General features: G+C 36.2%; 53 protein-coding genes and 2 riboswitches (2 of these 55 running past the window's edge). Of the genes, 27 read left to right on the top strand and 26 right to left on the bottom strand.

Features of this window, described 5'->3' with window-relative positions; translation table 11 throughout:
• Together ABN763_RS15000 and ABN763_RS14995 are read left to right on the top strand one after the other, a co-directional pair.
• A protein-coding gene (locus tag ABN763_RS15000; protein ID WP_410486308.1) for a sodium-translocating pyrophosphatase crosses the window boundary here: on the top strand, nt 1–1670 show its 3' portion. The gene continues 724 nt to the left of window position 1, outside the view; only the last 1670 of its 2394 coding nucleotides appear in the window; its start codon lies off the left edge, out of view; it ends in the stop codon at nt 1668–1670.
• Nucleotides 1671–1793: 123 nt separating this feature from the next.
• Nucleotides 1794–2798 (top strand): App1 family protein, encoded by a 1005-nt coding sequence (locus tag ABN763_RS14995; RefSeq protein WP_410486307.1) that lies wholly within the window; start codon nt 1794–1796, stop codon nt 2796–2798.
• Between the two features lie 185 nt (nt 2799–2983).
• Here ABN763_RS14995 and ABN763_RS14990 read toward each other — a convergent pair whose 3' ends face one another.
• The 3 genes from ABN763_RS14990 to ABN763_RS14980 all read right to left on the bottom strand — a co-directional run bounded on the left by ABN763_RS14990 (nt 2984) and on the right by ABN763_RS14980 (nt 6000).
• The gene (locus ABN763_RS14990) at nt 2984–3598 is read right to left on the bottom strand and encodes a deoxynucleoside kinase (protein ID WP_410486306.1); all 615 of its coding nucleotides are present in this window, start codon (nt 3596–3598) and stop codon (nt 2984–2986) included.
• A 252-nt stretch (nt 3599–3850) separates the two neighbouring features.
• The gene (locus tag ABN763_RS14985; protein WP_410486305.1) at nt 3851–4531 is read right to left on the bottom strand and encodes a response regulator transcription factor; all 681 of its coding nucleotides are present in this window, start codon (nt 4529–4531) and stop codon (nt 3851–3853) included.
• 8 nt (nt 4532–4539) lie between these two features.
• The gene (locus ABN763_RS14980; RefSeq protein ID WP_410486304.1) at nt 4540–6000 is read right to left on the bottom strand and encodes a sensor histidine kinase; all 1461 of its coding nucleotides are present in this window, start codon (nt 5998–6000) and stop codon (nt 4540–4542) included.
• A gap of 126 nt (nt 6001–6126) precedes the next feature.
• Here ABN763_RS14980 and ABN763_RS14975 point away from each other — a divergent pair, with 126 nt between their 5' ends.
• From ABN763_RS14975 to ABN763_RS14890, 18 genes are all read left to right on the top strand, one after another.
• Nucleotides 6127–6504: a hypothetical protein gene (locus ABN763_RS14975; RefSeq protein ID WP_410486303.1), complete on the top strand. Its 378-nt coding sequence runs from the start codon at nt 6127–6129 to the stop codon at nt 6502–6504.
• A gap of 16 nt (nt 6505–6520) precedes the next feature.
• Nucleotides 6521–7360 carry a GLPGLI family protein gene (locus tag ABN763_RS14970; RefSeq protein WP_410486302.1) on the top strand — a complete coding sequence of 280 codons (840 nt, stop codon included), beginning with the start codon at nt 6521–6523 and terminating at the stop codon, nt 7358–7360.
• Between the two features lie 91 nt (nt 7361–7451).
• Nucleotides 7452–8321 carry a GLPGLI family protein gene (locus tag ABN763_RS14965; protein ID WP_410486301.1) on the top strand — a complete coding sequence of 290 codons (870 nt, stop codon included), beginning with the start codon at nt 7452–7454 and terminating at the stop codon, nt 8319–8321.
• A 47-nt stretch (nt 8322–8368) separates the two neighbouring features.
• Nucleotides 8369–11053, top strand: coding sequence for a carboxypeptidase-like regulatory domain-containing protein (locus ABN763_RS14960; protein WP_410486300.1), 2685 nt, complete (start codon nt 8369–8371; stop codon nt 11051–11053).
• A 179-nt stretch (nt 11054–11232) separates the two neighbouring features.
• Complete coding sequence (gene metK / locus ABN763_RS14955) at nt 11233–12489, top strand: methionine adenosyltransferase (RefSeq protein WP_410486299.1); 1257 nt, start codon at nt 11233–11235, stop codon at nt 12487–12489.
• A 182-nt stretch (nt 12490–12671) separates the two neighbouring features.
• Nucleotides 12672–12776: riboswitch (SAM riboswitch) on the top strand.
• A 115-nt stretch (nt 12777–12891) separates the two neighbouring features.
• Nucleotides 12892–14178: an O-acetylhomoserine aminocarboxypropyltransferase/cysteine synthase family protein gene (locus ABN763_RS14950; RefSeq protein WP_410486298.1), complete on the top strand. Its 1287-nt coding sequence runs from the start codon at nt 12892–12894 to the stop codon at nt 14176–14178.
• A 63-nt stretch (nt 14179–14241) separates the two neighbouring features.
• Nucleotides 14242–15225, top strand: coding sequence for an alpha/beta fold hydrolase (locus ABN763_RS14945; RefSeq protein WP_410486297.1), 984 nt, complete (start codon nt 14242–14244; stop codon nt 15223–15225).
• A gap of 23 nt (nt 15226–15248) precedes the next feature.
• Nucleotides 15249–15668 carry an OsmC family protein gene (locus ABN763_RS14940; protein WP_410486296.1) on the top strand — a complete coding sequence of 140 codons (420 nt, stop codon included), beginning with the start codon at nt 15249–15251 and terminating at the stop codon, nt 15666–15668.
• Nucleotides 15669–15776: 108 nt separating this feature from the next.
• On the top strand, nt 15777–16943 hold the full coding sequence (locus ABN763_RS14935) for a trans-sulfuration enzyme family protein (protein ID WP_410486295.1): 1167 nt from the start codon (nt 15777–15779) through the stop codon (nt 16941–16943).
• Between the two features lie 180 nt (nt 16944–17123).
• Nucleotides 17124–19220 (top strand): nitrite reductase, encoded by a 2097-nt coding sequence (locus tag ABN763_RS14930; RefSeq protein ID WP_410486294.1) that lies wholly within the window; start codon nt 17124–17126, stop codon nt 19218–19220.
• Nucleotides 19207–19989, top strand: coding sequence for a uroporphyrinogen-III C-methyltransferase (gene cobA, locus ABN763_RS14925; protein ID WP_410486293.1), 783 nt, complete (start codon nt 19207–19209; stop codon nt 19987–19989). The genes ABN763_RS14930 and cobA overlap by 14 nt, the downstream gene beginning before the upstream one ends.
• An 86-nt stretch (nt 19990–20075) precedes the next feature.
• Nucleotides 20076–21131, top strand: coding sequence for an NAD(P)/FAD-dependent oxidoreductase (locus ABN763_RS14920; protein ID WP_410486292.1), 1056 nt, complete (start codon nt 20076–20078; stop codon nt 21129–21131).
• A gap of 194 nt (nt 21132–21325) precedes the next feature.
• Nucleotides 21326–21429, top strand: a riboswitch (SAM riboswitch).
• A 253-nt stretch (nt 21430–21682) separates the two neighbouring features.
• A complete protein-coding gene (locus tag ABN763_RS14915) occupies nt 21683–22684 on the top strand; it encodes a homocysteine S-methyltransferase family protein (RefSeq protein WP_410486291.1) in 1002 nt (333 codons plus the stop codon).
• Nucleotides 22685–22966 (top strand): antibiotic biosynthesis monooxygenase family protein, encoded by a 282-nt coding sequence (locus tag ABN763_RS14910; protein ID WP_410486290.1) that lies wholly within the window; start codon nt 22685–22687, stop codon nt 22964–22966.
• Nucleotides 22966–25650, top strand: coding sequence for a methionine synthase (gene metH / locus ABN763_RS14905; protein WP_410486289.1), 2685 nt, complete (start codon nt 22966–22968; stop codon nt 25648–25650). Before ABN763_RS14910 ends, metH begins: the two co-directional genes overlap by 1 nt.
• An 81-nt stretch (nt 25651–25731) precedes the next feature.
• The gene (gene metF / locus ABN763_RS14900; RefSeq protein WP_410486288.1) at nt 25732–26685 is read left to right on the top strand and encodes a methylenetetrahydrofolate reductase [NAD(P)H]; all 954 of its coding nucleotides are present in this window, start codon (nt 25732–25734) and stop codon (nt 26683–26685) included.
• Between the two features lie 69 nt (nt 26686–26754).
• Complete coding sequence (locus ABN763_RS14895) at nt 26755–27846, top strand: acyloxyacyl hydrolase (RefSeq protein ID WP_410486287.1); 1092 nt, start codon at nt 26755–26757, stop codon at nt 27844–27846.
• A 6-nt stretch (nt 27847–27852) separates the two neighbouring features.
• Nucleotides 27853–28608 (top strand): head GIN domain-containing protein, encoded by a 756-nt coding sequence (locus ABN763_RS14890; protein WP_410486286.1) that lies wholly within the window; start codon nt 27853–27855, stop codon nt 28606–28608.
• Between the two features lies 1 nt (nt 28609).
• On the opposite strand, the gene ABN763_RS14885 is transcribed toward ABN763_RS14890, so the two are convergent.
• The 7 genes from ABN763_RS14885 to rsgA form a co-directional block, all read right to left on the bottom strand.
• Nucleotides 28610–29587 (bottom strand): polyprenyl synthetase family protein, encoded by a 978-nt coding sequence (locus ABN763_RS14885; protein WP_410486285.1) that lies wholly within the window; start codon nt 29585–29587, stop codon nt 28610–28612.
• A 55-nt stretch (nt 29588–29642) separates the two neighbouring features.
• Nucleotides 29643–30695, bottom strand: a complete 1053-nt coding sequence (rlmN, locus tag ABN763_RS14880; RefSeq protein ID WP_410486284.1) for a 23S rRNA (adenine(2503)-C(2))-methyltransferase RlmN — start codon at nt 30693–30695, stop codon at nt 29643–29645.
• A gap of 84 nt (nt 30696–30779) precedes the next feature.
• Entirely contained in the window at nt 30780–31829 is a 1050-nt protein-coding gene (gene queA / locus ABN763_RS14875) for a tRNA preQ1(34) S-adenosylmethionine ribosyltransferase-isomerase QueA (protein WP_410486283.1), read from the bottom strand.
• 108 nt (nt 31830–31937) lie between these two features.
• Nucleotides 31938–33182 carry a 3-phosphoshikimate 1-carboxyvinyltransferase gene (aroA, locus tag ABN763_RS14870; RefSeq protein ID WP_410486282.1) on the bottom strand — a complete coding sequence of 415 codons (1245 nt, stop codon included), beginning with the start codon at nt 33180–33182 and terminating at the stop codon, nt 31938–31940.
• Nucleotides 33183–33254: 72 nt separating this feature from the next.
• Complete coding sequence (locus ABN763_RS14865; RefSeq protein WP_410486281.1) at nt 33255–33581, bottom strand: nucleotide pyrophosphohydrolase; 327 nt, start codon at nt 33579–33581, stop codon at nt 33255–33257.
• A 2-nt stretch (nt 33582–33583) separates the two neighbouring features.
• Nucleotides 33584–34036, bottom strand: a complete 453-nt coding sequence (gene dtd, locus ABN763_RS14860; RefSeq protein WP_410486280.1) for a D-aminoacyl-tRNA deacylase — start codon at nt 34034–34036, stop codon at nt 33584–33586.
• Nucleotides 34036–34986 carry a ribosome small subunit-dependent GTPase A gene (rsgA, locus tag ABN763_RS14855; RefSeq protein ID WP_410486279.1) on the bottom strand — a complete coding sequence of 317 codons (951 nt, stop codon included), beginning with the start codon at nt 34984–34986 and terminating at the stop codon, nt 34036–34038. Before rsgA ends, dtd begins: the two co-directional genes overlap by 1 nt.
• 103 nt (nt 34987–35089) lie before the next feature.
• On the opposite strand from rsgA, the gene ABN763_RS14850 reads away from it, so the two are divergent.
• Together ABN763_RS14850 and ABN763_RS14845 are read left to right on the top strand one after the other, a co-directional pair.
• The gene (locus tag ABN763_RS14850) at nt 35090–35545 is read left to right on the top strand and encodes a hypothetical protein (protein WP_410486278.1); all 456 of its coding nucleotides are present in this window, start codon (nt 35090–35092) and stop codon (nt 35543–35545) included.
• A 156-nt stretch (nt 35546–35701) separates the two neighbouring features.
• Entirely contained in the window at nt 35702–36157 is a 456-nt protein-coding gene (locus ABN763_RS14845; RefSeq protein WP_410486277.1) for a hypothetical protein, read from the top strand.
• 80 nt (nt 36158–36237) lie between these two features.
• Here the strand turns inward: ABN763_RS14845 and ABN763_RS14840 are convergent, their stop codons facing one another.
• Genes ABN763_RS14840 through ABN763_RS14825 form a run of 4 tightly spaced genes read right to left on the bottom strand, consistent with a single transcriptional unit; the run spans nt 36238 to nt 40212 of the window.
• The gene (locus ABN763_RS14840; protein ID WP_410486276.1) at nt 36238–37320 is read right to left on the bottom strand and encodes a chorismate mutase; all 1083 of its coding nucleotides are present in this window, start codon (nt 37318–37320) and stop codon (nt 36238–36240) included.
• 13 nt (nt 37321–37333) lie between these two features.
• Nucleotides 37334–38191, bottom strand: a complete 858-nt coding sequence (locus tag ABN763_RS14835) for a prephenate dehydrogenase (protein ID WP_410486275.1) — start codon at nt 38189–38191, stop codon at nt 37334–37336.
• A 51-nt stretch (nt 38192–38242) separates the two neighbouring features.
• Nucleotides 38243–39388 (bottom strand): pyridoxal phosphate-dependent aminotransferase, encoded by a 1146-nt coding sequence (locus tag ABN763_RS14830; RefSeq protein WP_410486274.1) that lies wholly within the window; start codon nt 39386–39388, stop codon nt 38243–38245.
• A complete protein-coding gene (locus tag ABN763_RS14825; RefSeq protein ID WP_410486273.1) occupies nt 39385–40212 on the bottom strand; it encodes a prephenate dehydratase in 828 nt (275 codons plus the stop codon). Before ABN763_RS14825 ends, ABN763_RS14830 begins: the two co-directional genes overlap by 4 nt.
• Nucleotides 40213–40532: 320 nt before the next feature.
• Here ABN763_RS14825 and gldA point away from each other — a divergent pair, with 320 nt between their 5' ends.
• The 5 genes from gldA to ABN763_RS14800 all read left to right on the top strand — a co-directional run bounded on the left by gldA (nt 40533) and on the right by ABN763_RS14800 (nt 44476).
• Nucleotides 40533–41426 carry a gliding motility-associated ABC transporter ATP-binding subunit GldA gene (gene gldA / locus ABN763_RS14820; protein WP_410486272.1) on the top strand — a complete coding sequence of 298 codons (894 nt, stop codon included), beginning with the start codon at nt 40533–40535 and terminating at the stop codon, nt 41424–41426.
• A 134-nt stretch (nt 41427–41560) separates the two neighbouring features.
• On the top strand, nt 41561–42133 hold the full coding sequence (locus ABN763_RS14815) for an RNA polymerase sigma factor (RefSeq protein WP_410486271.1): 573 nt from the start codon (nt 41561–41563) through the stop codon (nt 42131–42133).
• A complete protein-coding gene (locus tag ABN763_RS14810; RefSeq protein WP_410486270.1) occupies nt 42120–42830 on the top strand; it encodes a hypothetical protein in 711 nt (236 codons plus the stop codon). Before ABN763_RS14815 ends, ABN763_RS14810 begins: the two co-directional genes overlap by 14 nt.
• Before the next feature lie 103 nt (nt 42831–42933).
• Nucleotides 42934–44055 carry a coiled-coil domain-containing protein gene (locus tag ABN763_RS14805; RefSeq protein ID WP_410486269.1) on the top strand — a complete coding sequence of 374 codons (1122 nt, stop codon included), beginning with the start codon at nt 42934–42936 and terminating at the stop codon, nt 44053–44055.
• A gap of 61 nt (nt 44056–44116) precedes the next feature.
• On the top strand, nt 44117–44476 hold the full coding sequence (locus ABN763_RS14800; RefSeq protein WP_410486268.1) for a hypothetical protein: 360 nt from the start codon (nt 44117–44119) through the stop codon (nt 44474–44476).
• A 12-nt stretch (nt 44477–44488) separates the two neighbouring features.
• On the opposite strand, the gene ABN763_RS14795 is transcribed toward ABN763_RS14800, so the two are convergent.
• From ABN763_RS14795 to ABN763_RS14740, 12 genes are all read right to left on the bottom strand, one after another.
• A complete protein-coding gene (locus tag ABN763_RS14795) occupies nt 44489–45151 on the bottom strand; it encodes a DUF6090 family protein (RefSeq protein WP_410486267.1) in 663 nt (220 codons plus the stop codon).
• 10 nt (nt 45152–45161) lie between these two features.
• The gene (locus ABN763_RS14790; RefSeq protein WP_410486266.1) at nt 45162–47468 is read right to left on the bottom strand and encodes a hypothetical protein; all 2307 of its coding nucleotides are present in this window, start codon (nt 47466–47468) and stop codon (nt 45162–45164) included.
• Nucleotides 47469–47740: 272 nt separating this feature from the next.
• Nucleotides 47741–50026 carry a hypothetical protein gene (locus tag ABN763_RS14785; protein ID WP_410486265.1) on the bottom strand — a complete coding sequence of 762 codons (2286 nt, stop codon included), beginning with the start codon at nt 50024–50026 and terminating at the stop codon, nt 47741–47743.
• A gap of 221 nt (nt 50027–50247) precedes the next feature.
• Nucleotides 50248–51123 carry a hypothetical protein gene (locus ABN763_RS14780; protein WP_410486264.1) on the bottom strand — a complete coding sequence of 292 codons (876 nt, stop codon included), beginning with the start codon at nt 51121–51123 and terminating at the stop codon, nt 50248–50250.
• Between the two features lie 8 nt (nt 51124–51131).
• Nucleotides 51132–52115, bottom strand: a complete 984-nt coding sequence (locus tag ABN763_RS14775) for a hypothetical protein (protein ID WP_410486263.1) — start codon at nt 52113–52115, stop codon at nt 51132–51134.
• 129 nt (nt 52116–52244) lie between these two features.
• Nucleotides 52245–52805, bottom strand: coding sequence for a DUF4870 domain-containing protein (locus ABN763_RS14770; RefSeq protein WP_410486262.1), 561 nt, complete (start codon nt 52803–52805; stop codon nt 52245–52247).
• A 210-nt stretch (nt 52806–53015) separates the two neighbouring features.
• Complete coding sequence (gene groL / locus ABN763_RS14765) at nt 53016–54647, bottom strand: chaperonin GroEL (protein WP_410486261.1); 1632 nt, start codon at nt 54645–54647, stop codon at nt 53016–53018.
• Nucleotides 54648–54751: 104 nt separating this feature from the next.
• On the bottom strand, nt 54752–55027 hold the full coding sequence (groES, locus tag ABN763_RS14760) for a co-chaperone GroES (RefSeq protein ID WP_410486260.1): 276 nt from the start codon (nt 55025–55027) through the stop codon (nt 54752–54754).
• Nucleotides 55028–55184: 157 nt separating this feature from the next.
• Nucleotides 55185–55532: a preprotein translocase subunit SecG gene (secG, locus tag ABN763_RS14755; RefSeq protein ID WP_410486259.1), complete on the bottom strand. Its 348-nt coding sequence runs from the start codon at nt 55530–55532 to the stop codon at nt 55185–55187.
• Nucleotides 55533–55543: 11 nt separating this feature from the next.
• Nucleotides 55544–56503, bottom strand: a complete 960-nt coding sequence (locus tag ABN763_RS14750) for a hypothetical protein (protein ID WP_410486258.1) — start codon at nt 56501–56503, stop codon at nt 55544–55546.
• Nucleotides 56504–57010 carry an LptE family protein gene (locus tag ABN763_RS14745; RefSeq protein ID WP_410486257.1) on the bottom strand — a complete coding sequence of 169 codons (507 nt, stop codon included), beginning with the start codon at nt 57008–57010 and terminating at the stop codon, nt 56504–56506.
• A 152-nt stretch (nt 57011–57162) separates the two neighbouring features.
• Nucleotides 57163–57671 carry the end of a sigma-54 interaction domain-containing protein gene (locus ABN763_RS14740; protein WP_410486256.1) on the bottom strand. Its footprint extends 769 nt past the window's final position, so only the last 509 of its 1278 coding nucleotides appear in the window; the start codon falls outside the window, past its right edge; it ends in the stop codon at nt 57163–57165.

The raw sequence follows: 57671 nt of genomic DNA, 5'->3' as shown, positions 1-57671 counted from the left end.
CTGACCTATTTGGTTCTTACGTAGCTACGGTATTGGCGGCTATGGTATTAGGTAATTATATTATTAAGGATATGTCTGCTACTGCACAGTTTACCGACGATTTCAATAATATGGGGCCTATTTTGTTGCCACTAGTGATTGCGGGAGTTGGTGTTTTAGCATCAATTATCGGAACATTCTTAGTAAGAATTTCTAGCAATGATGCAAAAGAATCACAAGTTCAGAAAGCATTGGATACTGGAAACTGGGCGTCTATTATCTTGACGCTTATTGCTAGTTTCTTTTTAATTCGTTGGATGCTTCCTGAAACGATGCAGATGAACTTTTTTGGTGAAGGATTACGAGATGTATCATCAATGAATGTTTTTTATGCTGCCTGTATAGGTCTTGCCGTTGGGGCGTTGATTTCAGTGGTAACTGCTTACTATACAAGTCTTGGTAAAAAACCAGTATTAGACATCGTGCAAAATAGTTCAACCGGGGCGGCAACCAACATTATAGCAGGGCTTGCAGTAGGTATGAAATCAACATTCTTATCTGTTATCTTATTCGCTGCTGCTATCTTCGGTTCGTATGCTTTAGCCGGTTTTTACGGGGTTGCATTGGCGGCTTCGGCTATGATGGCTACTACTGCAATGCAGTTGGCGATTGATGCTTTTGGTCCGATTGCTGATAATGCTGGAGGTGTTGCTGAAATGAGTGAATTAGAGCCTCATGTTCGTGAGCGTACGGATATTTTAGACTCTGTAGGAAACACAACTGCCGCAGTTGGCAAAGGTTTTGCTATTGCCTCTGCAGCACTTACCGCACTAGCACTTTTTGCAGCTTACGTAACATTCACCGGTATTGATGGAATTAATATTTTTAAAGCTGACGTGTTGGCAATGTTATTTGTAGGTGGTATGATTCCTGTAATATTCTCAGCCCTAGCCATGCAATCGGTAGGTAAAGCTGCAATGGAAATGGTGCAAGAAGTACGCCGCCAGTTCAGAGAGATTCCTGGTATTATGGAAGGGACCGGAACACCTGAGTATGCTAAATGTGTTGATATTTCTACAAAAGCGGCTTTAAAAGAAATGTTATTACCTGGTTTAATCACCATAATTACTCCAATAATTATTGGACTTTTATTTGGTGCCGAACCTTTAGGAGGTTATATGGCCGGAGTATGTGTTAGTGGTGTAATGTGGGCAATTTTCCAAAACAATGCTGGTGGTGCATGGGATAATGCAAAAAAGAGCTTTGAGGCTGGAGTAGAGATCGATGGTGAAATGACTTACAAAGGTAGTGACGCCCATAAGGCGGCAGTAACTGGTGATACCGTTGGTGATCCTTTCAAAGATACTTCGGGACCTTCAATGAACATTTTAATTAAGTTAACCTGCTTAGTTGGTTTAGTAATCGCACCTATCTTAGGCGGTCATGGTACCGAAACAATGAGTGCTTCTCTTGAAACTAAGAAAGAAGTTAAAATTGAAATGACTGCTGAAAACCAAGATCTGGCGCAAGCGACGGTTACGGTTCGTACCACTGATGAAAATGGCAAAGTAACCAAATCAGTCAAAGAATTTAAAGGTACACAGGCTGAGGTGAAAGCGGCGTTGGAAGATGTTGAAGCGGATGTAAATGTGAAAATAGAAGAAGTAGATATTATTAAAAAGAAGCAATAATAGTTACGCGTACTGATAAAAAAACCCGCTGTTTTAAAAATAGCGGGTTTTTTATTTGATACTGTTTTATATTAATTAACGAAAACATGTTTTTATATTTAACGTGCAGAACGCATGTATTATATGCCCTTTTTTAAAAAAGATCCGCTACAAATTATAGCATTTCAAAGCTATGGAACCAAAACTCATTTTTATTTGAGAGGACGTGCCTTGGAAGATGAGGATATTGATCTTGGTAAAGAAGGATTTTTAAGACTACTTATCAATAGTTGGAAACGGATTGAGTCAGACGAGATCAAAAACGTGGTGGTTAATGTGAAGTTGCCCGATGGTATTATTTTGCAAGCAACTACAGATAATCATGGCTACTTTATTGCTAAGTCATCTCACAACGATCTGTTGGCCTTAACTAATGAAGAGGGGTGGATTCAAACAGAGGTGTCTTATAATGACCTACATAATGGACGTAAAATTCAACTAGATAACCGGTTTCCGGCCGAGGTTTTAATTCCATCTACCACTGCCCGGTTTGGGGTTGCAAGTGATATTGATGATACCATTTTGCACACTGGTGTAGTGTCTAAATTGAAATGGAAGCTTATTGTAAATACTTTTTTTAAATCGGCGCAAAAAAGAAAATCCTTAGATGGCGCTGCAGAGTTTTATCATTTATTACACCGTGGTAAAACGGGCAAGGAGGCAAATCCTATTTTTTACGTGAGTCATAGCCCGTGGAACTTATATAGATATCTCGAAGCTTTTTTAAAACAGAATAATTTTCCTAAGGGGCCTATATTGCTAAGAAGTTTTGAGCATTTTGTTAGCAGAAGAAAACGAAAGGAGGGTCCAAGAAAAAAGCATGAGATTAGCGCTTTATTAGCTGCGTATCCTGATTTGCCTTTCATTTTAATCGGCGATGGTGGAGAATATGACCTTGATATTTATCTAGATATAGCCGAACAACACCCTGGTCAAGTAAGGTCTATTTATATAAGAAGCGTAAAACACAAAAAAAAGATGGCTAGAATAAAGAGTTTGGTTGCAAATTATACCAATATTCCTGTTTTAATTGTGGATAACAGTAAACAAGCAATCGATCATGCGCGAGGCCTTGGTTTTATTAAATAGACCTATGCGCTAGGCCCGCCCGTACCGAGCCTCACGTTCGGGCGGGGATTGAAGTGACATCCTTTTTAATGTCAGCCCGAGTGCAGTCGAACAAGAATTTAAAAAGATACAGCGGAAAGCCCGACCAACCGATATTTTATTGAAGGTTGGTAGCGCCCATAATGAAATATATAAAAATAAAGGGTTTAAAAGAGACCGTGAATTTCCGCATCAATTTTGTTGATTACCGACCCAAGATCTTCAGGATTATCGACAAAGTTTAAGTTGTCTACATCAATGATGAGTAACTTACCGTTATCGTATTTGTGAATCCATGCTTCGTAACGCTCATTAAGTCGACTTAAATAGTCAATACTAATCGAGTTTTCATATTCGCGACCACGCTTATGAATCTGCGATACTAAGTTCGGGATACTACTACGTAAGTAAATTAATAAATCCGGACCTTTTACTAAGGATTCCATTAACTGAAAGAGCGACGAATAATTTTCGAAATCTCGATTGGTCATAAGTCCCATTGCATGCAAGTTGGGTGCGAAAATGTGAGCATCTTCATAAATGGTACGATCTTGAATGATCTTTTTGCCACTTTCATGAATCTGTAAAACCTGTCTAAAACGACTGTTTAAGAAATATACCTGAAGGTTAAAAGACCAGCGCTCCATTTGATTGTAAAAATCGTCGAGGTAGGGGTTGTCAACAACATCTTCTAATTGGGCTTCCCATTTATAGTGTTTAGCTAGCAACTTGGTCAAGGTAGTTTTTCCGGCACCAATGTTTCCTGCGACGGCAATATGCATACAAATAAAAGTTTAGTAGTAGTTTATTAAGTTACGGCTAATATACAAGGTTTGGTTTCTATGCCAAAATGGATTTTCACCCATTTTCGGTGAACGGCAGCTATTGAAGACTAAAATAGTATTCAACGCAAACGTATTTGTTTTTTATTGGTCTTTTAGATGGGACTTGATTCTAATAATCAACCAGAATAGCGTAAATTCAGTTGCTTCTTATTTGATGTAAAGATAAAGCATGTTGAGGATTTCAACTGTTTAACAAATAAGTTTATATCCGTAACCTCTAACATTTACAATTTGAACGTTGGAATCTTGTTTTAACTTTTTACGAAGTTTGGTAATAAAAACATCCATGCTTCTTGCGTTAAAAAAGTCATCATCACCCCAGATTTTTTTCAGGATGAATGATCGGTCTAATATCTCATTTTTCTTTTCAGTTAAGTGATAAAGCAACTCGGCCTCCCTATGTGTCAGTGAGATATTACTTTCGTCAAAAGATAGTTCTTGTTTTGTGTAGTTAAACTGATAGTCGCCAATCGCAATTGCGCTATTGTTTTTTGTTTTGTTAACTCGATTGAGTAAGGCATGAATACGAACGATAAGCTCTTCCATGCTAAAAGGTTTTTTTAGGTAGTCATTGCCCCCATGTTTAAAACCATCAACAACATCACTAGTTTGAGATTTCGCTGTAAGAAATATAATAGGTATTGCTTGATCCTCATCACGAATTTGCTTAGCCAACGTAAAGCCATCTTTTTTAGGCATCATTACATCTAGCACTAACACCTCAGGTTTTTCATTTTTATATAGCGTATATGCTTGGTCGCCATCTTGACAAAAAAGCACTTCAAAATCACGAGTTTCCAAACTTTCTTTCACAATTTGACCTAAAGCTGGCTCATCTTCGGCTAGTAATATTTTTATTTTTTTATTCATTAATGTGTTTACAGTGTGACCTTGAAAATAGTGTTTTTCGTATCAGAAAGTAGCTGGATTGTCCCTTCATGTTTTTCGATAATCTTTTTAGTATAGAATAAACCAATACCAAAACCTTTTACATCATGACGATTTCCTGTTGGAACCCTATAAAATTTGTCAAATATTTTTTCTCGTTGCGATTTGTCAATTCCATTGCCATTATCGCCAACAGAAATTTCCACTTTGTCTAACATCGAATTGATATTGAGTTCAACGGTATCGCCACCATATTTTAATGCATTATCAACTAGGTTAGCAATGGCGTTTTCAAAATGAAATGCATCAACAGTAATTTCTAGTTCTGAAATATTAGTGGTGAAATTAACGGTTTTATCAGTTGATAGTAGTTGGTATTTTTCTACTAACTTTCTCATCATTGCCACGACATCGACATCTTCTTTATTTAATATCAATTTATCACTATCTAGGGTGGCAGTTTCCAGTAATTTCTCAACCATCTGATGAAGCTTCTTTAACTGCTGATCGCCAATATTCAGGTATTTGTTCGTTTTTTCTTTGTCGTTGGTCTCGTTGAAGTTTTTTATTCCTTCAATAGCTGTAGAAACAGTTGCAATAGGTGTTTTAAACTCGTGGGTAATATTACTTATTAAGTCATTTTTTATTTCTGCTAACTCCTTTTGTTTACTAATGGTTTTAAGTAGAAATAATAAGCAGAAGATTATTGCTATCGATAAAACCAACGATAGAATAATACCAGTTAAACTTCTTTTTAAGATAGCTGCTGTAGGATTAGAAAATAGGAGTTCTAATTTTTCATCGCTTGGTAAGTAAGTAGATTTTGAAAAGGTTGAAAGCCAGTATAGATTCTTTTTGTCGGTTTGAAATACACTAACTATACTATCTTGTTTTGAGTGAATAAAGCCGAAATCAACTGGTAATTTTTTTCTATTTAATTCAATAGTGAAAAAATCATCCAACTTATTAAAATCAATAGAATCGCTACTAAAAGATACCACGAGTTTTGTTTTCAGTCCTTCTAAGCGATTAATGCTGTCAACTTTTGGTTTTCCTTTAAAAACTTGAATAGAAGATATTTTAAAAGAATCTTTATCAATAGAGTCGATGGCACTTTTGAAACTTATTTGGCCATTTGTTTTATTTACACCGAAGCTGTCTTTATCTACTTTAAAAAGGGAGTCGAATTTTATTTGCTTAAATATATTTCCGATTCGGGTTTTATCATTGTGCTTTGTGGTATCAGTATCTATAAAAGCAATCGTGTTGTTTTTAGTAATGTCAGCATAATAAGCTTCAATACCATTGTCTAAAGCGATTTGTACTTCATTGATGAGACGTTGTTTGTTGGTTTTGTAGTTTTCTATGTTCCAATACACTTGAATGCTAATTGTAGCTACAATAGTAATTGCTACAAAATAGACTATTCGTTTATACAGACGTTCATTCATGGTTCAAATGTAGTGGGTAAAAATGGGTTTTTCTAAATCGGTTAACACTCGTTAACACTGGTTAACCTTGTTTATTCAATTGAATGTGCAATTTTGATGTGTTCAACAATAAATAATTAAACAAAAATGATAGCGAAAACCACTTTATTCTTACTAACCTTAGTGTTAACCACCTTTTCGAGCTTTGCTCAAGAATCTAAAATTACCGAAGATCAGTATACAAGCAAAATTGAGATCTCGGTTGATAATCAAGATGATCTCGAACAGGATTTTGACAAAACATTTAGAGAAGTATTCAACTTGTTCAAAAAGAATACTGATTTATCTAAAGAAGTAAGCTTGAAGTTTACTGTGAAGGAGATAAAAAGCAAGTCGAATAATGCAACCATAAGCAATGTAAGTTTTAAGGTAAGTGGACCCGCCTGTAATGCTGATGCGTTATATGAAGAGTCGATTAAGCGTAAGAACGGAATTAAGAAAATGATTAAGAATCTATCCAAATAAAACAAATATCAACAAAATGAACAGTTTAAAATTTTTATCAACCATCATACTTTTATTTACCATCCTGGGTGCTAGTCACGCCCAGGGTTTTCAAGGTGTTGCTACATATAAGACCGATCGGAAAATGAAGATTACGTTAGACAGCACTTCGGTTTCTGGAGATATGCAAAAAGAAATTATGCAGCGTATGCGCAAGCAGTTTCAAAAAGAATTCACCTTAACATTTAACCAATATGAATCCACTTGGAAACAAGAAGCAGCTTTGTCAAGTCCGAGTGCTGCTGCTGGAAATGTAATGATAAGTGTAATTGGTAGCGGAGGCGGATCGGATGTTCTGTATAAGAATACAAAAGAATCTCGATTTGCTGAAAAGACTGATCTTTTCGGAAAGATTTTTTTAGTAAAAGATTCATTGTCAAAGCCGGAATGGAAATTAACTAATGAAACAAAAGGAATAGGCAACTATACCTGTTATAAGGCAACATGGGAACAAAAAAGTAAAAAAATAACCTATGTGAATAATGAAAAACAGGAAACAGAAGAGATGGAAACCCGAGTGATTACGGCTTGGTACACTCCTGAGATCCCGATCAATAATGGACCTGATGATTATTGGGGATTACCTGGATTGATTTTGGAAGTAAATGAAAATGGCGATCGGTTAATGCTTTGTAGCAAAATAGTGATGAACCCTAAAGAGACCATTACAATTGCTGAACCTAAGAAAGGCAAAAAAGTAACCAAGAAAGAGTACCAAAAAATTGCAGAAAAAAAAGCAGAAGAAATGATGAAGAATTTTCAGAATAACAGAAGTGGGGATGGCGAAAATACGATAAGTATCAAAATTGGAGGCTAGTTATTTAATTGTTAGAAAATAAGTGAGTTTTAACATATTTGGATTAAACTTAATGGTAATATTAAAGTCTAAAGTACTTTAAGTATCCATTATGAAAACAATACTCGTTCTTTTATTCGCTATTTTTTCCACCATCTTATATGCACAAGAATTTCAAGGTAAGGCCTATTATTTTAGTAAAACAGGAGTTGATATGAATTTTGGGGGAAGGCAACTCTCACCGGAAATGAAAAAACAAATTGCTGAAAGGATGAAGTCAATGTTAGAGAAAACATATGTACTTACATTCAATCAATCATCATCTATTTATAAGGAAGAAGAGCAATTAGATACTCCCGGTTCTGGTGGTGGTGGAAGATGGAGAGGAATGATGAGTAGTTTTTCTTCAACTAATTATTTTAAGGAAATCAAGGAAGGAAACTATTACGATCAACGTGAGTTTTTTGGAAAGAACTTTTTGATTAAAGACAGCTTACCGAAGCTAAAATGGAAAATGGAAAATGAAACGAAGAAAATTGGGAATTATACTTGTTTCAAAGCGACCGCAATGAAAAAAGTTGATGAACTTGATTGGAGAAATATGCGTCGAGGAAGAGGCAATAGAAACAGAAATCAAGCAGGGGCTGAGGTTAAAAACGATTCGGTTACCAAAGAGAAAGGAGAAATAGAGACCCCCAAAGAGATAGAAGTGGTGGCCTGGTACTCCCCTGAAATCCCTGTAAGTCAAGGTCCAGGAGAATATTGGGGGTTGCCGGGACTCATTTTAGAAGTACAATCAGGACGAACTACATTGTTATGCAACAAAATTATAATGAACTCAAAGGAAAAAGAGATTCTTGAAAAACCATCAAAGGGTAAACAAGTTTCTCAACAGGAGTTTAATAATATCGCTAAACAAAAAATGAAAGAAATGCGAGAGCAGTGGAGTGGTCGTAACCGAGGGGGCCGAAGAGGGTTTTAATCCCCACTCTTTTAACATCAATCATATAATCAACTAAACTTAAGACATTGAAAAAATTACTCTTTTCAGCACTTGTGCTATGCACTACCTATGCCTTTTCTCAAGATATTACTATCAGTGGTTTTGTAAAAGATTCATTGGGTAAACCGTTAGAAGTAGCTAATGTTATCGCTTACAAAAAAGCAAATAATGCAATGACCGGCTATGGTATTACCAATGATAAAGGGCGCTATAAAATTGTAGTGCCGGCTAATGATACGTATGTTTTAAAAGTTAGTTTTATCGGCCTCTCAGCCAAGCCAAAACAAATAGAAGCAAAAGAAGCAGATATACAAGTTGACTTTGTCATGACCGAGAAATCGAATGAGCTAGATGAGGTGGAAGTTGTGTATGAAATGCCGGTTGTAGTAAAAGGTGATACGTTAGTATATAACACAGATTCATTTACCAATGGTACGGAACGGAAGTTGGAAGATGTACTTAAAAAGTTACCTGGAGTAGAAGTGAATGATGATGGTGAGATCGAGGTTGAAGGAAAGACTGTAAATAAATTGATGGTCGAAGGGAAAGATTTTTTTGATGGTGATACTAAACTAGCAACTAAAAATATTCCTGCAGATGCATTGGACAAGGTCGAAGTTCTACGCAATTATGATGAGGTGGGACAAATGAGAAATCTACGCAATAATCAAGATAATGTTGCAATCAATATCAAACTTAAAGAAGGTAAAAAGAACTTTTGGTTTGGTGATGTTACAGCTGGTGGTGGGTTTGCAGATCGATATATAGTAAAACCTAAATTGTTTTATTACAGTCCTGAATACAGTATTAACGTAATAACTGATCTTAATAATATAGGTGAAGTGCCATTTACCAGACGTGATTATTTCAATTTTACAGGTGGCTTTAGAAACTTTGGTCGCGGTGGTACCTCGTTTAATGTGGCAAATAATGATCTTGCTTTTGCAACCATTCAAAATAATCGGGCAAATGAGATTGACACAAAGTTTGTCGCTGCAAATTTTAGCGTAACTGCAAGTAAAACTCTTGATATTAGCGGATTTGGAATATTCAATTACAATAAGAACGACCTTATCACTAATTCGACGCGAACGTATATCGATGACAATGACGATCCTAGTGATAATGTAGTTGAGCGTACTTTTGACAATACGAATCAATCGGCTAAACTTGGTTTGATGAAGTTAAGCGCTACTTACAAACCAAATGCTAATTTTCGATTAGATTATGACGCCTTTGGTAAATTATCAAGCCAAGAAGAAGATGCTAACTTTCTTTCTGTAAGAGATATTTCAGAAAATATAACCGAACGATTGGAAAATACACCTTTTTCAATTCAACAAAACGCAAATGCCTATTATACATTGAATGATAAAAATGTATTTGCTTTAGAAGCAGTTCATTTATTGCAGGATGATGACCCTTTTTATCGCGCAATAAGAGATGAGCAACCTTTTCAATCTGCATTGCCCTTAGTTGATCAAAACAGATTTAACATCAATCAGAATAAACAGGTAAAAACAAGTAAGTTCGATTCCAAGCTTGATTATTATTACATTTTAAACAAAAAAAGTAATCTCAACTTCACTTTCGGATCTACATTAAGTACTCAAAATTTTGATAGTAGTATTTTTCAGATTTTGGACAACGGAAATGAAAATAGTTTTACCGAATCGGATTTGACAAACGATGTAAGGTTTAATTTTAATGATTTTTACAGCGGGGTTCACTACAAATTTATTACCGGAATTTTCACCTTTAACCCCGGAGTTAGCCTACATAATTATTCACTTAAGGATACTCAATTAGGAACCACTATTGACACTAATAAGTGGCTCTTATTACCAGATGCTAATGTCCGTATTCAGCTAAAAAAATCAGAAAGTATTAACTTGAATTATGCAATAACCGCGCAGTTTACTGATATTAACAGGTTGGCACAAGGTTTTGTTTTTAATAACTATAATAGCTTGTCACAAGGAAATAGAAATTTGGAAAATGCTTTCTTTGACTCCTATAGTATGAACTATTTTAGTTTCAACATGTTCAACTTTACCAACATTTTTGCAAGAGTGAACTATAGTGTTAGAAGAGACCCAATTAAAACCACATCACAATTTCAAGGTATCGATAGAATAAGCCTACCTGTAAATTCTAATTTCGCAGATGAAGTGTTTAGCGCTCTTGGGAATTTTACTCGCACTTTTGGAAAAATAAAGGGAACAGCCAGAGCGAATTTTAATTGGTCTAACTTCAATAACATTGTCAATAACCGCCCAAGTAAGAGTATAAGCACCACCCAAGTGTACAGTGCTGAAGTCAATACTAATTTTAAAAAAGGGCCAAATTTTGATCTCGGGTATAGTTTCACCAAAAATGATTATGACAATAATGGTACAGAAACAACCTTTTTTACCAGTAGACCATTTATTCGGTTAGACTGGGCATTTGCCAAAAACTTTCTTTTGAAGTCCGATTATAGCTATTATAACTACCGAGATCGCTCTACTACTTTAAATGAATATGGTTTTATGAATGCGGAGTTGTTCTATCAAAAGAAAGACAGTAAATGGGAGTATAAATTGGCGGTAACTAACCTACTAGATACTGAAGCAATCAACAGGGATAGTTTTAGTGAGCTTTTCAACAATACATCGAGCTATTTTGTGCAGCCAAGATATGTTGTAGCCAGTTTGACCTATAATCTTTAGTTAATACTATATCAAATATAAATTCTAGTATTACAGATATAAAATAGTTTCATACATTTGCAACCGAAATAAAAAGAGGAAGGATTTGACTGATTGCAACCTCAATAAAAAATGCTAAAGCAGTGTAAACTTCTTTAAGCGCTTTCGTCAAATCCTCAATATTTATAGAAAGCGAATTAATGGCATATTTATTTACATCAGAATCGGTTAGTGAAGGACATCCCGATAAAGTAGCTGACCAAATTAGTGATGCATTACTGGATAATTTTTTAGCATTCGATCCTGATAGCAAGGTTGCTTGCGAAACATTAGTCACAACAGGACAAGTTGTTTTAGCAGGCGAGGTAAAAAGTAACACCTATTTAGATGTTCAAACTATCGCTCGAGATGTTATCAATACCATAGGCTATACAAAAGGAGAATACCAATTTAGTGGAGAATCATGTGGGGTGATTTCATTAATTCACGAGCAATCCCAAGATATTAATCAGGGTGTTGACCGCGCAAGTAAAGAGGAACAAGGTGCTGGAGACCAAGGGATGATGTTTGGGTATGCCACCAGGGAAACGGAAAATTACATGCCCTTGGCATTGGATATTTCTCATAAAATTCTTCAGGTATTGGCTGATTTAAGAAAAGAGGGAAATGTGATTCCATATTTACGTCCGGACGCAAAAGCTCAGGTAACTATTGAGTATAGCGATGAAAATGTACCGCAACGTATTGATACTATTGTTGTTTCTACCCAACATGATGATTTTGACGATGATGATGCCGTAATGTTAGCTAAGATAAAAAAAGACATTATTGAGATTTTGATTCCACGGGTAGTGAGCCAATTACCGGCACATATTCAAGAGCTATTCAATAATGATATTCAATATCATATTAATCCCACAGGTAAGTTTGTTATTGGCGGACCACATGGTGACACAGGACTTACCGGACGTAAGATTATTGTAGATACCTATGGTGGAAAAGGCGCACATGGTGGTGGCGCATTTAGTGGTAAAGACCCGAGTAAGGTTGATAGAAGTGCAGCGTACGCATCAAGACATATTGCAAAAAATCTGGTAGCCGCTGGTGTAGCTGATGAGATTTTAGTGCAGGTGAGCTATGCCATTGGTGTGGTAGAACCAACTTCAATATTTGTAGACACTTATGGTACAGCAAGGGTTGATTTAAATGATGGAGAAATAGCAGAAAAGGTCGCTTCAATTTTTGATATGCGACCCTTCGCAATTGAAGAACGTTTAAAATTGAGAAATCCCATTTACCTAGAATCTGCAGCATATGGCCATATGGGTAAAGAACCTAAAGTGATAACCAAAACTTTTGAGTCACCTTATAACGGTAAGATTGAAAAAGAAGTCGAGTTATTTACTTGGGAGAAATTAGATTATGTTGATAAAGTAAAAGAAGAGTTTAGTCTATAAGTTAAGTAGATTATTCTCATTTTTATAAAGATATTTTGAGAATCTGTGAATAATTGGCGTTCTAACAGTATTTTAAGGATGCCAATTAGGATTTTTAAAATTTATAACTGAATATTTGTATTCAGTAAGACAGCCTAAGGTGTTATAGCCTACTGTCTAGCAAAGTTCAAATATATATTGAAATGTTATCAAGAAAGGCTGAGGGAATAGACCCAAGGAAGCCTTAGCAACCCTTCATTCTAGATGGAGAAGGTGCTAAATTCTACCGAAAATCGGATAGATAACCAAACGGAATCACCATTCAGTGATTGCCATTTCTTATAACATTTTTCTATTAAGTACATCAGTCATGATGTGTTTGACTTTTGATTTAAAAGATTAATTAACTCAAAAAAAAGAAAAATGAGTACACAAAAATTTTCAACGAATGCGTTACATGCCGGGCATGATGTAACCCAAAATGGAGGCACAAGAGCAGTTCCTTTATATCAAAGCACTGCCTATGTTTTTGACAATGCCGATCATGCAGCAAACCTCTTTAATCTTTCACAACCCGGTTATATTTATACCCGGCTGAACAATCCGACTAATGATGTTTTAGAACAAAGACTAGCTGCCCTTGAAGGTGGTATTGCATCAGTGGTAACTGCGTCTGGAACAGCAGCAATTTCGACAGCCTTATTAGTGTTATTAAAAGCTGGCGATCATATTGTCGCTTCTAATAGTTTGTATGGGGGAACGTATAATTTGTTAAATGTAACCCTACCTCGACTTGGAATCACTACTACTTTTGTCGATCCTTCGAGTCCTTCAAATTTCGAAAAAGCAACACAAGAAAATACAAGAGCATTTTTCATTGAATCTCTCGGAAACCCTAAATTAGATGTATTAGATATTGAGGCAATTTCTAAAGAAGCACAGGCTTTTAAAGTACCATTAATTGTCGATAATACTGTGGCTACGCCTGCCTTGTTGAATCCTATTGAATATGGGGCTAACATTGTAATACATTCACTTACAAAATATATTAATGGAAACGGTACTGCTTTAGGTGGAGCAATTATCGATGCAGGAACTTTTGACTGGTCAAATGGAAAATTTCCCGAATTTACAGAACCTTCTGCGGGTTACCACGGTTTAGTATATCATGATGTTTTGGGCTCTGCAGCATTTATTGCTAAAGTGCGAATCGAAGGTCTTCGCGATCACGGCGCAGCCTTAAGTCCGTTTAATGCTTTTCAAATAATACAAGGCTTAGAGACCTTAGAAGTACGTATTAAAAAACATAGTGAAAATGCAATAGCATTAGCACAGTGGCTACAAGAACAGGAAGAAGTGGCTTGGGTTAATTATCCGGGACTACAAACAAGTAGTTATAATATTCTTGCGCAAAAGTACCTTCCAAAAGGACAAAGTGGTATTGTGACATTTGGTGTAAAAGGTGGTTTTGAATCGGCTAAAACGGTAGCTGATGAAACCAAAATATTTTCATTACTAGCAAATATCGGAGACACCAAATCACTGATCATCCACCCTGCTAGTACCACACACCAACAATTAGATGAGGCCGCTCAGGAGTCCACAGGGGTCTCTAAAGATTTGATTCGTCTTTCAGTTGGTTTAGAAGATATTGCCGATTTAAAGGCCGACTTAAAAGAAGCTTTTACAAAGATTAAGGTGCTGGCTTAAACTATGTCACCTCGACCGGAGTTGAGAGGTCTATTGATCAACATACATAACTGATACGTAAAAATGTCTTCTAAACTTAACAACATACAAATCACTAATTTCCAGACGGAAAGCGGAGCGGTTTATAATGTTATTCCCCTTTCCTACCAGGTTTTTGGTCCTGATTTGGGTAGTGCACCAATTGTTTTGGTAAATCACGCACTAACCGCAAACTCAGAAGTTATTGGTGAACATGGTTGGTGGAATGATTTAATAGGTCAAAACAAGTTAATTGATACTTCAGTTTACACGGTTTTGGCATTCAATATTCCTGGAAATGGTTTTGACGGATTTTTAATTGATAACTATAAGGATTTTTCCGCACGGGATATTGCTGACATTTTCAATCAAGGTCTGCAGTTGTTAAAAATATCTGGTTTGTATGCCTGCATTGGCGGATCGGTGGGAGGCGGAATTGCATGGGAGCTAGCCGCGTTAAATCCTGTATTAATTCAAAACTTGATTCCAATTGCATCCGATTGGAAGTCGTCTGATTGGATGTTGGCTAATACCTTATTACAAGATTTAATCTTGAATAACTCGTCAAATCCGGTTCATGATGCCCGTATTCAGGCTATGTTGTGTTATCGAACACCGAATTCGTTTAAAAGACGATTCAATAGAACGATAAATAAAGACCTTGGTATTTTCAATATTGAAAGTTGGCTATTACACCATGGTAAAAAATTGAAGGGCCGGTTTCAACTCGCATCTTATAAGTTATTAAATCAGTTATTGGGTAGTATTGATATTACAAGAAATCGTAATGATTTTCTGGAAGTAGCGTCAAAGATTAAAGCAGCTATTCATGTTGTTGGAGTAGACTCTGATTTGTTTTTTACCGCACAGGAGAATAAAGAAACAGTAGAAGAACTGTCTAAGGTAAAAACGAATGTTTTTTATCACGAAATTAAATCCATTCATGGGCATGATGCTTTTTTGATCGAATTTGACCAGTTAGAAAAATTATTGAATAGTGTATTTAATAAACAACTAGTTTCGCCTTGAATAATGTTTAACAGAACAAGAAAATGAAAATAAGTTTAGAAAGGGTTAGTGAAGATTTCCATTTTGTTGCGGTAAATGGCCGTGGTAATGAAGTACATATTGATAATAGTAGTGTAGACAATCCCCAAGGCACAAGTCCGATGGAGTTATTATTAATGGGAGTAGCTGGCTGTAGTGCGATTGATGTGGTGGCCATATTAAATAAACAGCGACAAGAAATCACTGCCTACAAAGCTGAAGTTAGCGGTGATCGTATAGAGATTGATGGCGCAAAACCATTTAAGGATGTCCATGTTACAATCTCGTTAGAAGGTAATATCTCACCGGAAAAAGCGCAGCGCGCGGCAACATTATCTTTTGATAAGTATTGTTCAGTTTCTAAAACCATGGAACCGGGTGTTACAATGCATTACAAAGTAATACTAAATGGAAAAGAGGTATAGGAAGAACTGCTCTTTCCTTGAGGAGAGGGACTAGAGAAGAGGCGTTAACCAAAAAAATACAATCAACCGAAAAAGTTTTAGAAGCCCGGTAGATATTAAACTAAAAAAATGAACTTCGAAACGGAAGCAATACGTACACAAATAGACCGCACTGATTTTCAGGAGCATTCAAGTCCGCTATACTTAACATCTAGTTTTGTATTTGAAGATGCAGAAGATATGAGGGCTTCATTTAGTGAGGAAAAGCAACGTACTATTTATAGCCGATTTACAAATCCGAATACGTCAGAGTTTGTTGATAAGATATGTAATATGGAAGGTGCGGAAGCAGGTTATGCCTTTGCGACGGGAATGTCTGCTGTTTTTTCAACTTTTGCAGCACTTTTGGATGGCGGTGACCATATCATCTCTGCACGATCGGTTTTTGGTTCAACCCATACCTTGTTTACTAAGTTTTTACCAAAATGGAATATTAACACCAGTTATTTCAAGATTGGTGAAGTCGATAAAATTGAGTCGCTGATAACACCAAAAACCAAGGTTATTTATGCGGAATCGCCTACCAATCCTGGAGTTGATATAGTTGATTTAGAGCGACTTGGTAAAATAGCAAGAAAACACAACCTTATTTTGATTATTGACAATTGTTTTGCTACTCCGTACTTACAAAATCCAATTAAGTTTGGTGCTGATTTAGTAATTCATTCTGCTACCAAATTAATCGATGGGCAGGGCAGAGTGTTGGGAGGCGTGACAGTTGGTAAAGCTGATTTGATTCGGGAAATTTATTTGTTTTCAAGAAATACAGGACCAGCATTATCACCATTTAACGCTTGGGTACTTTCTAAAAGCTTGGAAACATTGGCCATTAGGGTTGACAGGCACTGTGAAAATGCCTTAAAAATCGCGGAGTTTTTAGAAACACACCCTAAGGTTAATTGGGTAAAATATCCATTTTTAAAGTCTCATCCGCAATATGATATTGCGAAAAGGCAAATGAAACTTGGGGGAAATATTATTGCATTTGAGATAAAGGGAGGGGTTGAATTTGGAAAGGAATTTTTAAATACCATTAAGTTGTGCTCTCTTTCAGCAAACCTTGGGGATACCCGTACAATTGTAACACATCCTGCGTCAACAACGCATAGTAAATTAAGTATTGATGATAGGGGAGAAGTTGGTATTACCGATGGAATGGTGCGAATATCAGTAGGTTTAGAAAGTACGGAAGATATTATAACTGATTTGAAACAAGCACTACAATCTATTCCTTAATATAGTTTTAAACAATGTTTCCTCTCCTTTAGTTAGGAGAAAGAAGTTAATCTCTTGTTATAATATCCTACTTATCCTATAGAATAGTTAAATTAATGTAAAGAGTACAAAATAAAAGAATAATAGAATTACTTTCGTCAATAATTCTAATAATCCATAGAATTAGTAGAATAATAGAATATGCAAAGTTTTAGAACCGAAATAGAAAACCCGATTATTGAAAAGGACATTATTCAGTTAGAAAAGAAAATTGCACTTTTCAAAGAGGGTAAAGTCGATGAAGAGCGATTTAGGAGCCTTCGATTGGCCAGAGGTGTTTACGGACAGCGACAGCCTGGTGTCCAAATGATTCGCATTAAATTGCCATTTGGTAAAGTAACAGGAGATCAACTTTTACGAATTTCGGACGTTTCTGATGAGTTTTCCACTGGACGATTACACATTACCACCCGTCAAGATATTCAAATACATTATGTTAGTCTTGATCGTACCCCTGAACTATGGGCTCAGTTAGAAAAAGATGATATCACATTGCGCGAAGCATGTGGGAATACGGTCCGAAATATTACTGCTAGTGAAACCGCTGGTATTGATGTTAATGAGCCTTTTGATGTCAGCCCATATGCTGATGCTATGTTCAAGTTCTTTTTGCGTAACCCGGTCAACCAAGAAATGGGACGAAAATTTAAAATCTCATTTTCAGCTACTGATGAGGATACTGCCCTCAGCTATATCCATGACCTGGGGTTTATCGCCAAAATAAAAAATGGTAAACGCGGATTCAAGGTAATGTTAGCTGGAGGACTAGGTTCACAGCCAAGACATGCAGACGTATTATATGATTTTTTAGAAGCTGACCGAATTATACCTGTTACTGAGGGCATCCTGCGAATTTTTGATCGTTACGGTGAACGTAATAAAAGGCAAAAAGCAAGAATGAAGTTCCTTTTAAAGGATATAGGACTGGATGCCTTTTTGCGATTAGTTGAGCAAGAGCAAAAAGCCCTTTCCACTTCTCAATATCCTATTAGCACCTCAGACTTCTATATAGATCTTTCGAAACTTAAACCTGAACTTCCCAAAGTACGTATTGAAAACGCATTAGAATATAAAGCTTGGAAAGATTCTAATGCAATCAAACAAAAACAAGATGGCTTCTATGCGGTTGGCATTCGCGTTCCTTTAGGTGATTTTTATACCTACAAAGCACGTAAACTAGCAAATCTCATTAAGAGATATGCTGCTAATGAGCTCCGGTTTTCACTTAGACAAAACATTTTAATTCGTCATGTAAAAGAAGAACTTCTGCCTTTTTTCTTTGTAAAGTTAAAAGAATTAGGGTTCACTGAACTTGGGTATAATTCAACAGTTGATATTACAGCGTGTCCTGGTACAGATACTTGTAACTTAGGAATTGCCAGTAGTACAGGGATTTCAACACAATTAGAAAAAGTGTTAGTGGATGAATATCCTCAATACTTAAATAATAGAGAGGTGCTCATTAAAATTAGTGGATGTATGAACGCTTGTGGCCAACATAATATGGCACATATCGGCTTTCAGGGGATGTCAATTAAATCAGGGAAATTGGTAGCGCCAGCCTTACAAATATTGCTTGGTGGTGGGGTTTTAGGAAATGGTCAGGGACGTTTTGCAGATAAGGTTTTAAAAGTACCCAGTAAAAGAGGGCCTCAAGCACTTCGGTATATTTTGAATGATTTCGAATTAAACAGTGATGCCGAGAATTTTCTAGAGTATTACGATCGTCAAGGAGAAAAATACTTTTATAACCTTCTTAAGCCGTTATCGGATACCACGAATTTGGTTGAAGACGACTTTATAGATTGGGGGCATGCTGAGCCCTATATCAAGGCAGTGGGCGTTGGCGAATGTGCCGGTGTTGTGATTGACCTTATCGCAACCTTATTATTTGAAAGTGAGGAAAAAATCACAAATGCAACAACTGCTTTGGAACAAGAAAAATGGGCTGATAGTATTTATCATTCCTACACAGCCATGGTCAATACTGCAAAGGCTTTGTTATTATCAGAAAATAAGAAAACCAATACACATGCGAGCATTATTAATGGTTTTGATGAGGTTTTCGTTGCTACTGGCGATTTTAGTTTAGGACAACCTTTTTCAGATTTTGTGTACCAAATAAATCAAAACGAACCCACTCAGGATTTTGCACTTAAATACCTAAAAGACGCTCAAGCTTTTTACAAAAAAGTAGATGTCTTTAGACAAAAAGAATTAGCGCATGCAGACAAATAAAAATTCAAAACTAACATTAATAGGTGCAGGGCCAGGAGATCCTGAGCTATTAACAATCAAAGCTGCAAAGGCTTTAGCAGAAGCTGATGTTATTTTATATGACGCATTAGTAAATAAAGAAATACTAAGTTTTGCTCCAACTGCGGAACAAATTTTTGTGGGAAAACGAAAAGGGTGTTACGCTTATCAACAAGATCAAATTAATGAATTGATCGTAAGTCGCGCTTTAAGTCATGGTCATGTGGTTAGACTTAAAGGTGGAGACCCGTTTGTTTTTGGTCGTGGTGCCGAAGAAATGGAATATGCCGCCAATTTTGGCATCGAAACGGAACTAGTTCCTGGTATTTCGTCTTCATTGGCTGTTCCTGCGCTGCAAAACATTCCAGTCACTAAACGCGGAGCATCAGAAAGTTTTTGGGTAATCACAGGGACTACTAAAGATCATAAGCTATCTAAAGATGTACGCTTAGCTGCTCAATCAACAGCAACAGTGGTTATTTTAATGGGAATGAGCAAATTGAATGAAATCGTAAATGAATTTAAAATGAATGATAGGTCAGATACTCCTGTTGCCATTATCCAAAATGGTACTTGTTATGATGAAGAGATCGTAGTAGGTACTGTTGATGATATCGCACAAAGAGTGGGCTATTCAGCTATCAGCAATCCTGCTGTAATTATAATTGGCGAAGTTGTCAATCACCGTAAAATCATGAAGCAATTCAACCACCAAAAAATGATAGAAGAATTTCAATCACTAAGTTTCTAGAATTCGAGGATTAAAACTGATTTTTCAAGGTCATCCCGAGCGGAGTCGAGGGGGTAAAACAAGTCTCACATCTCATATCCAAAAAAATGATAAAAACAGATATACTAATAATTGGCGCTGGGCCAACTGGATTATTTACCGTCTTCGAGGCGGGTTTACTTAAATTAAAAACGCATTTAATCGATGCCTTACCACAGCCTGGTGGACAATTGGCGGAGATTTATCCTAAAAAGCCGATATACGATATTCCAGGATTCCCTGAGATCAATGCGGGCGATTTAGTCGATAATTTGATGGAGCAAATTAAATCGTTTGAACCTGGCTTTACGTTAGGTGAGCGGGCTGAAACCATTGAAAAAATTGAAGATGACACCTTCGTCGTAACCACAAATAGAGGCACAAAGCATAGTGCTCCCGTAATTGCTATTGCAGGGGGACTAGGGTCTTTTGAACCAAGAAAACCACCTATCGACAATATTGAAGACTACGAAGATAAAGGGGTTGCTTACATTATTCGTGATCCTGAAGTATATCGAAACAAACGTGTAGTTATTGCTGGTGGTGGTGATTCTGCATTAGATTGGTCGATATATCTCGCCGACATCGCTTCAGAAGTGTATTTAGTTCATAGAAGAAACGAATTTCGCGGCGCACTAGATTCTGTTGAAAAAGTTGCCGAGTTATCAAAACTCGGTAAAATTGAATTGGTAACCGAAGCTGAGGTAAAAGAGTTACATGGTACAAATTCTCTTGAAGCAGTAACTATAAAACACTTAAAAAATGGCGAGTCTCATATCGAAACAGACTATTTTATTCCATTATTTGGTCTTTCACCTAAATTAGGCCCCATTGCTAATTGGGGTTTAGAGATCGAAAAAAATGCTATTAAGGTTGATAATTCTTATGATTATCAAACAAACATTCCTGGAATTTATGCCATTGGCGATGTTAATACGTATAAGGGTAAGCTAAAGCTTATTTTATCGGGGTTTCATGAAGCGGCAGTTATGTGTCAAAGCGCTTACCAACGCATTAATCCTGGTAAGCGATACGTTATGAAATACACAACGGTAAGTGGTATTAACGGTTTTGATGGTACTAAAAAAGAAGCCAAGAAAGAAGTAGTTAAAGCAATTATTTAATAATAAAATTTGCTCTGACTCACGCTCTTTTATGTCATTTCGTGAGTTCAATTAAAATTAATTTGAAGAGTGGTGTTTGTTTATACCCTGAGTTGTTTTCACTTTCTTAAAAAAGTAGCTGTATTTTTATTAAAATCACATTTGCCTACCAATCAAATGCAACTTATATTTGCCTTAGTTCATTTACAAACTAAACGTTATTAAGAAAGGTGTAGGGATTAGACCCGTTAAAACCTTAGCAACCCTCCTTCTAGGAGAAGGTGCTACGTTCTACCATCTATGTATGGAAAGATAACAGCAAAGACCATCAGTCTCGTTTATCCTTTTACCATTTCTTAATTTTTTGGCGTTACCTCATCTCACTACTATTGTAGTTTCGATAGGTCGGGCTTTACGCTTTTACTCCTCAGTTTTATTGCTCAAAACTTATGGGGTATCAGCTACAATCCCCGCCCGAACGTACTGGTTGGTAAGGGCTGGTCTAACGCGAAGTGTAAAAGTCTCCTTATGGACCGACTAAAAGCACTTAGTTTGGTTAATAAGAAATTAAAATGGCAACAATAGAAAAAGAAATACAAAAACGAATTCTAGTGCTCGATGGTGCAATGGGTACCATGCTACAACGTTATAAATTTGAAGAAGAAGATTTTCGAGGAGAGCGATTTAAAGATTGGTCTTCACCAGTAAAAGGAAATAACGATTTACTCTCGATCACACAGCCAGATGCGGTCAAAGAAGTACATGAGGCTTATTTTCAAGCTGGGGCAGATATTGTGGAAACTAATACTTTCTCGGGGACTACCATTGCAATGGCCGATTATGGTATGGAAGAATTGGTATATGAACTCAACTACCAATCGGCCAAAATAGCCAAAGAAGTTGCTGATGAATTCTCCGCGAGAGAACCCTATAAACCTAGATTTGTTGCAGGTGCTATGGGTCCGACCAATCGAACAGCAAGTATGTCTCCTGATGTCAATGATCCCGGGTTTAGAGCAGTTACTTTCGATGAACTTCGTATTGCTTACAGAGAACAGGCCGAGGCATTAGTTGATGGTGGTGCTGATATTCTGCTAGTCGAAACGATTTTTGATACGTTAAATGCTAAGGCTGCACTTTTTGCAATCGAAGAAGTAAAAGAAGAAAAAGACATTGATATACCGGTGATGGTTAGCGGTACGATAACCGACGCTTCGGGTCGCACCTTATCAGGACAAACAGTGGAAGCTTTTTTAATTTCGATCTCACATATTCCATTGTTAAGTGTAGGATTCAACTGCGCTTTAGGTGCCGATCAATTAAAGCCATATTTAAGTCGTTTGTCAAAAAAAACAGAATTCTTTACATCCGCTCATCCTAATGCTGGTTTGCCAAACGCTTTTGGGGAATACGATCAAACTCCTGAAGAAATGCAACAATTAATTGAGAGCTATCTAGAAGACAATTTAGTCAATATCATTGGTGGGTGCTGCGGTACAACACCAGACCATATAAAACTGATAGCCGAAGCCGCGGCTAGGTACCAGCCAAGACAAATTCTAGCATATCTTTAAATGATTTTAGAAGTAGCCATCCTTCATATTAAATCAGGCTTATCAGCCGATTTTGAATATTCCTTTAAAAAAGCGGAAACCATCATTTCTTCAATGGAAGGATATATTTCTCATGAACTAAAAAAATGTGTTGAACAGGAGGATAAGTATATTTTGTTAGTGAACTGGAGAACAATTGAAGACCACGAAATAGGTTTTAGAAAGTCGGAAGAATATAAAACATGGAAGTCGTTGCTACATCATTATTATGAGCCTTTTCCAATAGTAGAACATTACAGCTAATGAGTAGTCAAAATAAATACCTAACCCTATCAGGTCTCGAACCATTGGTCATTACTCCCGAAAGTAATTTCGTAAATGTTGGTGAGCGAACGAATGTTACCGGATCTCGAAAGTTTCTTAGGCTTATAAAAGAAGAAAAATATGACGAGGCGCTCGAGGTCGCAAGACATCAGGTAGAAGGTGGGGCTCAGATCATAGATGTCAATATGGATGAGGGAATGTTAGATGGTGTTTATGCCATGACTAAATTTTTAAACCTTATTGCTGCTGAGCCCGATATTGCGCGCGTTCCTATAATGGTTGATAGCTCAAAATGGGAAATTATTGAAGCAGGATTAAAAGTAGTGCAAGGTAAATGTGTTGTCAATTCCATTAGCTTAAAAGGTGGGGAGGAAGAATTTATCCGACAGGCTACCTTGATAAAACGGTATGGTGCAGCAGTAATTGTTATGGCATTTGATGAAGATGGTCAAGCCGACAATTATGAACGCCGTATTGAAATTTGCGAACGGTCGTATCGTATTCTGGTTGATAAGGTAAAGTTTGCTCCCCAAGACATCATTTTCGATCCTAATATTTTTCCAGTTGCAACCGGAATGGAAGAGCATCGAAAAAATGCACTTGACTTTTTCAATGCTACAAAATGGATACGCGAGAATTTACCACATGCCAATGTAAGTGGTGGGGTAAGCAATGTGTCATTTTCATTTAGAGGGAATAATGCAGTTAGAGAAGCGATGCATTCTTCTTTCTTATATCATGCCATTAAAAATGGTATGAATATGGGAATTGTGAATCCAGCAATGTTAGAAGTATATGACGAAATTCCTAAAGATTTATTGGAATATGTTGAAGATGTCTTGTTGGATAGAAGAGATGATGCCACTGAACGGTTATTAGACTTTGCTGAAACTGTAAAGGGAAGCAAAAAAGAGGATGATTCTAAAAAACTTGCTTGGCGATCAGAGGAACTACAATCTAGAATTACCCATTCATTAGTTAAAGGTATTGATGAATTTGTTTTAGAAGATATCGAAGAGGCTCGCTTGTCGGTTGACCGGCCTATTCAAGTAATTGAAGGACATCTTATGACGGGAATGAATGTGGTGGGTGACCTATTTGGTAGTGGAAAAATGTTCCTACCCCAGGTGGTAAAATCAGCTAGGGTGATGAAAAAGGCCGTTGCATATTTAAATCCGTTTATCGAGGCGGAAAAAGACAGTTCGTCCGGTGCAGTCGGTAAAATTTTGTTAGCGACAGTAAAAGGAGATGTTCATGATATAGGAAAGAATATTGTTGGTGTGGTACTAGCATGCAACAATTACGAGATAATCGATCTTGGAGTGATGGTACCACCGGAAAAAATCATTCAAGCGGCAATCGAAGAAAAAGTAGATGCTATTGGTTTAAGCGGTTTGATAACACCTTCCTTAGATGAAATGGTATATCTAGCAGATCAGATGGAGAAAAATGATCTCAATATTCCACTTTTAATAGGGGGTGCGACAACATCTAGAGCACATACAGCTGTTAAGATAGAGCCTAAGTATTCTAATACCGTTGTACATGTAAATGATGCATCAAGAGCGGTGACCGTTGTTGGGAATTTATTACAGGAAGATAATGGGCAATTTAAGGAACAAATAAGGGAAGAATACAACAAATTTCGTGAACAGTTCTTAACTAGAGGGAAACAAAAAGAATACATCAGCTTAGAAGAAGCAAGAAAAAGAAAATTCCAAATTGATTGGGATTCATTCGAAGCGATGAAACCAAATCAAGAAGGGATTCAAATTATACAAGATCAAGATTTAAGTGTATTAGTCTCATATATCGATTGGAGTCCGTTTTTTAGATCATGGGATCTTCACGGAAAATATCCCGATATTTTAACCGATGATGTCGTTGGTAAACAAGCTACTAGCTTATTTAAAGATGCTCAAGAAATGCTTAAAGAAGTAGTTGCAAAAAAACAGCTAATAGCAAAAGCTGTATTTGGTATTTTTCCCGCAAATACTGTAAATGATGATGACATTGAAGTAACAATACAAGGTCAGACTGAACGCAGTCGAAGCGCCTATATGTTTCGCACCCTCAGACAACAACTCAAAAAAAGAGAGGGTAAACTTAGCTTCGCATTAGCCGATTTTGTTGCTCCTAAAGAATCGGGCAAACAAGATTATATGGGTTGTTTTTGTGTAACCACAGGTTTTGGTACTCAAGAACTAGCTAAAAAATTCGAGGATGCCCATGACGATTATAATTCGATCATGATTAAGGCATTAGCTGATCGTTTGGCAGAGGCTTATGCCGAGTTTTTACATGAGAAAGTAAGAAAGGAACATTGGGGCTATGCTGCTGATGAAAAATTGACGAATGAAGCCTTGATCAAAGAGGAATATAAAGGTATTAGACCAGCACCTGGTTATCCAGCTTGTCCAGATCATTTAGAAAAAGAAACAATATGGGAGCTGTTACAAGTTAAAGAAACTATTGGTGTTGAACTTACTGAAAGTTTGGCCATGTGGCCAGCGGCATCAGTATCTGGATATTATTTTGCCAATCCATATGCTAAATATTTCGGATTAGGGAAAATCACAGAAGATCAGCTAAAAGATTATAGTAAACGTAAAAACATTGATTTGGAATTGGCTCGAAAATGGCTTAGTCCAAATCTCGCTTAATCTGCAAGATGTGGTCGCCGAAGTTATAGGCGAGAAGATACCCTTGTAGATCTAATTAAAACTGGCAACCGCCAACTTAAAATGAAAGTAACAGAGCATATAATAAAAGCAAAAGGAAAAACTTTATTCTCATTTGAATTAATCCCACCCCAAAAGGGAAGAAGCATTCAGGAGCTATATGACAACATCGACCCATTAATGGAGTTTAAACCACCATTTATTGATGTTACTACTTCACGAGAAGAATACATTTACATTGACAGAGATGGGCTATTAGACAAAAAGCTTACTAGAATGCGTCCGGGTTCTGTGGGTATATGCGCTTCTATTACTCATAAGTATGAAGTTGATACAATTCCTCATGTATTGTGTGGAGGCTTTACCAAAGAAGAAACAGAGTATTTATTGGTCGACTGCCACTATTTAGGTATTGATAATGTAATGGCACTTCGTGGTGATGCGATGAAAGAGGAAAAGTATTTTAAACCTACTAATGGCGGTCATTGCTATGCAAGCGATTTGGTTGAGCAGATTGTAAATATGAATAATGGCCAGTTTTTGCATGAAGTTGTAGAAACTGATAACAAGTCTAATTTCTGTATTGGTGTCGCCGGCTATCCCGAAAAACATATGGAAGCCCCGTCGATGGATGCTGACATAAGACGTTTAAAACAAAAAGTAGATGCGGGCGCGGACTATGTTGTTACACAAATGTTTTTTGATAATAAACGGTATTTCGATTTTGTAGAAAATGCTAGGAATGCTGGTATTACAGTACCCATTATTCCGGGAATAAAACCACTTGCGGTAAAAAGACACTTGCAATTATTACCTCAGGTTTTTAAACTTGATATACCAGATGTGTTGGTAAAGGAAGTAGAGAAATGTAAAACAAATGCTGATGCCAGACAAGTAGGGGTGGAATTTGCCATACAACAATCAAAAGAATTAATGGCTGCCGGGGTGCCGGTTTTACATTATTATAGTATGGGTAAATCGAGCAATATTCAGGCTATTGCGAAAGAAGTCTTTTAGTACTATCAGCAAGTGTCTTACGATAACTTGAATTATCATTCGCATTTTGTTTATTTTTAGCGCTTCGCTATGAAGCAATACCTGTCTTACCTTTTTTTGGTGTTCACTATTATTTGTTTTGCTCAAGAGAGTGGAACAAATTCTTATTTTGATGTGAACTATTTTCATGGGAATATTGCGCGTCACAATGATGATATTCTTCACTTAATAACAGGACATCCTTCGGGATTTATAGCTAGTTGGAATAAAAAAACATTTGGCGAAAAAGCATGGCAAGAACGATATGGATATCCGGATTATGGAATTTCAATAGCCTATCAAGATCTGAAAAATGAGTTTTTGGGTGAAACCTTTTCCCTGTATGGCCATGCCAATTTTTACTTTTTGAATAGGAAGATAATCCTTAGAATCGGCCAAGGTTTAAGTTACAGTAATAATCCATATGATCCTGAAACCAATTTTCGAAATATCGCATATGGTAGCCGCATATTAAGTAGTACTTATCTAATGCTTAATTATAAAAAAGAACGCCTTTTTGATCGGATTGGCTTGCAAGCAGGATTGTCACTAATTCACAATTCGAATGCGAATGTACGGGCACCAAACACCAGTATTAACTCTATTGCTTTTAATGTGGGTTTAAATTACAACATGGATGCTACTGATCCTGATTTTATTAGAAACGATGAAGAGAAGAAATTTACCCAGCCAATAAAGTATAATGTCGTTTTTAGAAGCGGTATTAATGAGAGTGATGTAATTGGAAGTGGTCAATTTCCGTTTTATATTTTTTCATTTTATGCGGATAAAAGAATTAGTCATAAAAGTGCGTTTCAGTTAGGTAGCGAAGTGTTTTATTCCAATTTTTTAAAGGAGTATATACGCTATCGATTCATAGCATTCCCGGAGGATGGTCTAGAAGGGAATGAAGATTTTAAGCGTGTCGGGCTATTTGCAGGGCACGAATTATTTATCAGTAAGTTTTCAGTTGTTACGCAATTCGGGTATTACGTATATTATCCTTTCGATTTTGAGGGAAGAACGTATATTAGAGTAGGTCTTAAACATTACTTTAATGACAAAATTTTTGCCGCAATGACCTTAAAATCCCATGCCGCAAAGGCAGAGGCAGTAGAATTTGGGGTAGGAATACGATTATAATTTATTTTGAAAAAGTGCATTTTCATATTGGTCATTTTAGTAGCCTTCTTAGGTTGCAACAAGGAGAATACAAATGATTGTTTTCAAACAACGGGAGCTATCATACAAAAGGAGTTTAGTGTAACTAATTTTTCCAGGATCCTGGTAAACGAAAATGTGACGTTAGTTTTAAAAGATGAGCCTACAACTAAAGTAGTTATTGAAACAGGCAAAAACTTGTTAAGCGATATTGAGGTGGAAGTGGTTGATGGGCAGCTTATTTTATCAGACAATAACGGATGTAATAATTTTAGAAGCTTCGGGACAACTGTAGCTTATGTTTCCTCTCCAAACATTACTGAGCTTAGAACGGCCTCACAACACGAAATAAGATCAGATGGTGTGTTGGGCTATTCAAGTATTCGTTTGGTATCTGAAGATTTTAACTTTCCTGATAGCGTAACAATTGGTGATTTTAGACTAGAGGTAAATTGCCAATCCGTTAGTTTGGTATTCAATAATTTATCAAATTGTTACATCTCCGGAAATACTGAAAGTTTAAATGTTCAATACGTAGCGGGAAATGGTCGGTTTGAGGGTAGAGATCTTTTAGCGAATTCCGTAACAATTAATCATCGAGGGAGCAACGACATTATCGTTAATCCTCAAGTTGTACTTAGAGGTACTATAAGAAGTGTTGGGAATGTGATTAGTTATAATAGACCAGAAACTGTTGAGGTAGAAGAAATATTTAACGGGAGATTGATTTTTAGAGAAGATTAGCTTATTTCTTCCTTTCAATTACGTAGTTAACCATTAAAACCAGTGCCTCCTTATACACGGAGTCGGGATACTTTGCTAATAGATCTAATGCCTTTTTTTGAAACATTACCATCTTCTCTATGGCATATTCTAATCCACCTTTATCTTTTACAAATGTGATCACTTCTTTAACTCGTTTTTTGTTTTTATTATGGTTTTTGACCGAGTTAATTAGCCAACGTTGTTCTTTAGAAGATGAATTATTGAGCGCATAAATCAATGGCAAAGTCATTTTTTGCTCTTTGATATCAATACCTGTCGGTTTTCCTATTTTTTCTTCGCCATAGTCAAAAAGGTCATCTTTTATTTGAAAGGCAATACCAATAAGTTCGCCAAACTTACGCATCATTTCAACATCTTCAGAGTCCGGTTTCACTGAGCATGCGCCCATGCTGCAACAAGCGGCAATTAGGGTAGCTGTCTTTTGCCGAATAATGTCGTAATACACCTCTTCAGTAATATCAAGTTTTCGCGCTTTTTCTATCTGTAGTAATTCACCCTCACTAATTTCTTTAACTGCAACTGAGATGATCTGTAATAAGTCATAATCTCCGTACTCAACAGAAACCAATAGGCCTTTAGAAAATAAATAATCACCGACGAGCACAGCAATCTTATTTTTCCAAAGGGCATTGATTGAGAAAAAACCACGTCGCATATTGCTATCGTCAACAATATCGTCATGTACTAAACTGGCAGTATGAATAAGCTCTATGATGGAAGCTCCACGATAGGTACGTTCGTTTACTTTTCCTTCAGAAACCATTTTGGCAACTAAAAAAACGAACATAGGCCTCATTTGTTTGCCTTTGCGGTTTACAATGTAATGAGTGATCCTGTTTAAAAGTGCCACCTTTGAGGTCATGGATTCAGAGAACTTCTTCTCAAACAATTCCATTTCTTCCCGAATAGGCTCTTTTATTTGTTCGGCTATTTTCATGCAATATTCAAAGATAAGACTTAGACCATGAAAGCGTTATTCTAGCAGGTGTTTTTTAGACAACCGCATCATTTTTATTGGCGAGCTGCCCACAAGCTGCATCAATATCTTTACCTCTAGAGCGTCTTATGGTAACCGTAATGTTGTTTTTTTCTAGGGTGTTGACATACATGTTAATTGCTTTTTCGGTAGCTTGTTGAAAAATGCCATCATCAATAGGATTGTATTCAATTAGGTTGACTTTACTTGGTGCAAACTTGCAGAAATTGACTAAGGCATCAACATCTTTTTGCTGGTCGTTTATTCCCGCCCAGACAACATATTCATATGTGATTATTTTTTTTGTTTTTGAATACCAGTGCTGCAAGGCCTCTCTAAGATCAGCTAGTGGGAATTTTGAATTAAAAGGCATAATCGATGTTCGAACATCATCAATTGCTGAGTGTAGTGATACGGCTAAATTGAATTTTACTTCATCATCTGCCATTTTTTTAATCATCTTAGGGACGCCAGAAGTCGATACTGTTATTCGTTTTGGAGACATGCCTAAACCTTCGTCGGATGTTATCTTGTCTATTGCTTTTAGGACATTGGGGTAATTCATAAGTGGTTCACCCATACCCATAAATACGATATTGGTTAACTTACGATTGTGATAGTGTTTACTTTGATTATTTATTGCAACTACCTGATCGTAAATCTCATCGGGATTTAGATTTCGCATTCGTTTTAATCGGGCGGTGGCACAAAATTTACAATCTAAACTACAGCCTACTTGTGATGAAACGCAAGCAGTTGTTCTCGTATCAGTGGGAATTAAAACAGACTCTACCACTAGGCCATCATGTAATGTCACTGCATTCTTGATTGTGCCATCATTGCTACGCTGCATATGGTCGACCCTAATGTGGTTGATTACGAAATTAGCTTCAAGCATTGCCCTGGTATCTTTTGAGATATTGGTCATATCATCAAAATTATGGGCCCCTTTGACCCAGAGCCATTCATATACCTGATTACCACGAAATGCTTTGTCACCATTGTTCATGAAGAAATCTCGAAGTTGCTCTTTAGTAAATGCTCGTATATCTTTCTTTTTATCAACCATATATTGAATGCAAAAGTACAATTTGTGGTAATAAAAAACCCAGACACAAGTGCCCAGGTTTTTTAGCTGATTTATTTTAATTTATTAGATGATTAGCATTGCATCGCCATATGAGTAAAAGTTATACTTCTCTTTAATTGCTTCGGCATATGCTTCCTTTACGAAATCATGTCCAGCAAATGCAGAAACCATCATTAACAAAGTCGACTTTGGTGTGTGGAAATTCGTAATCATACTATCTGCAATGGCAAAATCGTAAGGAGGAAAAATAAATTTATTGGTCCAACCTTCATAAGGATTCAAAGTAAGCTCAGAAGAAACTGAAGTTTCTAATGCTCTCATAACGGTAGTGCCCACTGCACAAACACGTTTCTTGTTTTTCTTAGCAGTATTTACTGTATTGGCTGCGGGTTCTTCAATAAGCAACTCCTCAGAATCCATTTTGTGTTTCGAAAGATCTTCAACTTCAACAGGGTTAAAGGTGCCTAAACCAACATGTAAGGTAACTTCTGCGAAGTTTACACCTTTAATTTCTAAACGCTTTAAAAGATGTTTAGAGAAATGAAGTCCTGCAGTAGGTGCTGCAACAGCTCCTTCGTTTTTAGCGTAGATGGTTTGGTATCTACTTTCATCTTCTGGTTCAACGTCACGCTTAATATATTTTGGTAGTGGTGTTTCTCCTAATTCACGAAGTTTAAGACGAAACTCTTCGTACGAACCATCATACAAAAAACGCAGTGTACGACCTCGCGAAGTAGTATTGTCAATAACCTCGGCTACTAGACTTTCATCATCACCAAAATAAAGTTTATTACCAATTCTAATTTTTCTGGCAGGATCAACCAGTACGTCCCAAAGGCGACTTTCTCTGTTTAGTTCACGTAATAAAAACACCTCAATACGTGCACCAGTTTTCTCTTTGTTTCCAAAAAGTCTAGCTGGAAAAACTTTAGTATTATTTAATACCATTACATCATCCTCATCAAAATAATCGATGATATCCTTAAATTGCTTGTGTTCGATTGTTTGATTCGCTCTGTTTAGAACCATTAATCGCGCTTCATCACGATTTTCAGAAGGATATTCGGCTAGAAGGTCATTGGGTAATTCAAAATTAAAATGGGATAGCTTCATTTAGTCGTTTTTTTAACAAGGCGCAAATATACAATCTGACAATAGGGGTTGTCAAGTAATTGGCCTTGAAAGTTTTTGTGAGGGAAGAATTTTACTCTTATACAAGTATTATTGTTGGTTTTTAATTACTATACCAACGCTTTCCATATCCTTCCAAAAGTCGGGATATGATTTTGATACCACTTCCGATTCATTTATGACTACCGGGACCTTTAAGGCAATAGGAGCAAAGGCCATTGCCATGCGATGATCTTGATACGTATCGATCGCAACATTTTTATTAACGACTGAAGTCGGCTTTAAATGTAAACTTTCAGCTGTAATGGTAACACTGCCTCCTAATTTTTCAAGTTCTGTTTTAAGGGCGGTAAGCCGATCTGTTTCTTTAATCGGCAAGGTATGTAATCCAAATAAGTCACAACCAATACCTAGGCCTAAGCAGGTAATAGCGATGGTTTGAGCGATATCAGGTGCGTCTGCCAGTTGACAGTTAATGGACTGTAGATGACAGTCTTCAGTTTTCCTGAGTGTTATTGAATTAGCATTAAAAGACGTGATTACCCCAAATTGTTGATATATTTCGGCTAAAACGGAGTCACCTTGAAGGCTATTTTTTTTATAACTGGAAAGTGTGATTTCAGAACCAACTTCAGACAAAGCCATGATACTATAAAAGTAAGAAGCAGAGCTCCAATCAGATTCTACCACCAAGGTTTTTTTATTGACCTGTTGATTCGAAAAAACTCTTATTACATTTCTTTCAAATTGAGTCTTCACACCGATTTCCTTTAATAACGACAGGGTCATTTTGATATAAGGCACAGAAGTTATTGTTCCTTCTAATTCAAGTTGGATCCCTTTCTCTAGCTTTGGTGCTATTAATAACAAAGCCGATATGTATTGACTACTTACATTGGCGGTAAGATGAACTTTGCCACCTGTTAGCGCTTTGCCTTTTATTTTAATTGGAGGATAACCAATTTCATTTTGATATTCAATGTCAGCATCCAGCTGTTTTAAGGCGTCCACCAAAATTTTTATGGGTCTTTCTTGCATTCGGCTAGAACCGGTAAGTACAACTTCTTTCCCATTTTGAATGGAAAAAAAGGCAGTTAAAAACCGCATAGCCGTACCCGCATGATGAATATCTGCAGTCATCGAATCATCGTTGTTTTTTACAAGATTCAGTGCACGCTGCATGTATTCAGAATCGTCTGAGTTTGAAATATTTTCGATACTTATTTCTGGGTAAAGCGCTTGTAAAAGCAATAGTCGATTCGATTCGCTTTTAGATCCTGTGATCGATATTTCGGCTTTGATATTGGTGTTCTGGCTGGCAAGCAGTATGTTCATCGATAAAAAAATAATCCCGATAACTATAGCTGTTATCGGGATTCAAATATAATGAGTTTTAAAACTAAAACGCTATTTCAACTTCTTGTTATTATGATGCCTATCGTGATCACGTTTAGTTTTAAGATCGAGTTTTTTATCAAAAGACTCTTGTAGATTAACTCCGGTTTGATTGGCAAGGCAAAGTACTACAAATAGTACATCAGCCAGCTCTTCACCGAGATCTTTGTTTTTATCACTCTCTTTTTCACTTTGTTCGCCATAACGCCTTGCAATAATTCTTGCGACTTCGCCAACTTCCTCTGTTAGCTGTGCCATATTAGTAAGCTCGTTAAAATAGCGAACTCCGTGTTCTTTTATCCAATTGTCTACTGCTAATTGGGCGTCTTGAATATTCATTTTTAAATTTTGTTTTTTGAATCAATTATTATCGTAACTGGCCCATCATTGAGCAGTTGCACTTTCATATCGGCACCAAATTCTCCCGTTTGTACCTTTTTGCCAAGGAGTGTTTCGAGTTCATTTACAAAGTTTTGATATAGTGGTATCGCAATGTCAGGCTTGGCTGCTTTTATGTATGATGGTCTATTTCCTTTTTTAGTAAGTGCGTGCAACGTAAACTGGCTAACCACAATAACCTCACCATCAACGTCTAACAAGGACTTGTTCATCACGTCATTTTCATCATCAAAAATGCGAAGGTTAACAACCTTATTACTAAGCCATGCAATATCCTCTTTTGCATCATCATCAATAATGCCCAGCAGAACTAGAAGCCCTGTTTTAATTTCAGCAACTTTCTTATTATCGATAGTTACGGAAGCCTGAGATACCCTTTGAATAACTACTTTCATTATTCGTTGTCGTAATTATCTTTACGGTAATGCTCTTCATCACCTTCTAAAATTTGCACGTAGCTCTTATATCTCGACCAAGCAAGCAAACCTTCATCCAGTGCATCCTTTACCGCACATTTTGGTTCTTCTAAATGTAGGCAGTTATTAAATTTACATGACGATTTTAGAGCGAAGAACTCAGGGAAGTAATCACCCACTTCGTCCTTATCCATATCTACAACTCCAAAACCTTTGATGCCCGGTGTGTCAATAATACGGGCATCAAAATCCAGATCGAACATTTCAGCAAAAGTAGTCGTATGCTGACCTTGCTGATGTTGCTCTGAAATTTCAGATGTTTTTAGATTGAAATCTGGTGCAATCAAGTTGATTAAAGTTGATTTGCCAACACCGCTATGACCAGCGAACATACTCGTTTTTCCTTTCATTAGCTCTTTTACCTTTTCCACGTTTTTTCCTGTTTTTGCAGAAATACCAATACAGGTATAGCCAATTTCTCTATAGATTGCAGCTAAATATTTGATTTCAAGAAGTTCTTCTTGATTATAGGTGTCTATCTTATTAAAGAGTAGAATAGGGGGGATGTCATATGCTTCGGCTGTCACCAAAAAGCGATCGATAAATGAAGTGAATGTAGGTGGGTTGTTTAAAGTTATCAGTAAAAAAACCTGATCAATATTTGCGGCTATAATATGAGTTTGTTTCGATAGATTGACTGATTTTCGAATGATATAATTCTGTCTATCATGAATACGTTTAATGATTCCAGTTACTTGATCACTTTCGGTCTCCAAATCAAAATCGACTACGTCACCAACTGCCACCGGATTGGTGCTTTTTATCCCTTCAATGCGAAACTTACCTTTAATCCTACAATCAAAAGACTGACCGTGTTCATTGTGGACATTATACCAGCTTCCTGTAGATTTATAAACCGTTCCGGTCATGTAGTTTATCAAGTTTTTTAACGCTTTACAAATTAACAACTTTTACTTTCAAAATAACTCTTATCTTTCCTGCTATTAACTAAAAACCATAAATACTTACGTTATGAGAAAACTATTTTTCATTGCACTACTAGCATTAATTTCAGTTCCTGTTGCCAACGGACAGTCTTATGAGTACAATGTTGTTACAACAATTGAGTCAATAGTTCCGAATGGACTAGGACGTTCTCGTATGATCTCCACTGATGAACAAAGAGATTATCAAGAGTTTAGCTCGATGCGCTCTGGTGAAAAAGGTGAGGATAAAAGAAACAAATCAAAAAGAAGTGAGATTCGTGTTAAGAATTTTGAGGAAACAAAACTGCTTAACTTTTTTAATTTAGGCGGAATTCGTTTTCAGAACATCGCGGCAAACGACGCGCTGATATCTTCTAAGATTAATACCATGGCTGCGAACGGTTGGGAGTTACAACATGTTGCCAGTGGTGTAGAAAGTGCTGGTAAAGGGGATAATCAGGGTATTTTTATTACTCGATTTATTTTTAGAAGAGCAAAATAGCAACGCAATAGATAGTGCAACCCGAAGTATTAGCTTCGGGTTTTTTTATGAATAAAATTGAGTGATTCAACTTTTGGCATAGTACTTGGTCAACGAAAAGGAAATTTTGAAAGCTTTTCAGAATTTTGGATAAATAAACAATTTAACACTTCAATTATGAGAAAAGTACTATTCGTTGCCTTGCTAACATTAATTTCAATTCCAGCTATTCAAGCACAGTCGTATGAGTACACCGTTGTGACTACTATCGAGTCTATTGTGCCCAACGGATTGGGTCGCTCACGTATGATTTCAACCGATGAACAAAGGGATTATCAAGAGTTTAGCTCGATGCGATCTGGTGAAAAAGGGGAGGATAAAAGAAACAAATCCAAACGAAGCGAGATTCGTGTTAAAAACTTCGAAGAAACAAAATTGCTTAACTTTTTTAATTTAGGTGGAATTCGCTTTCAGAATATAGCGGCAAATGATGCGCTAATTTCTTCAAAAATTAATACAATGGCCGCAAATGGATGGGAATTAATGCATGTTGCCAGTGGTGTAGAAAGTGCTGGTAAAGGAGATAACCAAGGTATTTTTATTACCCGTTTTATCTTTAAAAGAGCAAAGTAAAAGGTTCAAAAAAGTCAATGTAAGCGCAGTTGAAATAAGCAAGTTTCGACTGCGCTCAACTTTGACGTAAGGAGATTATTTTAAGCCTTAATAATCTTCTCTTGATGATTAATTGATTCTTGGTGAATAGCCTTGAACATGCGAAGAATGAATTCTTCACTCAATCCGCGATCTTGACCCTCTAAAATCATTTTTCCCAGTATTTCATTCCAACGTTTTGACTGTAATACAGCGACATTACGTTCTTTTTTGAGTTCACCAATAGCATCAGCTACCTTCATACGTTTCCCCATTAAATCTAAAAGTTGATTATCAACGACATCAATTTGCGCACGAAGATTACTTAAGTTGGTATTATACTCTTCTTCTTGACTAGTTTCTTTACGAATACGAAGGTCTTGCATAATTTGAATCAAACTTTGTGGTGTTACCTGCTGAGCTGCATCACTCCATGCATTATCCGGATCAATATGCGTCTCAATCATTAATCCATCAAAATTTAGATCAAGAGCAGTTTGTGATACATCGAATATCATATCGCGTTTTCCAGTAATGTGCGAAGGATCACAAATAAGGGGTAAATCAGGAAATTTATCTTGTAGCTCGACTGCTAATTGCCATTCGGGGATGTTGCGATATTTTGTTTTTTCATATGTTGAAAAACCACGGTGAATCACCCCTAATTTATCGATATCAGCACTATGCAGGCGTTCAATAGCCCCTAACCATAATGCTAGATCAGGGTTTACTGGATTTTTTACTAGTACTACTTTATCAGTTCCTTTTAAAGCATCGGCAATTTCTTGAACGATGAATGGACTTACAGTACTGCGGGCACCAATCCAAAGTAAATCGATGTCGTGTTCTAAAGCCAAGTCAACATGAGCTTTATTGGCTACTTCAGTCGCTGTTAATAAGCCTGTTTCCTCTTTGGCGCGTTGTAACCATTTCAATCCGATTGCTCCTACACCTTCAAAGTTCCCTGGTCGAGTTCTTGGTTTCCAGATACCAGCTCTAAAATACGTTACATCACTGTCTTTTAAGCCATGTGCTACCTTTAAAACTTGATCCTCAGTTTCTGCACTACAAGGTCCGGCGATTACCAATGGGTGTGGTAATTTATGCTCGTCTAACCAGGTTCTTAGTTCTTTTTTATTTTCCATTTTTAGTTGTATTCTATGCGTTTACGATAATTCCTTTTAATATTTCTTTAATGTGGTTTGTGTTTTGCATTTCGTTATAAATAGCCTTAAAATCGTTGTTGATTAGGTGCTGCTTAAATTGTTCCAAATTGGATATGTACTCTTCCAGCGTCTCAACGACGTTGTCTTTGTTTTGTTCAAAAATGGGTGTCCACATTGCGGGTGAGCTCTTGGCTAACCTGACGGTACTTTCAAAGCCACTACCTGCCATATCGAAAATGTCACGTTCGTTTTTTTCTTTTTCAATCACGGTTTTACCAAGCATGAACGAACTGATATGTGATAAATGCGATACATAAGCAATATGCTTATCGTGCGCAACAGGGTCCATATAGCGAATGCGCATACCTATTTGTGAGAACATTCCTAAAGCTTTTTCTTGTAGCTTAAATGCCGTTTTTTCAACTTCACAAATGATATTAGTTTTTCCTTTAAATAAGTTTCTGATTGCAGCAGCAGGACCTGAAAACTCTGTGCCGGCGATGGGGTGAGTGAGTAGCAAATTTCTTCGCTTTGGGTGATTGGCAACAGCGTTTACAATACTCACTTTGGTCGAGCCGACTTCAACGACTACTGCATTGTCATTAATTTTATCAAGTGTATCCATTAACACTTTTAACGATGCATCAACAGGTATTGATACAATAACCATATCAGCCTTGTGCAGATCGTCGGGTGAAGCAATTTCATCAATAACACCTAAGCGTTTGGCCTCAATGGCATTATCCCGATTTTTGTCAATACCAAACACCTTAATGTTGGAATTAGTAGCCTTGAAATCAAGGGCGAGCGATCCTCCTATTAAACCTACTCCTATTACAAATATGTCCATTACATTTATGAATTGCGAGTTTGGATTTACGATAATTGATAAATCCTAATTCTAAAATCTATTTAATGCCTCTTCAATTTTTTCTTCACTTACACACAATGAAAACCTGATATAACCTTCGCCATTGCTTCCGAAAATGCTCCCGGGGGCAATAAAAATATTTTTGGTTTCCAGTAATTTGTCTATAAATGCTTTTGAGTTGTTAAAACCGTCGGGAAGCTTACACCAAACAAACATTCCAGCGGTATTTTTTTTGTATTCACACTTCAACTTATCAGCTATCTTATAGATCAATATCCTACGTTTACTATAAGTGGTATTCATTTTTTCGTACCATGTTTCATCTATATTCAATGCTGCAATAGCTCCTTTTTGAATACCATAGAACATACCAGAATCCATGTTGCTCTTTACTTTCAAAATATTTCTAATATGAGTTTCATTTCCTAATACCATACCTACCCGCCAACCGGCCATATTGAATGTTTTGCTAAGCGAATTCAACTCTAAAACAACATCTTTGGCGCCATTGACTCCAAGGATACTAGAGGGGTTGTCATTAAGCACAAAACTGTAGGGATTATCATTCACAATTAAAATTCTATGCTGTTTTGCAAAAGCAATTAGATCTTGAAACAATGATTGAGGTGCTTTTGTTCCTGTTGGCATATGCGGATAGTTTACCCACATCAGTTTTACCTTATTAAGTTCTTTTTTAGATAGCGCATCAAGATCAGGAAGCCAATTCGTATTGTCATTTAAATCATAATAAACAGGTTCGGCGCCTACAAGCTTACTAACCGATGAATATGTAGGGTAGCCCGGATTGGGTATTAGTACCTGATCACCTTCATTTAAATAGGCCATGCTTATATGCATGATTCCTTCTTTACTACCCATTAAGGGTAATACTTCTTTGTCAGGATTAATACTTACCGCATATTTATTTTGATAAAAATTGGTAAATGCTTTTCTAAGTGCTGGTAGTCCTTGATAGCTCTGATATTTATGTGCACCGGCATCTAATAATGATTCTGCTATTTCTTTTAAAACGCTAGCAGGTGGATCAAGATCTGGGCTACCAATACCCATGTTGATAATGGGTTTGCCATCGGCAATCATCCCATTTACTTCACGTAATTTTTGCGAGAAGTAATATTCTTCAACAGTTAAAAGTCGGTTAGCAGTGCTTATCATGATCTTGCATTTTTATATTCTCCCAATACCTTAAAATCATAGGTCATGAGCTTTAAAATGTTTTTTGCCTTATCATAGTCTTCATAATCATCAAATGTAATATCAACGAAAAATGCATATTTCCAAGGAGTTTCAATTACAGGAAGCGATTGAATTTTGGTCAAGTTTAGCCTACAATCGCTCATCACATTTAAAACGGTTGCTAGACTACCACGTTTGTGATCTGTCATGAATTTTAAAGAAGCCTTATTAATCTGATTTTTCGATATAACGGAGTTACTGGTTTGTACAATAACAAAGCGTGTTGAGTTATCTTGAATCGTTTGAATACTAGGAGCTAAAATATCTAGATCATAAAGATTAGCAGCACCTTTACCGGCAATCGCTGCAATGCCTTTTAGGTTGTATGTTTTTATGCGCAGTGCTACTTCAGCAGTATCAGCATCTTCAACAAGTTTAATATGCGGGTGTATCTTGAAAAACTCCTTGCATTGAAGCAAAGCCATGGGATGCGAACACACCTCTTTAATATCAGCAATTTGTTGTCCTTTTAATGCCAGTAAGTTGTGATTAATATTCAAGTAATACTCGCCAATAATATGAAGCTGGTATTTGTCAATTAATGCATAATTAGGAATGATCGATCCTGCAATTGAATTCTCGATTGCCATAACAGCTTGGTGCGATCGACCATCAAGCAAGCTATCGACTAATTTATCAAACGAGAGGCATTCGTCAACGACAATATCATTATGATAATAATCCTGGGCTACTTCATAATGAAACGAACCCTTTATACCCTGTATTGCAACTGTGTTAGTCATTTGCTTATTGCATAAAAAAAAGTCCTGATTTTATCAGGACTTTTCATTTATATTTAAGTAACAATACTTATTTACATGAGTGTCCCGTTCTTTCTTTAAAATAAAAGAAGAAAAAGTAAAAACGGTTCCAGAAATAAGTGTTGTTAATCATTTGTTTTATTTCAATAGGGCTAATGTAGTGTTAGTTTGTTAAAAATCAAACACTGTGGGTTTATTTTTACGAATTAGTATTTTTTATGTTGATATCATTTAAAAATTATCAATGTGAGCTTCATTTATTGACAAAAACAGCATTTATATTTGTCTAATAATTTTGGTTTATGTCTATTAAGGTAGCAGGGGTAAGTAAATATTACAAACAGCAATTGGCATTAGATGATGTTTCTTTTGCCATTGAAAAAGGAGAAGTTGTTGGTTTTTTGGGGCCTAATGGTGCTGGAAAATCGACGATGATGAAAATTTTGACTACCACAATAGATGCTACCAACGGAGAGGTTGCGGTAAACGAGTATGATGTTCAGAAAAATAGGAATGAGGTGAGAAATAGTGTCGGCTATTTGCCCGAGCATAATCCATTGTATTTAGAAATGTATGTGCGAGAGTATTTGTGGTTTAATGCAGGGGTTTTCAATATTTCCAAAGAAAAAATAGAGGATGTTATTGAGCAAACTGGGTTGGCTCCAGAAGCCCATAAAAAAATAAGCCAATTATCAAAAGGATATAGACAACGTGTGGGTTTAGCAGCGGCATTATTACACGAACCTGAGGTACTCATTTTAGATGAGCCTACTACTGGGTTGGACCCTAATCAATTGGTTGATATTCGATCATTAATTAAAAGCTTTGGCAACAATCGCACCGTGCTATTATCTACACATATTATGCAAGAAGTAGAAGCTATTTGTGATCGGGTGATTATTATAAACAAGGGAAAAATTGTTGCTGACAAAAAACTAGAAGACCTGAGAAAAGGGCAGCAACAGGTAGTTGAAGTCGAGTTTGATTATCGAGTAGAGGAAGTATTACTCAAAAGAATCGATCATGTCAAAAGTGTACGAAATGTTGGCGGGTTTTTATACGAACTAACTTTTGATACCGATACCGATATGAGGGCGGCAGTATTCGACTTTGCTCATGATAACCAACTTAAAATTTTGAAACTCGATCAACAAAACCAAAACCTTGAAAGCCTATTCCGAGAATTAACCTCATAAACCATAGGACTACAGTATTCATTTTTAGCTTTTTAGTTTGAAATTCGATTCAAGCAATAGCAAACTGAAAACTTTTTTTTCAATCCTGGGCAACCATTTTTATTTTAGTTTCGTCTATGTAAATAGAGAACCTAATGAAACTATCGTTGAAAGTCATTCAACTCTATAAAAACGAAGCAAAGCTTATTAAGCATGTGTCGCAGGGCAATCGTAAAGCCCAGCAATACTTGTACGAGAAATATGCGCCTAAAATGCTAAGTGTTTGCCGACAATATATAAAGGATATACACAAAGCAGAAGAGGTCATGTTGACTGCTTTCATGAAGGTTTACAAGTACGTAGTTGATTTTAAACATGAAGGTAGTTTCGAAGGTTGGATACGTAGGATTATGGTAAGAGAATGTATTTCTTTTTTTAGACAACGAAAACAACTAGAGGTTGTAGCAGATGAAATAGAAATGGCTGCAGTAGAATATCCAACAAGCGAAGAGTATGATGTAGCTTACATTCAACAGTTGATAGACAATCTACCAGAAGGGTACAAAGTAGTTTTTGTAATGTATGTAGTGGAGGGCTACAAGCATCATGAAATTGCAGATGTGTTAGGAATAAGTGAAAGCACATCCAAGTCGCAACTATTTAAAGCACGGAAAATGCTTCAACAACAATTAATAAAACTAAATGCAACCCAGCATGGCACAGCATAAATTTGAAGATCAGGTTAAAAAGCAATTAAGCGAACGGGAAATCACTCCCTCTGCTGATGCTTGGCAACGACTTAGTGAGCAGTTAGATGGCGAAGACAAGCCTGGAATAGCCTATTGGAAATATGCAATTGCAGCTTGCTTAATTGGTCTTATCGGTACCTTTCTGTGGTATCAATTTAGCACAGTGAGGGATGGTCAAAATCAAGAGCAGATTGTAAATAAAGAAACGGAGATAAAAGAAGAAAAAGTTGACGATGCAACTATAAGTACCCCAGCTATTTTAACTGAAAGTAAAATAGAAGAAAAAGTAGTAGTAGTGGTGGAAGATGAACGCGAACAAGATATTGTGAAGTTGGCAAAAGAAGAGATCAAAAATGACGTGGTAATTGCCGCCCAGGATGAAGAGGCGATGAGTTACTTTGATACCAAAGTTGCCGAGGTAGTTGCCCAAGTGCAAAAGCTTAAAGAAGAAAAAGATTCTATTACCAATGCAGAGGTGGAAGCCTTATTAGCATCTGCTGAACGAGACTTAAAACTAAAATCAATTATTAATCAAAATACAAAAACAGTCGATGCTGATGCTTTGTTGCTCGATGTGGAAACTGAGTTAGATCGCACCTTTAGAGACCGTGTCTTTGAAGCAATCAAAAACGGATTTCAGAAAACAAAAACAGCTGTCGCTAACCGTAACAATTAATTTATTGTTTTAATTATTTTTTATTCTTTCATCAATCAATTTGAGTTAGCTTCCCCTTTCGGTAAGAGGAAGGGGGACCACTCAGATACAATCAACAATCAACATGAAACATTTTTTACTTATTGTATGTAGTTGTCTTATTCTAAGCAACCTCAATGCCCAAACGAATCCTGTACAGCAAAAACAGAAGATAGAACAACTTAAAAAAGAACGCGATCAAGTTGCTTTTGAAGAGCGAGAAGCCTTAAAAAAAGAAGTGGAAGCAATTAATGAGCGTTTAGATAAAAAAGAAATCACTGTTGAAGAAGCGCAAGCACTTAAAAAGGAAGCAGCAAGAGTTCGCGCACTGAACATTGAAAATAGAATCGCAATTTTAGATAACAGAATTGCCTTGTTAGAACGACAGTTGCCTAAAACAGTTTCTACGGAGAAGGAGTCATCAGGTGAATGGGTGTATTTGAATGACGAACGTACATATCGCCGAGATAATAATTATGGAAACGAGAAAACCGAACGTAAAAGTCGAGTATATGTTTCTCATGACGATCGATTCTGGAGTATTAACGGAAATAACTATAGATATGACCGCCGTACCTATTCGCAGTTTGTTTTTGCTATCGGGCTGAACAATGCAATTATTGATGGTGAGGAGCTGGGCGATTCTCCTTACAAATTTGTGGGATCACGATTTTTAGAATTGGGTTGGGCGTGGCGAACGCGTGTTTTTGACAACTCTAACTGGCTTCGATTTAAGTACGGAGTGTCCTTCCAATGGAATGGCTTAAAACCGGATAACAACCAATATTTTGTAGATAATAACGGTGTGATTTCGTTGGAGGAGTTTCCTGAAGAGCTAAATAAATCAAAGTTTAGAATGGACAATTTAGTAGTGCCGGTCCATTTTGAATTTGGAAGTTCATCAAAAAGAGAACGTGATGATTACGTCCGTTATTATACACGTAGACACTTCAAAATCGGAATAGGGGGTTATGCAGGATTCAATATTGGGACCCGTCAGAAACTTAAATATCGCAGAGATGGAGATCGTGTAAAAGATAAAATAAAACGCAGTTATCAAACCAATAAATTGGTGTATGGTCTAAGCGCTTATGCCGCAATTGGTACTGTTGGAGTGTATGCCAAGTACGATCTAAATCCAATTTTCAAAGATCAAGCAGTTGAGCAACGCAACCTGTCCGTTGGTGTACGATTTGACATGGATTAAGAAAATGGGCTGAGGTATATTAACTTATACCTCAGTTTTTAAATTCATAATACAAAGACCAATGAATCGGCAAGCCAAAATTTCAAGCATCTCTGGGAGTGTTCTTTTAATTATGATGGCACTGTTCCACGGAAGTGGGTACTCCTATGTTTCAGAAAGGATATATGCCTCAAATGCCGAAGATTTTTTGAAAGATATTGTACCCACGTTGTTCGTGCATCCATCAATACATCTGCTTAGTCTGGCAGCTTTTGGGTTTTTGGCTTCCTTTTTAGATCAAGGTGGGAAAAGGATTTTAATGCTGGTTGCATTACTAGTCTTTGTGGATGCTTTAATAGGGTTTTTTATAGGCGGAATAATACCTGGGTTATTATTGTCGTTGGCTGCTAGTTGTTTTTTGTATTCGGGGTTAAGGATTTAGAGTTTGTTAACCCTATTCTGATTCTTCCTTTAACTTTTGAATTAGGGCTTCGCAACTTTTAATACCTTGCTCAGCTCGGTATAGTTTTAATCGAATAGAATTAGATATTGAGAAGAATATCCCTTTCAATAGTTTTTCGTCTTTAAACTTAAAATTCACTCCTGCTCTTAAGGTGAAATCCATGAAATTGTTATAAATGTAATAATCAGCTAAGTACTTTGCATTAATATTTTCTACTCTTTCGTATGCAGATCTTAATTCTCCATATGTCTGGGAATAATGCCTTTGAATACTCTTTTTGAGTTCAAGGTCATCAAATAGTTTTAAATCTCCAGCGTTTATTAGGGTTTTATAAGTAACATCCTGAGGTCTGAATTCTGTAATAATAGAACCTGCTATGATGTTTTTGGTTAATCTTATTTTATTAGGAGTATCTTTCGTTAGTTGTTTCAACAGGGGAGCTATCGTATCAATCTTTTGATTCATACGGGTAATGTTGTCTTCTAAAATCGTCTTATCGGCTTCCAGATCGCTTATTAAACTTTCTACATATTGATTTTTTAGTTTTTTATCGCGTTTTTCCTCTGCATATTTATTCATACTAAATGCAATCGATATACCAAGTATTACAATCAAGATTTCACCAAGAGCATAACGCCATTTTATTTTTTTCATTGAGTAGTAATTAATTAGTTTTCCTGTAGTCCACTTCTAAAACTTGAGAAACCATATTGCCCATTTCTGACAAACCCTCTATAAATAATTTAACCCCTGATTGTTTATCATCTGGTAAAGCTAGCGTGACTATTCCTTCTTCATTTGGTTGTAAGGTAGGTGACCAAGCATTGACTCCGTAATTTTTAAAAGACTCATTTTCAAATGAGTAGTAGTCGGGTCGTAAATAGTCATCAATATCATAGCCGCGATTTACAATAAACTTTTTTGCAACCCTATCTTTTTCTAGGATTGGTTTATCGCTTTTACCTTTTGTGAAAACTACAAAAAGGCCACCGTCATTGCTATCTCGTCTTCTGTAATAAATCTCATCAATATTATCCATTCTCAAAGCATCTGCATAGTCCATCGCGTATGGAGTAAACACACCATCTACCATTAACGCGGGAAATAAAAAACCTGTTCCATTTTTTATTTTGACTAATTCTCGACTTCCTGCCCTTCTTGGGTCAGGGTATAATGGAGACATAAATCGGTATCCGTAACCTTGACTTGTTAAATAATTGGCTAAAGTACCCTTGTTTTGCTGGCTAGCGGCCACGTTAACCCCATAAAAATCCCTGAAAAATTTCTTGCGCTTCAATTTAGATGCGGTGACGACCACTTCTTTTAATTGCTCTGGACGTTTGAACAGTTTGGAATTGGTATAAGTGGAATCTTTAACAAGTTTGGATGTAAAGTCAGTTGAATCTATCGGAAATTTAAAAGTTATTGATCTTGGTTGTGTCGTTATAAAAAAATTAGCATACAGCGGTTTACCGTTTTTATCTACTAGCGTTAGCGTAAACTCCGCATTTTTGACCAAAGGAATATTAGCAAAATTGAACCGCTTATTTTCATCCATTGGAGAGATTTCAAAAATCCCATTTTTATTACAATACAACATGACGCTTAGCGATTCGTTTTCAGCATCAAAAATATTCGCATATCCTGCAATCGTTGACAAACTTAGAGATGGCTCTACTAGTAAATCTTTACCTCTTTTAGGGGCCTTGATTGGTTCCATTAGCATGAACATATCCAAATCATATTGAAATCGTTTTGACGGATTGTCTAACAAATTAAGTATGGGTAGTGCCTTTTGTTCTATAGCAGTATTTAGGTATAACGAAGCGGTAATACTTTGTAGTTTAGAATTGGCAATCGTAGTTTCAGGTAATGCAGAAACACTTAGTTTTTTAGAGGCATTCTTTTCTATATCAGCCTTTAACAACAAAAAAATAGAGTCTCTTTCACGTTTTATATTGAGCAATTGCAGTTTTTTGTTTCGAAGTTTAGTTGCATTGAATATACTGCGTTGCGCCAGTAGCTTATTTTTCTTAGTTAGTAGATTAATTGTATGAGCACCTTTGTTGAGTAATTTCTTTTCAATAATGATTTCTTGATTATATACATTGTAAGGCAATTCCTTTTTCAATATAACTTGGTTAAGATCATTTATTATAACCAAATAGCGCGGCTTATTGTTAGTGTCTTTATCAAACCTATTTGAAGTAACTGAGATTATAAATTGTTCTTTTAAAGTATTGTCTATACTAGAAATGATGGTACCTTTTTCTTGAATTTCAGGTAGCTCAATTTCATAAAAACGGTCATATTCATAAGCAGTTAGGCTGTATTTACCCTTAAAGAGCGGGATATACGAAAAGTTTCCGTACCCAAACTGGTTCAATTGTATCCTACGATGTTCGTTATTTTGATGATTTTTAAACACTATTGAATCTACTACTGCCAATTTATCGAGTGACCTGTTCCATTTAATTCCCACCTTATTCAAAACAGATGCTACTAAATTTCCACTCTCCGGATAAACGCTAAACATCGGTTTCGCACTATCGGTCGATGTTATTGGCTGATTTTCGTAATCCAAAACAGTAATACTCGTTTTGAAAGAAGTGTCCTTCGTGTAAGCATTCATTGCTAAGGTATACGCTTGAATTCTGAAGATGCCGCTTTTTAAAGAATCTGGCAGTTTAAACACTCCGGAGCCCTGACCATTAATGCTTAGTACTGTTGTTTGATCAACCTGATTGCCTGAGGGAGCAATTAGGTTAACATAGATATATTGGTTTTGATAAACAGGAGACTCATTGGCCAAGTCGAATAAATAGGTTGTAAATCCGATCTGCTCGCCTTTTATAAATACAGATTTGTTAAGATGTAGATGTATTCTTTGGCGTTCAATAACCTTATCTGTGTCTTGAGAATAGGAAATAAAACCAAAACAACTAATTAATAAAAGAAGTGCGGATTTCATTTTTGGTCAGTTTTACAATGAAGATAAGAAAATACAGATAATTAATAAGATGACTATGAGTTGTTTAGTAATAACTAAGCCCAATAAGTCCCCTAAACTCCTAAGACTCGAAATTTTAATGAGAATTCGTCAAAGACCATCGGTGTAGAGATGCTATAACATTATACCCAACAATTCACCACTGCCAAATGGTAGTATGGTAAGCGGTTTTTCTTGATTTCTACAAAAACACAGTTACTGGTCAAAAGCAATTGTTTATGGGATGTGGGGTTTTAGTGAATTGTCAGCTCCTGTTCTTGTGAGAAAAGAGTGCCGTTTGACGAAATACCCTCTAAAAAGACTTTGATGTTTTTTTGATTAAAATTAGGAATGTCAATATAACTCGTTCCTTCTTCATCAACTGTAAGTTGTCCTTCCCAGTGCAATGCGCCATATGTTTTAAAAGCATCTGTGTTAAATGAATTATATCTAGGATTATAATATTGATCAGGTTTTTTAAATCCATCTTTAAGCACGATATCTGCGAATAGTTGATATTTGTTCTTTTTTTCGTTGACATAAATAAATTTTCCTTCACCTAAATGGTTATAACCAATCGAATTGATATTTCTCAAAGGGATATCAAAAAAACCTGCACCGTCAGAATTCGAAGTAATCACAGGAACTATTTTAATTTCACCTAATACTATTTTATAAGCATAAAGATAACCGTCAAGTTCGCCTGACAAGGGGTTTGTTGGGCTTACTAAATAGCCCAGTCGTCGAATATAGTTAGATAATGAACCATAATACTCATCAACGATTTTTGCGCTTGTGCTGCCTCCATAAACATAGAATTTCTTTCTCTTGCCAAAAAGATCAACATTGCTTAGCTCAATAAGACTACCGAGTTCTTTATTATTAAACATGGAATTTTCTTCAGACTCTTTTATGCTAGCGAAATACTGCTCACTTATTAGGTGACCTTCTCCTTTTTTAATTGAGTCAATTGAAAAATACGGCTTTGAATAGTTGCCTCTTTTAGTGAATATAAATCCTCTTAAGGAGTCTCCCCTAAAAGAATAAGCATTTTTAATTTGAAAGTGTCTGGTACTATCAACCTCTGCATAATATTGGGCTCTTGAGGCAGGGTTAAGCAACACTAACTTATTTTTGCGTTTTTTGGCATTTATTACTTTTCCACTAAATGCGATACCATCTTCAAATTCGTAATTTTCTTTTTGGGTAGATTCAAAAATGTTGTTCCAGTCATAACTGCTCCATCCTTTTGTTATCAGTAGGTTGTCAAGTTCATAACCTTTTTTTCTATCCATATTAGTCAAATAATGAGTAAGATCGTTAAGGCCGTTTTTTAAGTAGGGCTGTAACCAAAATGAAGAAAGGATTGAGTTATTGGGTTTATAAGCTTCGGTTTGAGATGGGAGGAAACTAATGCTTAGGTTGGTTTTAGCTACTGGGTCTAAAACTTTGAACTGAATTCTTACCGAGTCTTTCGAAAAGTAATTCTGCGCAATAGATGACAGTACTTCGCCTTCTTTTAACTCCTTATTATTAAAAATAATTCTTTCAGCAATGGGGTTAAATTGATAGTCGAACAGAGTGATAATGTTTATGCCAGGATGTAAATCACTTCTTGAAAAAAAAAGTGTTTTTGTGGTCTGAGTAAGATTAAAATCTTTGATTGCAAATAATCCGTCTCGGTGAATAGCTAGGTATAGTTGATTACTGGGTAGTTTAGATATGGTTTGCTTATTTGATTTTATGGCTATCGCCACTTTATCTTCTAATAAATTATTTAATGATAATATCACACCCAATTGTTTTGAATCGGGTAGTTGTTTTTTGATCAAGTTACCTTGCTGATCGGTTAAAATTAAGGTGTAGGTTTTATCAGGTTGAATAAAAATATTGAACTTACCAATACCAAAATCATTACTTTTTAATGAGGAAGCTACTAGATTGTTATCTGAATTAATGACCTTTCCATCAATGATTTTATGTCCTTTACCACGGTTGTCGGTTAAAATGAATCCAACTGAATTAGTCGTATTGGTAAGTAGGTGACCACTTTCAGGCAGTAGTTGCAAGTCAAATTCTTGTGCTGCAGAAGACTGGTTTAGCCTATTATTTGAGACTATTGTCAATTCCTGAATAAATGGCTTAGTATCATCAAAATTTTGTTGATAGTTAGTTGAAGCTACTATATAAATTTTATCGTCTTTTATGTCTTCTCCAATTGAGATATTACCAGTTGCAATGCCATTTTTTACTAAAAACAATTCTTCTGAAAGCTTGTTTCGTGAGGCATCGTAAAGTGCGCAATATAAATTACGTGTTTTTGTATACGGAAGTTGTTTTTTTCTATTGTATATATAGGCAGTGAACCAAATTTCTTCACCCTTTAAAAAGGAAGTTTTGTTAAGTTGAAGATGAATGGTTTCTCGGGGGGTGTCAAAATAGGCTTTGTATTTGTCTTCAGGGAAACTGGTTTTTGAGAAGTCGTTTTGACAGTAAAATAGGGAGGGAAAAAATAAAAATAGTATTAAGAAGTGTCTCATATCTGCAAAATTTGATAAAAGTTACAGATTATAACGCAAATAGGACTTAAGTAGTTAGTTAACAGTTTACTAAAAAACCCACGAAGATTTTTTTAAATCTTTGGGGGTTAAATTACTACTTTATGAATATCGTAAGATTACATCATGCCTGGCATTCCGCCGCCGCCCATTGGAGGAGTGCTTTACGTACTTGGATACAATGTTTATAGTCATGTATTCACTCATTTAAGTGAAAAATTGTATTCATCTTGGTAAGACTGTAGTTCTTGAATTAAGTAATAACGATGATAAAACCCATTTAAAACTACTATTGTTTTGTTCGGGTTATGTCGAACTTGTTTTAAAATATTTTGAACCATAGCATTATTTCTGATGTCCCAGTAATTGGTATGAATAGGAACAAAATCTGAAAATTTAACCAGCTCTTTCCGGCTTGTCGCAATTTCAGGGATTTTTGTGTAAATGTAATGTTGTCGATTCTTTAGAATCTCATCAGTATCAATGTTATTAATACTGGCTAAAGTTGCTTTTTTTTCGATGGCAATTAGTTTTTTATTTAGTTCTAGGAATCTGCTGATAACAAGAGCTTGATCCTCGTTTAATAGCTTATCACTGTACAAGCTAATTACCGAATTAATCATCTCTTTAGACTTCTTCCTTAATTTATGTTTGCGATGATATTTATTTCTTAGTTCCCATTCATAGGGTAGAAGAGTGCAGTTAGGGTTATTTTTAAGGTATTTTAGGACTGCTGGTTTTTCTAACCGATTACCACTTTTAAAAGCATCGACAACCCTGGCAAAATAATCTGTCTTTTTTGCAATTCGTTTTACTGTGCTCGAGTCACCTTCATATAAAATTACTGATGGAGATATGCTATCTAAATAGCTGTATAAATGATGTCGTTTGATAAGGTCAGTTTCAAAGTGAACCGTGCCAACAATATGAACTTCAGTATTGTTAGTTGCTTGTTTGTTTTTTACTTGACTATTAGTGTCTTGGGCAAAGAAACTATTTAGTTGAATGCTATACTTTGATAGGCCTACTATTACCAATGCAATAGGTACTAATAGTAGCACAATAATTATCTTTTTCATGACTTTCATTATTTGATGATAAAAAACTCTTGTTTTTTGGTATCAAGAATCAACGTACTTTCATTAAAGGGTTGATTTCCAAGCCAGCCACCAATTCGAGTAAACGGCGTTACCAAGGGTTGTATTGCTGTATACATATTTACATAGCTCACACGTCTTAATGTCAAATGGGTATTTCCTATTCCAAATGTTTTATCAGAAGGCTTACTAATAATAGGGATGCTATTTCCCCAACTATTGGCGCCATACTGTATAGCTTCAATATTCTTGTTGGTATATGCGTCAAAGCGACTTTTAATAGTAATTAATCCAAAGGCACTACAGCCTGAGTCATAAAGAAATTCGTACTCTTTTTTATCTAGTGTTACCGGCATCATGATTCTTCTGGCGGTGAAATCAAAAGCCTTAAAAACTCCTAAATCGCCCATCCATTCAGGGCGTTCATCAAATAGCTGTATGGTTTGATTTTTAAAATCAATAGCTGTAATGCGGTTCGCAACAAAGTCACTTCCGATAGTGCCAATTTTAATGTTAGTTATGGTGTCTCTTTTGTCAAAGGTATTTCCGTAGCCCTTTAGAATCTTGATCATAGAAGCCTCTATTCTATTACCATTTAAATTGAAATTTAGTTGTTCGATATAATGTGCCTCCTCCTTTACTACTTCCGTAAATTTCAACCCTAGTTTGCGCAAAGATTTTAGATCATTTTCATAAATGTAGGAATGAGGCGACCCGGTGTCAAATTGCGCGTAAAAGTTATGTGCCAAACCTTTAATTTTTAAAGGAATCACGATTGCTGCTTGTGCCTCGTAATAGTCACCTATCGAATCATTAACCCAATTAAATTGAATGGGTTTTGATTCATAGCTATATTCTAGATAGTTTGGTTTTTCTTTGAAAAGGGTATTGTTGAATTTTCGAATACCTATATAGCTAGTCACTAAGATGATTCCCAAAATGGTAAGCAGGACATAGCCAATTTTCTTTTTCATAATTGTATAATTGATTTGATGAAATAAAATGAGCTTGCAGTTAACTCAACTACACAAATAAATATGAAATCTCAATAAAAATGGGGTTATTGATACCGCCAATTTTACGTCAATTTCTGATTATTAGTACTATATAAAACGAATTGGCAGATTAGGTAAGTCGAAATTATTGCGCTGTAATTTGATGGCGTTGCGACAAACAATAATAATATTAAATGCATAGGAAGCAAACAAAACGTATAAGATTATGGAGGTGTTTGAGAAAAATTTTCGACCTATAAAAGGCGAAAGGCAAAGGAGTATTGCTAGGATAGCTGAGAAAATGATTTGAAAATTGATAATACGCCTGCCTATTTCATCAACAAGCTTAGATTTGCGATCTTTTCTCCAAAGTATTAAAGGTAAAATAATGTTACCAAAGGGAATACCTAAAAAGGATAAAACAGATAGATTAATAAACCGAATAGAAGTGGCTTCAGATTTTTTAGTTCGCTCGATGTTCTGAAACTGTTTTTGAAGAACGGAAGGTTTTATATTGAATGCTTCTGATAGTACAGTTAAGGTGTGACCTTTGGGCTTATTGTTATTGGACTCTAAGCGTTGAATAGTTCTTAAAGATAGCCCGGTCTTTTTTGCCAATTCGGCTTGAGTATAACCTAATCTTCTTCTTGTTTTTTTAACTATACTCATTTGTTTCGCATAAATATTGGCTAATCCACTATTGATATAGACAAGCTTATAGATTAGTTCTTATAAAGCTACGTAAAAAAGAGAAATATGAGTTTTTAATCATTTATTTGACAAATTAAGACGCCATTAAATAAAAACCCCACAAGTAATTTTACTTGCGGGGTTTGATATTATGTGCTGTATAAGCTCAGCAACGTATGTGTATCGTAATTACATCATGCCTGGCATTCCGCCGCCGCCCATTGGAGGCATCGCTGGAGCATCTTCTTTAATATCTACTAAAGCACACTCGGTTGTTAAAATCATACCGGCAACTGAAGCGGCATTTTCTAGTGCAATACGCGTCACTTTCTTAGGGTCGATGATACCTGCTTTTAACATATCTACATACTGTTCAGTTTTTGCGTCGTAACCAAAGTCGTTTTTACCTTCGGCTACCTTGCTTATTACAACACTGCCTTCGCCTCCAGCGTTTTCAACGATGGTACGCAAAGGTTCTTCAATAGCACGAGCTATAATCTGAACACCGGTAATCTCATCCGCATTTTCAGTTTTAACTTTATCTAAAACAGACTTCGAACGCACAAAAGCAACACCACCACCGGCAACAATACCTTCTTCAACCGCTGCCCGTGTTGCGTGTAACGCATCGTCAACACGATCTTTCTTTTCTTTCATTTCCACTTCACTAGCGGCGCCTACATATAATACAGCAACACCACCAGCTAATTTAGCTAAACGCTCTTGTAATTTTTCTTTATCGTAATCAGAAGTAGTAGTCTCGATTTGAGATTTAATCTGGTTTACACGATTTTGGATCATTTCGCTTTCTCCGGCACCATTAACAACAGTGGTATTGTCTTTATCAATAGTTACTGTTTCGGCTGTACCAAGCATGTCGATGGTCGCATTTTCTAAAGTAAATCCTCTTTCTTCAGAAATTACAGTACCACCAGTTAAAATAGCGATGTCTTCTAGCATTGCTTTTCTACGGTCACCAAATCCTGGAGCTTTAACAGCAGCTATTTTTAATGAACCACGAAGTTTGTTCACTACTAATGTTGCTAATGCTTCACCATCAACATCTTCGGCGATAATTAATAGTGGTTTTCCTGATTGCGCCACAGGCTCTAGTACAGGAAGTAAATCTTTCATTGCGGAGATCTTCTTGTCGAATAACAAGATGTAAGGACTCTCTAATTCCGCAGTCATTTTTTCGCTATTGGTTACGAAATATGGAGATAAATAACCTCTATCAAACTGCATACCTTCAACAACATCAACATAAGTGTCAGTACCTTTAGCTTCTTCAACAGTGATCACACCTTCCTTACCAACTTTACCAAAAGCCTCAGCGATCAATTCACCTATAGTATTGTCATTATTAGCAGAAATAGCTGCTACTTGCTGTATTTTTTCACTTGAGCTACCAACTTCTTTAGCTTGTTTCTGTAAATCATCAACAATAGAATCTACAGCTTTATCAATACCTCTTTTAAGGTCCATCGGATTGGCACCTGCGGCCACGTTTTTAAGTCCTTCTTTTACTATTGCTTGTGCAAGCACAGTAGCTGTTGTCGTACCATCACCAGCAAGGTCATTGGTTTTAGAGGCTACTTCTTTTACCATTTGTGCTCCCATATTTTCAAGAGCATCTTCCAACTCTACCTCTTTAGCTACTGAAACACCATCTTTTGTTACCTGCGGTGCACCAAATGATTTGCTGATAATTACATTACGACCTTTTGGTCCTAATGTTACTTTTACTGCGTTTGCTAATGCATCGACTCCTCTTTTAAGGCCATCTCTTGCATCTATATCAAATTTAATGTCTTTTGCCATTATTAAAATTTTTAATTGTCATTCCCACGAAAGTGGGAATCTTGTGAATTTAACTTTATTTATTGTTTGGTGGATTCCCGTTTTCACGGGAATGACAAGGTAAACTAGATAATCGCAAGAATATCGTCCTCACGCATGATCATATAATCAGTACCATCTAACTTGAGTTCAGAACCTGAATATTTACCATATAAAACAGTATCACCGGGCTTCACGGTTAGTGGTTCATCTTTTTTTCCTGGACCCACAGCGACAACTTTTCCTTTTTGTTGCTTTTCTTGAGCCGTATCTGGAATGTAAAGACCAGATGCTGTTTGAGTTTCTGCAGGTAGTGGTTCAACTACCACGCGATCTGCAAGTGGTTTAATGTTTAAAGCCATTTGTTATAATTTTCGATTGTTAATTTTATTTGTTTTCATCTTAGCAAGTCAGAAATTGTGCCAACACGATATGTCAACATAAATACTGACATATTGAAATAAAAAATGCCAGCATTATGACATGCTGGCATTTTTTTAAGCTTTGATGACTACACATTTATTGTTCGTCACCAGATGTATCATTGTCATTAAGTGGATTTTCGGGAGTGTCAGGAATGGAGTTTTCAATATTCTCTCCTTCGATCACTTTGGATTGAACTGGTGCATTATTTTTAGGCAATGTAAAGTTGGCAAGTAAAATAAGTGCCAATAAAATAGCCCCTAATGCCCATGTACTTTTATCTAAAAAATCAGTTGTTTTTTGAACTCCACCTATCTGTGTTGATCCTCCTCCTCCGAAAGAAGAAGAAAGTCCGCCACCTTTAGGGTTTTGCACCATAATTACAACAACCAACAAAAAAGCAACGATCACTATCAACACCAAAAAAATTGTATATGTACTCATGGTATACGACCTTAATTATTTTTCTTTATTTTTTTTATCTCCAAAATTCGGTCTGCAAAGAAACTATTTTTTTCTGGATATTTCAAACTTAAAATTTTATACGCCTGAATGGCTTTTTTATATTTTTTTTGAGCAAGATATACCTTAGCAAGGGTTTCTGTCATTAACTCATTTCTATCTACTAAATTACCTTCCGCTAGATTTTCAATTGGTATATTTTCTTTAACTGGTCTTATTTTCGGGTTCTTTTCTATGAACCTATCGATTAAGGTTAGTTTCTCTTCAAACGTGGGAGTATTTTTTTGTGCTTTTGTTTCTGTTATATTTTCTTCTTCCGTATACCTTTGGCTTGATTCTTTAGTTGTTTTTTCCTCGCTTCGATCGATAGGTTTTATGGTGGAAAGTTGAAGCCATTCATTAAATGAGTGTCGCTCGTTTTTATCAAATTCTAAAGGCGCATCTACTTGTAAAGCAGTTTTATTTGTTGTGATTTTTTTGACTTCCTCATCGACTTTTTCAACAACTTCATGGTTCTGAGAAACCGGAATAGTTTTTTCTTGAAGATGGTTTTCTTCGTTTATAACCGCTTCGGTTCCAGTATCAACCACATCAGCTGCAGTTTTGATAACTTCAGTGACACGGTTTTCCGTTTCCACTGCAAGTTCTTCAAATTCATTAACCTCGATATCTAGTGGATCTTTTTCTTCACTTGCTTGTAGGACAACTGATTTTTTAAACGCTTCGGAAGTAATGAAATCAAATAAGACGGTCCTATCAGTAGTATGTGCTGCCGTTACTTTCAATTGGTCGTTGTAACGAAAGCTATCTTGATTCTTTAATCCCTTTAAAAAAATGGCACGTGCCGCTTGAAAATATGGATATTCTTTAATAATCGATTCAATAGCCTCTGTTTGATCGGTATTAATGGCGTCAGGCTCTTTTAGCAGATATGTAAAATCAGATATATTCATTTACCAACTTGCCAATGATTCTTGAAAAATATCTTGGGTTATGCGCTCAAATATTTCTTCATGTAAGGTTTGTCTAACCGATGCAATACTAGTAGCAGCGGGAAAATCTGAGAAGAAAGAGAAGCGTTTTTCAAAATCGTTTTCTGGTTTTGTTTTATTAAAAAACCGAATGTTTACACTCATAGTAAGGCGGTTTTGTGCCGCCCCTCTGTTTTGATCAGCAATAGCAGAAAGCGGAGCAATACGATATTCAACTATTTCACCTTCATATAACAAATCGGCATTACTATTTTGCTGCGTTAAATTTGTTTGGTCTTGTATTCTATCTTGTAAGGCAGTGGTGAAATCCCGATCTAAACCTGGAGTGAAAATAGGAGCTTCATTGCGGATGAAAGTAACTTGAAATGATTCAGCACTTCCTGGGTCACCTCCTGTGAAATTATAATATTTACAACTTCCTAAAAAGAAAGTTGTTGCCAATAAAAGATAGATAAATTGCTTCTTCATACCGCAGTTTAGCGATTTTTGGTTGATGTCTGAAATTTTTTTATAAAAATTAGCTTTTAAGATTTACAATTCCATTTCAATTGTTGTTTTTTATTCTTGATGTCACCTTGAGCGGAGTCGAGAGGTTTCGACTGCGCTCAACCTGAAATCGACTACAAATCGAATTGCTTAATCTTTCTGTACAGTGTGCGTTCAGAAATGCCTAATTCATCCGCTGCTGCTTTTCTTTTCCCCCTGTTTCTTTCAAGCGCCTTCTTAATTAACTCGAGTTCTTTTTCATGAAGTGATAATGTCTCTTCTTCCTCAATTTCTTCAGCAAAATGGTATTTATCTTGCTGAGGAGGTTCCTGAATTATGACAGTATCACTAGTAGTCGGCTGAGACGTAATCTGCAGTACTTCTAATTCTTCATAATCGGCATTAGGAGCGGCAGGTCGTTTTTCTTCTCCATAAATCTTCTGTATCAAGCCTTCATGTTCTTCTTGTACTTTTTCCGAATTCCCGCTCTTCATCAACTCCATTGTCAACTTTTTAAGATCATTCAGGTCGGCCTTCATGTCGAACAATACCTTATATAAAATTTCCCGTTCAGAGCTAAAATCGCTTTCTTTTTTATCAGTATTGATCACCGCTGGAAGATTCTTTCCTGCATCTGGTAAAT

It is taken from the genome of Spongiivirga sp. MCCC 1A20706, from assembly GCF_046524175.1.
Taxonomy (GTDB): domain Bacteria; phylum Bacteroidota; class Bacteroidia; order Flavobacteriales; family Flavobacteriaceae; genus Spongiivirga.
The sequence above is the reverse complement of the archived record's forward strand: the minus strand, read 5'-3'. Positions and strand labels throughout refer to the sequence as shown.

Coding starts and splice junctions, on each gene's coding strand:
- gldA (WP_410486272.1), top strand. CDS start 40,533: ATGTCTATTAAGGTAGCAGGGGTAAGTAAATATTACAAACAGCAATTG.
- groL (WP_410486261.1), bottom strand. CDS start 54,647: ATGGCAAAAGACATTAAATTTGATATAGATGCAAGAGATGGCCTTAAA.
- queA (WP_410486283.1), bottom strand. CDS start 31,829: ATGAAGCTATCCCATTTTAATTTTGAATTACCCAATGACCTTCTAGCC.
- dtd (WP_410486280.1), bottom strand. CDS start 34,036: ATGAAAGTAGTTATTCAAAGGGTATCTCAGGCTTCCGTAACTATCGAT.
- ABN763_RS14830 (WP_410486274.1), bottom strand. CDS start 39,388: ATGATAAGCACTGCTAACCGACTTTTAACTGTTGAAGAATATTACTTC.
- metK (WP_410486299.1), top strand. CDS start 11,233: ATGGCATATTTATTTACATCAGAATCGGTTAGTGAAGGACATCCCGAT.
- ABN763_RS14975 (WP_410486303.1), top strand. CDS start 6,127: ATGATAGCGAAAACCACTTTATTCTTACTAACCTTAGTGTTAACCACC.
- ABN763_RS14980 (WP_410486304.1), bottom strand. CDS start 6,000: ATGAATGAACGTCTGTATAAACGAATAGTCTATTTTGTAGCAATTACT.
- ABN763_RS14775 (WP_410486263.1), bottom strand. CDS start 52,115: ATGAAAAAGAAAATTGGCTATGTCCTGCTTACCATTTTGGGAATCATC.
- ABN763_RS14785 (WP_410486265.1), bottom strand. CDS start 50,026: ATGAGACACTTCTTAATACTATTTTTATTTTTTCCCTCCCTATTTTAC.
- ABN763_RS14990 (WP_410486306.1), bottom strand. CDS start 3,598: ATGCATATTGCCGTCGCAGGAAACATTGGTGCCGGAAAAACTACCTTG.
- ABN763_RS14800 (WP_410486268.1), top strand. CDS start 44,117: ATGAATCGGCAAGCCAAAATTTCAAGCATCTCTGGGAGTGTTCTTTTA.
- ABN763_RS14845 (WP_410486277.1), top strand. CDS start 35,702: ATGAGAAAAGTACTATTCGTTGCCTTGCTAACATTAATTTCAATTCCA.
- ABN763_RS14950 (WP_410486298.1), top strand. CDS start 12,892: ATGAGTACACAAAAATTTTCAACGAATGCGTTACATGCCGGGCATGAT.
- ABN763_RS14780 (WP_410486264.1), bottom strand. CDS start 51,123: ATGAAAAAGATAATTATTGTGCTACTATTAGTACCTATTGCATTGGTA.
- rlmN (WP_410486284.1), bottom strand. CDS start 30,695: ATGGTTGATAAAAAGAAAGATATACGAGCATTTACTAAAGAGCAACTT.
- ABN763_RS14815 (WP_410486271.1), top strand. CDS start 41,561: ATGAAACTATCGTTGAAAGTCATTCAACTCTATAAAAACGAAGCAAAG.
- rsgA (WP_410486279.1), bottom strand. CDS start 34,986: ATGACCGGAACGGTTTATAAATCTACAGGAAGCTGGTATAATGTCCAC.
- ABN763_RS14995 (WP_410486307.1), top strand. CDS start 1,794: ATGCCCTTTTTTAAAAAAGATCCGCTACAAATTATAGCATTTCAAAGC.
- ABN763_RS14940 (WP_410486296.1), top strand. CDS start 15,249: ATGAAAATAAGTTTAGAAAGGGTTAGTGAAGATTTCCATTTTGTTGCG.
- aroA (WP_410486282.1), bottom strand. CDS start 33,182: ATGAACATACTGCTTGCCAGCCAGAACACCAATATCAAAGCCGAAATA.
- metF (WP_410486288.1), top strand. CDS start 25,732: ATGAAAGTAACAGAGCATATAATAAAAGCAAAAGGAAAAACTTTATTC.
- ABN763_RS14910 (WP_410486290.1), top strand. CDS start 22,685: ATGATTTTAGAAGTAGCCATCCTTCATATTAAATCAGGCTTATCAGCC.
- cobA (WP_410486293.1), top strand. CDS start 19,207: ATGCAGACAAATAAAAATTCAAAACTAACATTAATAGGTGCAGGGCCA.
- ABN763_RS14750 (WP_410486258.1), bottom strand. CDS start 56,503: ATGAATATATCTGATTTTACATATCTGCTAAAAGAGCCTGACGCCATT.
- ABN763_RS14805 (WP_410486269.1), top strand. CDS start 42,934: ATGAAACATTTTTTACTTATTGTATGTAGTTGTCTTATTCTAAGCAAC.
- ABN763_RS14885 (WP_410486285.1), bottom strand. CDS start 29,587: ATGAAAATAGCCGAACAAATAAAAGAGCCTATTCGGGAAGAAATGGAA.
- ABN763_RS14920 (WP_410486292.1), top strand. CDS start 20,076: ATGATAAAAACAGATATACTAATAATTGGCGCTGGGCCAACTGGATTA.
- ABN763_RS14930 (WP_410486294.1), top strand. CDS start 17,124: ATGCAAAGTTTTAGAACCGAAATAGAAAACCCGATTATTGAAAAGGAC.
- ABN763_RS14770 (WP_410486262.1), bottom strand. CDS start 52,805: ATGAGTATAGTTAAAAAAACAAGAAGAAGATTAGGTTATACTCAAGCC.
- ABN763_RS14850 (WP_410486278.1), top strand. CDS start 35,090: ATGAGAAAACTATTTTTCATTGCACTACTAGCATTAATTTCAGTTCCT.
- ABN763_RS14810 (WP_410486270.1), top strand. CDS start 42,120: ATGGCACAGCATAAATTTGAAGATCAGGTTAAAAAGCAATTAAGCGAA.
- ABN763_RS14935 (WP_410486295.1), top strand. CDS start 15,777: ATGAACTTCGAAACGGAAGCAATACGTACACAAATAGACCGCACTGAT.
- ABN763_RS14945 (WP_410486297.1), top strand. CDS start 14,242: ATGTCTTCTAAACTTAACAACATACAAATCACTAATTTCCAGACGGAA.
- ABN763_RS14795 (WP_410486267.1), bottom strand. CDS start 45,151: ATGAAAAAAATAAAATGGCGTTATGCTCTTGGTGAAATCTTGATTGTA.
- ABN763_RS14790 (WP_410486266.1), bottom strand. CDS start 47,468: ATGAAATCCGCACTTCTTTTATTAATTAGTTGTTTTGGTTTTATTTCC.
- ABN763_RS14970 (WP_410486302.1), top strand. CDS start 6,521: ATGAACAGTTTAAAATTTTTATCAACCATCATACTTTTATTTACCATC.
- ABN763_RS14835 (WP_410486275.1), bottom strand. CDS start 38,191: ATGGACATATTTGTAATAGGAGTAGGTTTAATAGGAGGATCGCTCGCC.
- ABN763_RS14965 (WP_410486301.1), top strand. CDS start 7,452: ATGAAAACAATACTCGTTCTTTTATTCGCTATTTTTTCCACCATCTTA.
- ABN763_RS14840 (WP_410486276.1), bottom strand. CDS start 37,320: ATGGAAAATAAAAAAGAACTAAGAACCTGGTTAGACGAGCATAAATTA.
- metH (WP_410486289.1), top strand. CDS start 22,966: ATGAGTAGTCAAAATAAATACCTAACCCTATCAGGTCTCGAACCATTG.
- ABN763_RS14895 (WP_410486287.1), top strand. CDS start 26,755: ATGAAGCAATACCTGTCTTACCTTTTTTTGGTGTTCACTATTATTTGT.
- groES (WP_410486260.1), bottom strand. CDS start 55,027: ATGGCTTTAAACATTAAACCACTTGCAGATCGCGTGGTAGTTGAACCA.
- ABN763_RS14915 (WP_410486291.1), top strand. CDS start 21,683: ATGGCAACAATAGAAAAAGAAATACAAAAACGAATTCTAGTGCTCGAT.
- ABN763_RS14745 (WP_410486257.1), bottom strand. CDS start 57,010: ATGAAGAAGCAATTTATCTATCTTTTATTGGCAACAACTTTCTTTTTA.
- secG (WP_410486259.1), bottom strand. CDS start 55,532: ATGAGTACATATACAATTTTTTTGGTGTTGATAGTGATCGTTGCTTTT.
- ABN763_RS14985 (WP_410486305.1), bottom strand. CDS start 4,531: ATGAATAAAAAAATAAAAATATTACTAGCCGAAGATGAGCCAGCTTTA.
- ABN763_RS14865 (WP_410486281.1), bottom strand. CDS start 33,581: ATGAATATTCAAGACGCCCAATTAGCAGTAGACAATTGGATAAAAGAA.
- ABN763_RS14825 (WP_410486273.1), bottom strand. CDS start 40,212: ATGACTAACACAGTTGCAATACAGGGTATAAAGGGTTCGTTTCATTAT.